The sequence below is a fragment of the Streptomyces sp. NPDC058086 genome (genome assembly GCF_042885015.1).
GTDB lineage: Bacteria > Actinomycetota > Actinomycetes > Streptomycetales > Streptomycetaceae > Streptomyces.
In genome coordinates this window covers 1-56286 of sequence record NZ_JBHVST010000012.1, presented here as the reverse complement: position 1 = coordinate 56286, position 56286 = coordinate 1, and the positions used below count along the sequence as shown (strand labels likewise).

Here is a 56286-nt window from a genome sequence, read left to right as displayed (position 1 = left end):
CGGGCCAGCACCAGGTCTGAGAATGGGGTCCTGGTCGAGCGCCAGGAGCGGACCGCCTGAGCGGGAGGATGAGGTCCAGAATCGGGCCTGTCTCCCCTCACTGCCGGTGAGCTGTCCAGCCGCTATGTCTCGACCGTTCCTCTCCATCCCATGACCGGAACAAAGGTGTTCAGACATGGTTCCTCGGATAGGCGACGAAGTGATCGTCTCCTGTGAGCCGGCGACCGCTCGGGTGGTCGAGGCAGATCGCTACATCACTCTGGAATGGCCGTGGGGAACGATCGACAATTCCTCTGATTTCCGATGGAACGGGCAAGTCGCCCTCCCGTACGGTGATTCCCATCAGGAATGGAGCCCATATCGTCTCGAAAAGGCAGGTTCCGCGCTCCGCGTTGGAGGCTTTTGCACCGTGTCGATCCCGCCGACCCGACTCTACGTGGGGCACTACGAGGAGAAGGACTGAGCGATGGGAGACACTGGCAGGAAGGCCATCTGCGACGGCCCTCTCCCAGCACATTTCCATGGGCTGCTACGGCGGCCATGAGATGTCGAACCGCTCGCCACCCACATGGGTGGCGGCATAGCACCAGGAACAGGACCAGATCTCCTCCTCCCACACAGTCGGCAGCACCGGCCATCGCCACATCACCCGCTCACACACATCGCGTTCCACGGGCGGACCCTCGCACGCCTCTGCGCGCGGCCCCAACCCGCTGATGTCACGGGACTTCCCAAACACCCCCGCTGGGACAAAACGCCCAGTCACGGGTCAGTCATCTTGTCTTTGGGGACGCTTCGCGGGCGTGAAAACATCGGCTGGGGCCCCGGCTGGCCCTGGTTGTTCCTCCGGGCGAATCCAGGTTTGGGCGATTTCCGCGACCCAGATGGCCGCTGCCTCGGGAGCGGGTGGGGGTGCGCCGACGACGACGAGTTCGGTGACGCCTGCCGCACCGAGTACGGGGAGGTGCTCCGGGGTGCCGTCGCTCAGCGCGACGGCGACTGTGAGTTCGTCAAAAGCGCGACCGCGGCGGGCGCACTCGTCGGCGAGAACGGCGATGTGTGCCGGGACGTCGGCCACCGGGACGTTGAAGCCGTACCAGCCATCGGCGAGCGTGACCGCGCGGCGCAGGGCGGCGTCGCTGTTGCCGCCGACCACGACCGGGAGCCGGCCGCCGCGCAGCGGCTTCGGGTTGACCCGGATCGCGTCGAAGCGGGTGAACTCCCCCGCGAAGGAGGCCGGATCCTCGGCCCAGAGGGTGCGCATCGCGGCGAGGTACTCTTCGGTCCGCCGCCCGCGACTGGCGAAGGGGACTCCGAGCGCTGCGAACTCCTCGGCCGACCAGCCGACCCCGACCCCGAGGCTGAACCGCCCGGCTGAGAGCACATCGAGTGTGGCCGCCTGTTTGGCGACCACGATCGGATTGTGCTCAGGCAACAGGAGCACGCCGGTGGCGAGCTCGATCCGGCTGGTGACCGCCGCCGCGAAGGTCAGGGCAAGCAGCGGGTCCAGCCAGTCCGCGTCCGCGGGCACGGCGATCCGGCCGTCCACGGAGTAGGGGTAGCGGGAGGCGGACGCATCCACCAGCACCACGTGCTCGCCGCACCAGAGCCTCGCGAAGCCGTGCGTCTCCGCGGCTGCGGCCACCGCACGGATCACCTCGGGACGGGCACCGTCACCGATACCGAGCGCGTGCAATCCCAATCGCATTCTCCACCTCCGGGCGTCACCCTAAGCGCGCAACGCGGACGCGCTCGGGTGACGTGGCGCGCCGCGCGCGGAGGCGGCGGGGCCTGTCGTCCGTACGAGTGAGACCACTGCTCCCGTGCCTGCGCTGTGATGCTTGCCCCGAGCGGGGACGCAGTGCGGGCGCGAAGACATGTGAGGCTGGTGCCCGCCCGGTGGACTCCGGTCGTCTCTTGGGATCTTGAGCCCGTAGGTCAGTCTGGTGCGGGGGCTGTTGAGGGGCCACGCACCTTTGCTGCGAGCATGCCGGTCAGATTCTCGTCTCCCCTCGGCCCCTGCGGGCAGCCACCGCTTCGCGGTTCCGGTTCGGGAGTTGGGAGACGGATGGTGGCGGACGAGGCCGACGGTACGAGCGCCGAAGAGGAGCCTGCAGAGGCGGTGGAGCGGGCGCGGCGACCGACTGCGCAAAGGCGTCGGGAATGGTGTGCGTGCGGGTCCCGCACGACGACGGTTCATGCCGCCGGGTGCAACGGGTCTTCCACTCCGCGGCGACCTCGGGAGCGATCCTGGACCTGGCCGACCATCTGCGCTGAGCAACGGCGCGGCCTACTGCCGGCCCGGCTGGTCGTCTATATCGTCCTGGCCCTGTGCCTGTTCGCCCGGGAGTCGTACGAGGAGGCGCTGCGTGTGCTTACCAGCGGCATCCCGGGCAGCCAGGCCTTGACGAGGGCGAACCGATCGTCGTTGTGCCGAGCGCGCTCCGCCTGGGCGAAGAGGTTCTGGAGAGCCTGTTCAGGCAGGTGGCCGGACCGCTCGCCACGCCAGAACTCCTGAAGCGTGGCGGCGAGGGCTGCTGCCGCTCTCCCTGGACTGCACTCAGTTCGAGCTTCCGGACTCAGTGGGCAACGGCGACACGTTCGACGGACTGTCCACCGGCGGCATTCCCTTCGGTTTCCCACAGGTGAGGACGGTGGTGCTCGCCGAAATCAGATCCCACGGAGTCGTGGATGCCCGCCGCGGCGGCTACCGCGACGGCGAACGCAGCCTCGCCTACCCGCTGGCCAGCTCCACAGGCCCGGCGACTTGGGGCCATCGCCGACCGCGGCTTCTGGTCGGTCGAGTTCGCCCACGCCTTCACCCTGACCGGTGCGGACCTGCTGGTCAGAGTCCAGTCCAGCCACCTCGGCACCGCCCGTGAAGAACTGCCGGACGGTTCCTGCCTGTCGATGATGCGACCGGGCAGGAAGGTCCGGCTCCAGGCAAGAGGGAGAGGCCGAACCATGCCCAAGCAAACGATCTAACGCGTCATCACCTTGCTGAAGGACGACACGGTCGGCTACCTGGGCACGACACTGCTGGACCCGGAGCAATACCCGACGGCCGAGCTGGTCGAGCTCTACCGGGAACGCTGGGAGATCGAGCCGGCCTTCGACGAGATCAAGAACCACCTCGACCACGGTGGTCGGATCAGATCGCGCATACCTGAGGGTGTCCGGCAAAAGCTCTGGGCCCAACTCGCCGTCCACCACGCGATCCGCTCGTTCGCTCACGCAGCAGCCTTCGCCGACCCAGCCCTGGACGTCGAACCTATCTCCTACTTGAGGTGAGTCCGTATCATCCGCCGAAGCGTTCCCGCCCAGATCGGCGCCGCCACCGCCAAGCTCACCCGCTCCCTCACCGATGCCGGCCAAAAGGCACGCAGCCGCCTGCTCTCGGCCCAGTGCAACCGGAAGCGCCCCCGAGCGATCAAGAAGCCCAATCGATGGCCGGTGCTTCGGAGCCGCGCCGGACTGGACACCGTCGAGCCCGGTCGCTGGATCCCGAACCATACGAAGAAGACGAAGAGCGGTCGGAGGGCCGGAAGACCCGTGCTCAACGAGCGTGAGTAGCCGGGATATAGGGAATTGCGGTTGGACAACTGGTCAGGCCACCGGGCGGGTCCGACCGCCAGTCTGCTCCCGAAGTGCGGCTTCCAGCCGGTCGCGAGCCTCGGTCTGGGCGGCGATTCGTTCGTTGAGGACCGCCAGCCGTTCCAGCGCGACCCGCAAGCCCCTGTCCGAGGGCGGTGCTGCAGCCACATCGCCGTCCAGGCACGACAGGAACACGCGCACGTCGTCCAGGGTGAGCCCGGCGGACAGCAGATAACGGATGTTGCGGACCCGCACCACCGCCCGCTCCGCGTAGATGCGGTAGCCGTTGGACGCCCGTTCGGAGGAGATCAGCCCGGCCTGCTCGTAGTGCCGCAGCGCACGAGCGGTCGTCCCAGTTGCCCTGGCCAGCTCACCGATCCGCACCCGTTCCACCTCTCGGACCACTCCTATCACGCCACGACTGCTCCGCCGTCGACTGGGAGTACAACTCCGGTGACGAACGACGCAGCCGGCGCGGCAAGCTGGGTGATCGCCCAGGCCACCTCCTCGGGGCGGCCGATCCGGCCCAGCGGAGTGTGCGCCAGCTGCCACTTGCGCACTGCGGCCATCCGCTCCGGCGTCAAGCCCTGGTGTTCGCCAATGGGGGTGCCGATCGCGCCGGGGGCGACCGCCACCACCCGGACGCCGCGGGGTGCCAGCTCAACCGCCCAACTGCGAGTCAGCAGTTCCAAGGCAGTCTTGGTCGCCGCGTAGACCGAGCTGCCGGGCCAACCCCGCTGCCCCACCGACGTACTGACATTGACGATCACTCCGCCCGACGTCTCCAGGAACGGCAGCGCAGCCTGAGCCAGCAGAATTGGAGCGACGAGGTTCGTGGCAAGCTGATCCGTGATCAGCTCCGGGACCAGGGTGCCGAGTGCACTGCTGTGCACGATGCCGGCGTTGTTGACCAGCACGTCCAATCGACCATGTGCCTCCAAGACGGCCTGGACGATCCGCTCGGGCTCCCCCTCGGCAGTGATGTCGGCGGGCAGCGGCACGATCCGGTCGTGCCCGGCCGCCGTCTCCTTCAGTGGTTCGCTTCGCCGTCCGATCGCGACCACGTGAGCGCCCTCGGCCGCGAAGGCACGGGCAGTTGCCCGGCCGATGCCAGTGCCGGCTCGGGTGACGACGACGATCCTGCTGCTCTGCGGTGCAGTGTTGTTCATGCCGGTCATCGTGCAACCCTGCCGCCGGCGGCAAGGTCAACGTCTCATCGGGGAGGAAACGAATTTTCTGCACCCCAGCCACTTGTCCACTCAAGCCGATCACGACCCCTCGCCGACCTAGAGCAACTGCATTGGCCGGCGAAGGCCCCTGCTACCACGCTGCTCAACCACCCATCTGCAGTCGCGACTGCCTGTCAGCCCGGCGTTCTTCGAGCGTCGTAGTCAACCGTCCGGCTTCGGTAACGTGCACTTGGCAGCACCCCACCGGAGGCTTTCGGTGCTCACATCTACTTCCCTGCATGAGCAGCACCCGTGGATGGCCTGGGCCATGCAAATGCTGCGCTGCAACAAGCACCAGGAACAGCACGGCCATTACTGACGCTGTTGCCGTGATGTCGTCAAGGTGAGGCTGGTTTCGGCGAGGCACCCGTCGATGAGGTTGCTGCGGTACTGGATCTGGCGGAGACCGTGCCGAAGCGCGCTCATGAGGTGGTCAGGGTCGGTGAAGGCGGTGTTGGCCTGGCTGCTGCGTCGCAGCAGTGACCAGACGCCCTCGACGGGGTTGAGGTCGGGTGCACAGGCCGGCAGGAAGTAGCAGATGATCCAGTCGCGGGCGTTGATGAACTCCCGCAGTCGGCGGTCTTTGTGCACGTTCAGGTTGTCCCACACGAGCACGATCGGTGCGCCGAGTTGCTGGTGGGCGGCGATGAGCAGATCGCGGCAGTCGGTCCAGACGAAACTGCGTCTGCCGCCCCGCTCGTGAGCGACGTGCCGCTTGGACCGGTGGATCAGGCGTGAGCGTTCGCCCTGCTTGTAGCAGGCCAGAGCGGCGATGGAGAAACGGCGCTGGGAACGTCCCCGCACCCGGATGACAGGTGTGTGTCCGCGCCTGGCCCAGGTGCGGACGGTGGGCGGCGTCATCGAGAACCCGGCCTCGTCTTCGAAGCACAGCCAGGCCCCGAGTGCCGCCACGGCGTTTCCACCTGGGGCCAGGCCTCCTTCACCCAGCCGGTGACGGCTTCCTCGTCGCGCTCCACCGCGCGGCGGGCGGGGACCTGGTGGCTGAAGCCATGCCGGTGCAGCATCTGCGCGATGGCCGACAGTGTCATGCCCTTGTGGAACCGGCTCCCGATCAGCGTCCTGATCCGCGCCAGTGTCCAGGTCTGGTCCGGCCAGCCGTGCGCCACCGGCCCCTTGGCCAACTCCTGCTCGAGCACCTCGAACAGGGCCTCACTCAGCCTGGGTCTGGACGCCGGCCCTTGGGACTCCAAAGCTGACGTTCCGCCGTTCTCCCATGCCTGGCGCCATCGTTGTACCGACCGGACGCTGACACGTAACTGCCTGGCTACTGCGGCATTGTCGTGTCCCAGGGTGAATAACTCGGCCGCCTGCATCCGGATGTACTCGCGAAACGCACGCCGCTCCGCGGTCAGCCCACCCCCTTGCGGATACCTCATGTGACCGGCCTACTGCGAAAACCACCGCCTGCCAGCCCCCGCGACATCACGCCAGCAAAGTCAGTAAGCAGCCTGAGTGGTGGCGGCCATCGCGCCGTGGAACTTCCCCCTGATGCTGGAGACCTGGAAGATCGCGCCCGCCCTGGCGTGGGGCAACGCCGTGGTGCTCAAGCCCGCCGAGGACACCCCGGCCTCCGCGACGATCCTCGCGAGACTGGCCCTGGAGGCCGGGATGCCGCCGGGCGTGTTCAACGTCGTCCACGGGTACGGTCCCGACTCCGCGGGCCAAGCGCTCACCGAGAACCCGTCCGTGGACCGCATCACCTTCACCGGCGAGTCCGGCACCAGTCGGAGCATCGCGGCCGCCGGGGCACGAACCTCACCCCGGTGAGTCTGGAGCTGGGCGACAAGGACGCGAACGTGGTGTTCGCCGATGCAGACCTCGACACCGCCGTCGAGTGGTCCGTCAAGGCCGTCTTCACCAACGCCGGCCAGGTCTGCCTCGCCGGCTCCCGGATCTACGTACAGCGTCCCGTCTACGACAAGTACCTGCGCCGGTTCACGGCGGCGGCCGACGTGCTGGTGATCGGAGACCCGAAGCAGACGTCGACCGATATCGGCCCGCTGGCCTCGCAGGAGCACCACCAGAAGGTGCGCGGATACGTCGACAGCGTGGAAGCCGACGGCGGCACCGTCGTCACCGGCGGACCGGGCGCGGGCTGGATCGTCGGGCCGACCGTCGTCACCGGCCTCGGCCAGCACTCCCGGCACGCCCGGGAGGAGATCTTCGGGCCGCTCGTGGTGCTCATCCCGTTCGACACCGAGGAGGAGGTCGTCGGGCTGGCCAACGACAGCCGCTACGGGCTGAACGCGATGCTCTTCACCGAGAACCTGCACCGCGCGCACCGGGTCTCCGCCGCGCTGCGCGCCGGAACCGTCTGGGTGAACTGCTTCTTCATCCGCGACCTGCGCGCGCCCTTCGGCGGGGTCGGCGACTCCGGCATCGGGCGCGAGGGCGGGAACTTCAGCCGCGAGTTCCTCACCGAGCTCAAGGCCGTCGTGATGCAGATCCGGCCCGAGAGCCGACCCGTTCCGCGCGGGTAGCTCGTTCAGATCTCCGGCAGGAATGGATACCTGGGCTCCAGGCCCCTCCCTGTGTGCCCGTGACGAATTCGCCACCCGAGCCGCACATCGCATGTGTCCCACTCCCCCGGGCGCCGAGGCACGGGCTGCCGGTGGAATCCGAGAACCGGCGGCAGCCGAAACCCATGTCCGGGGTCTCCCCTGCCGCCGATGCGCCGCAGGTCTACCCGAACATCGCGACGCTGCTCGCGTTCCAGCAGCAACTCGTCGACGGCGGCGACGCCTCCGTCGTCGGCACGTCCGGAGTGGGACCGATTCTGGCGCTGAGGCCGACCCGGCACCGATCCACAGAAACGAGGAGCGACAGCACATGAGCTCGATCGAGATCCGTGTCGGCAATGAGCCGACGACCACGATCATCAAACGGTTTACCGTCGACCCCGATGACCAGGACGAACCCGTCCGGATCGAGGTCGACGGCATGCCGAGGATCGCGAGCCGGATGCCGGGGTTCGTGCGCGGTAGCATCCACCGCAGCCTCGACGGGACCAGCGTCGTGAACTACGTCCACTGGGCAGACGGCGACGCCTGGCGGCGCGCCCACGAGCTGAGGGCCCAGGACCCGGAGTGCCGCAAGCACATGGAGGCGGTCCGGCACATCGCCACGGCCGAGCCGCATTCGTACGAGGTCGTGGCGGTCGTGGACGGGGACACGGCTTGAGCGAAGCGCTGTTCACCGGAGCATCGCGCGGCATCGCGCGGCATCGGCCACGCGATCGCGCTGCGCAAAACGACGCCTGCGATCTGGGCCGAGTTCGCCAGGGCCTGCCTCGATCGCCTGGTGGTGATACACCAGTACTCGTACTTCTCCATCACTTTTCGTGGGGACGAGACTGTGCTGGTCCGCGTACGCAGCGCGTCTTGACCGGTCGGGTGACGACGCGCTCCTGTACCGCAGCGGCCGGACGCGCTCCGGTCAGCGGGTGGCGATGAGCTCGAGTGTGTCGATCACGCGGTTGGAGAAGCCCCACTCGTTGTCGTACCAGGCGACCACCTTCACGTGCCGGCCGTCGACACGGGTGAGGGCCGAGTCGAAGATCGACGAGGCCGGATTGCCCGTGATGTCGGAGGACACGAGCGGGAAGTCCGAGTATTCGAGGATGCCGGCGAGCGGCCCGTCCGCCGCGGCGCGGTACGCGGTCAGCACGTCGTCGCGCGTCACGTCACGAGTGACGGTCGTGTTGAGCTCGACAATCGATCCCACCGGAACGGGCACCCGGATCGAGTCGCCCGACAGCTTGCCGGCCAGGTTCGGCAGCACGAGGCCGATCGCCTTGGCGGCGCCCGTCGTGGTCGGCACGATGTTGACGGCGGCAGCTCGGGCGCGACGGGCGTCGCGGTGCGGACCATCCAGCAGGTTCTGCTCCTGCGTGTAGGCGTGCACCGTCGTCATGAAGCCGTGCTCAATTCCGGCGAGCTCGTCGAGCACCGCGGCCAGCGGTGCGAGCGCGTTGGTGGTGCACGAGGCGTTCGAGACGATCGTGTGCACGGTCGGGTCGTACGTGTCGCTGTTGACCCCGAACGCCAGCGTGACATCAGCACCGTCCGACGGCGCGCTGACCAGCACCTTCTTCGCACCCGCATCGAGGTGGGCGCGGGCAGCCTCGGCCGACGTGAAGCGGCCGGTCGCTTCGAGGACAATGTCGACACCGAGTTCGGCCCACGGCAGCTTCGCCGGTTCACGCTCGGCGAGCACCGTGATGCGACGGCCGTCGACAACGAGGGCGTCCCCGTCGACGGTCACCGGGCGCCCGAGCCGGCCGGCCGTCGTGTCGTAGGCGAGCAGTCGCGCGAGGGTAGCGGGCTCCGTGAGGTCGTTGACGGCCACGACCTCGAGGGTGCTGTCGCGTTCGAGCAGTGCGCGCAGTACGTTGCGTCCGATGCGGCCGAATCCGTTGATGGCGATGCGAGTCATAAGTGCTGTCCCTTCGGTTCGCCACCAAGATTCGCTCGCGGCACCCACTGGTGACAGTGGCGGGATCGCCACGGTTCAAAAGGATCGCGCCAGGTGCGCCGGTGGCGGGGCTACTCGCCCTGGGTGAAGGTGCGCCGGTACTCGCTCGGCGTGGTGCCGAGGATGCGCTGGAAGTGCAGCCGCAGGTTCGCACCGGTGCCGAGACCGACGTCGGCGGCGATCTGCTCGACGCTGCGCTGCGAACGCTCGAGCAGCTCGCGGGCCATGTCGATGCGGGCTCGCATGACCCACTGCATCGGCGTGTACCCGGTCTCCGCCACGAAGCGCCGCGAGAACGTGCGCGGCGAGACCGCTGCCTGCCGCGCCAGTACCTCGAGGGTGAGGGGCTGATCGAGCCGGTGCAGCGCCCACTCGCGGGTGTCGGCGAACCGCTCACCGAGCGGCTCAGGCACGCTGCGCGGCACATACTGCGCCTGACCGCCACTGCGGTAGGGGGCTGCGACCAATCGCCGGGCCGCGTGGTTCGATGCGGCCACCCCGAGGTCGCCGCGCAGAATGTGCAGGCACAGGTCGATGCCCGAGGCGGCGCCGGCCGATGTCAGCACGCTGCCCTCGTCGACGAACAGAACGTTCTCGTCGACCTCAACGAGCGGATGCCTCGCCACCAGCGCCCGTGTGTAGTGCCAGTGCGTCGTGGCACGCCTGCCGTCGAGCAGGCCCGTCGCGGCGAGCGCGAAGGCGCCCGTCGAGATGGCGGCGAGCCGCGCACCCCGTTCGTGGGCAGCGATCAGCGCGTCGACGACGGCCTGCGGCGGATCGTCACGGTCCGGGAACCGATAGCCGGGGATGAAGACGATGTCGGCCCACGCGAGTGCGTCAAGGCCATGGGCGACGTGGTACGAGAGGCCGTCGCCACCGGTCACGAGACCAGGCGCCGCGCCGCACAGCCGCACCTCGTACGGCATGCTCGCGCGCGTTGTGAACACCTGCGCGGGGATTCCGACATCGAGCGGCTTCGCACCCTCGAGCACAAGAACGGCGACGCGATGCAGGCGGGAGGCTGACACGGAGACAGGGTACGCAGGGATGCGGGCCTGCGGGCCTGCGGGCCTGCGGGCCTGCGGGCCTGCGGGCCCATCAGGGTCAGGGCATCGGCAGCGTCGCTCCCTGCCGGCGGGCGACCGCCCCGCCGCACCGCACCGCACTCCGACTTGCCCGACCCCTCTCCGCCCCTCAGCAACCGCATGCGCGCTGCGCGACTGTCCGGCCGACAACCGGGACCGGCAAGGTCTTGTCGTTCGAACCGCTGACGCCGAAGCGGCACGAGGTGTTGGTCCGGAAGACCGAAGCGCCCGCGTCGAAGGAGAAAAAGCGTTGCGCGTTGTCGACGCTCGCGTTGTTCGAGATCGCCCCTCTTTTCGCTGACGGCGGCGTTGTGGACGGCATCAGCTCTTGTCGGCGGCCTGGCGGGCCACAGGCGGAAAGGCGGCACGATCAGGCCGTGCACAGGGCTTCGGCTCGCTCTTGCAGGGCTTCGAGCAGGGTACGCACCGGTGGTGTGGATGGTGTGCCGGGTGCCGTATAGACACCGATGTATCTCTTCGCGGTGGGGGTGACGGTCAGAGCGCGGGTGTCGTCTCGGTCTTCGATGGCGAGAGAGGGGATGAAGGCGACGCCGACGCCTGCCGCGACGAGTGCCTGCATGAATCGGAAGTCGCTGGAGCGGCAGACCACTTTGGGCGTGAGGCCGCGCGTGGAGGCAAGCGCATCGACTGCGTTCCCTGGCAGGTCGCATCCATGGATCCACGGTTCATCGGCTACGTCTTCGAGACGTGCCGCGGAACGGGAGGCGAGTGCGTGGCCGGCGGGCAAGACCAGGCGCAGCTCGTCCTTCAGGAGCCGGCGGTAGGTGCAGCGGCCTGCGGCGTCTTCCCAGTCCGGTGGTGGTTGTCTGCTGTGGAAGTGGTAGACGAGGGCCACATCGGCGCGGCCGTCGCGCAGTGCGGCCAGTGCCTGGTCGGGCTCGGCTTCGATCACCGTTGTGTCGACGTGGGGGCCGTTTCGGCCGTCCAGCGCGGCAAGTGCGGGCGCGAGCAAGAGCGCGCCCGCACTGGGGAAGGTGGCGACGGTCACCGAGGGCGGGCCCTGGTCCCGCAGCTGGGCGAGTGCTCTCTCCGCCCGGTGCATTTCACCGTGGATGGCGTCAGCGGTGCGCAGGAGGGTTTGGCCTGCCACGGTGAGCGTGACGCCGCGGGTGCTGCGATCGAAGAGCCGCATCCGGGCGGCGCGTTCGAGGGCGGCCATCTGCTGGGAGACCGCTGACGGGGTCAGGCGCAGGGCATGTGCCGCCTGGGCGAAGCTCCCGCGATGGGCAACCTCGCGGAACAGGGCGAGCCGCTGCGCCTCAATCATCAGTTCCCCTTACCGCCTGGTTAGCAATACCCTACTTCTGCTTACGACTCGGGGCTGCCAGCCTGGCTGCATGATGTTCGATGCGCGAGAGCGTTCCGGGGCCGCTCTGGCTCTTGGGGCGGTGTGTCTCATCGGCGGGTCCGTCGCCGCCGCCAGCCGGCTTCACGGCTTTCCGCTCATCGGCGGGCAGGCCGTGCGCTACGCAGTGGCGACCGTGTTCCTGCTGGTCTGGGCCCGCAGACGCAAGCACACATTCGTCCGCCCGACCCGGGTCCAGATGGTGTGGATCTTCCTTCTGGCCGCGATGGGAATGGCCGGGTACGGCATCGTGCTCGTCTACGCCACCTCGATGACGTCACCGGGCAATGTCGGCGTCGCCCTGGGCGCCGCGCCCCTGATCATCGTCCTGGTCCAGTCGATACTCGCCCGTACGCGCCCGTCCCGGAGTCTGATGGGCGGGTCCCTGTGCGTGGCCTGCGGTTCCGCCGTGGCGCAGTTGTCCACCAGCGGCGCAGTGCAGTGGAGCGTGCAGGGACTCGTGTGGTCGTGCCTGGCCCTGACCGGAGTATGCGCGATCACGCTGCTCGGTGCGCCGCCCACGAAAGAGCTCGGATCGCTGACCGTCACCACCTACGCGTGCGGACTCACGTCGGGCATGCTCTTTCTCATCGCCCTGATCCTGCAAGCGGTCACCGGGACGCCCGTACTGCGGCGTCCGACCGCCGTCGAGTTCTCAGCGCTGGCCTTCCTCGCCCTTGGCGTGACCACCGTCGTCTTCCTGATGTGGTACGGAGCCGTCGAGCGGCTCGACGCCAGCCGGACCGGGCTCTTCAACGGGCTCGTCCCCCTCGTCTCCCTCCTCGCTCTGTCCGTGACCGGCACAGGCTCTGCCGCCATCAACCAGATCGCGGGAGCCACGCTGGTCCTCTTCGGCGTCGCCCTAGGACTCGTGGTGAAGAAACGCGACACCACAACCCCCGGGGCCTGCGCAGCCGAGCAGGTGACTGACAGGAGCCCGAGAGGTTGATGCGGACACGGCCAGGGGTGACCTGGCTGAAGCTCCACCGGGCCGGGACGTCACCGGCGACTGCTGCCGCCCGGCGCCAGCAAGCTCCCATCCCCGGGGATCGGTCTGCGGGGGCGGCTTGAAGCAACAGCGGACATACCTTGGCGTCGAACGCGACTCGAACCAGGCCAGCGCTTTCGCAGTTCAGCGGACGTGAAGGCGGCCTTCGTCTGATCCTGTGGTCCGTCACAGAGGCAGAAGAACCAGCGCGAAGGCCGTGGTCGTGAGTTTGAGGTACCAAGGCGCCCTGCGGGATGCGTTCGCGGAAGTGTCACGCTTCCGGGCGGAGTTGTACGCGTGTCTGACCGCACGGGTCGACGCGCTGTTCGAATTATCCGAAGCGCTGTTGCGCACGGACGGGCCGGTGCGGACGCTGGTCGACCTGGCACTCGCGCCGGAACACCGCCGCGGCCGCGGCCGCCTCAACGACGGACAGATCGACATCGCCCAGCTGTGTCGCACGCTTGCCGGGATGCCGTTGCCGAGGACGGCGGACGGCGGACGGCGGACGGCGGACGGCGGACGGCGGACGGCGGACGGCGGACGATCGCATCCTGCTGGTCACGGCCCACTGGCGTACGAACTTGACACTGCGCCAGCTCGCCCCGTTGTTCGGCATCTCAAAGTCCACCGCGGACCGAATAGTCGACCACCTCCGTCCGCTGCTCGTACTGCAGCCCCGCAAGCGATTCCGCAAGGACACTGGGCTCATCAGATGGACCCTGATCACGTTGATGACCCGGCGGCTGACCAAGCCCGTCAGGAATCGATCCACCTCCCCGCCGCCGACGGCGCAGCCGGCCTTCCGGCCGGTGAGAATCCGGACCGGAATCGGCGGTATCCGTCTGGCCCCGGAACCGCTGCGCTGAGCGTGGAGCACGTGGACCTGCCTGACTCCTCAAGCCAAGCTGAGTACCTGCTCAGCTACGACGTGACCTGTCCGCATGCAGGGCCCGGCGGAGCGCCTTCAACGGGTACGGGGTCTCCCTGTCCTCTTCCTGGATCTTGACGTAGAAGTCCGTCATCACTGCGGCGAGCGGTGCATGGCGGGAGAGGATCGCCCTGGCCTCTTCCGGTCCGTCCGGTGGGTCCTCCCCTTCCGCACATGCGCGAATAAGTACCTCGCGTTCTTTCCGCTCGTATCCATATAGATTCGTGATCAGCCAGTTCACCAGCCAGCTGCGCGTATAACAGCGATCGTAGGTCCGGTGCAGTTCGAAGAAGCTGGTCTCGGACGGTGAGAGATCGAATTGGGAGGAGAGGGCGAGGCCGTAGTCGGCGAAGTAAAGGCGTCGGCCGTCGGTCAGGATGTTCTGAAAATGAGCGTCGAAGTGCAGAAGTCCGCGAGCATTCATGAAGGACGTGCCGGCCTCCAACTCGCCCTCCACCAGGGAACAAGCCCGGTCAGCGGACTCTTCATCGGTCTGTACCTGCTCGGTGAGCCACTCGTGGAGCGTGTGAGGGATGTACTCCAGGAACAGCGCCAAACTCGCAGAGGACTGCTGAAGGGCCTCGATACGACGGCGTACCTCCGGCCCGCCTCCCCAATAGGCCACGGCCCGCTCCACGTCCGCGAGTTCCATGGGAAGCGCGGACGCCGAGTCTGGCAGCACGCGCCAGTGGTACATCATCGGGAACCCTGGGTACTGCCCTCCGAGCACCCAGTTCGTCGTCATGGTGTGAATGGCGAGCTCCCGCCACGCCCCGAAACCAGCAGGCCCACCGGCGACGCCGTACTGGCAGAAGGTGGGAAGCCCGAACAGGTTTGCCGTGGACCGTACATGCTCCGGCAGCAGATCCACATCCGTGAGCGGCACACGCTTCACGAAGACGGGCTTCCCGTCAACCTTCAGCAGCGCAGACCTCCCGCCGATGCCGGAACCAAGTGGTACGGCGGCGTCCACGAGCTCGCCCAGTCGGCGATCACTTCGCAGGGCGAGGAACGTGGAGACACTGCTGTAGGCAGCCAAGCGCGCGTCTGCCGGCATGTCGGGATACTCGACCGCTACCTGCATCGGAATGCCGACCTCGTCTCCACCATGCCCACGAGTGTCCAACAGCTGCCTCTGCACTGTAGATGAAGGTCGATGAGGAGATCAGCGGAGTCGACGGGCTGGGCAAGCTGCCACGGTCCAGCATCCGAACCCGCGCGCCTACCCCCTCCCTGACAGAGCCGCAGCCTCGAATTTCATGGCCTACCTCCGGCGCCGCCGGGCCACCGGATCAACATTCCTGACCCAATGCCCGCTGAAGTCGTCGGTACGGCCCGGCACGGGACGGCCCCGCATCCCGTTCTCCGCGCACAGCTTCCTTGCACCGAGGGCCATGGATGGGAGACCGGGGCCCAGATCCGCGTGGGTTCAGGGAAACCGAAGGTCCTTCAGCGCGAACCCACGGGTCCACCGGTGTGCGTCAGGCCGATGCATCCGTGGGTTCGGGTGAAACACGAGGTTGCTGAGCGGTCCGAAGGGCTTCGGCGTAGCGTCGGCCTCAGGTCATGACGGCCGCCCGCCGGACTGCCAGTTATGCACCTCAATGTCGGCGTACTGGTCCAGGGTCAGGATGGCACGTGCCGTCTCCGGGTCCGGCGCCCGGACCAGCACCGCCGTGCCCAGCCAGGTGACGCCGTCGTCGGACAGCAGCGGCCCGTAGGCGATCAGGTCGTCCCGGGCGGGCGGCACCACAAGGTCGGCGGCCTGCCCCGAACCGAGGCCGAGCACCAGGTACCGGTTGCCACCGGTCCGGCCACCAGGGAAGTCCCACATCGTGCGCCCCAGCATGTTGCGCCACCGTCGCAGCAACACGTCGCGATACACACCGGCCTGGTAGTTCGGCTCGTTGAAAGCGAACGCGCGGGCGGCAGCGGGATCGGGCAGGTCGACGATGTGCACGCTGCCGGTGGGTGTGTCGCCGTCATCGGTGAGGGTCGGCCCCCGGGCGATCATCTCTTTCGCGTACCGATCCATATATGACCAATGGTCTTCCAGTAGCTCGTCGCGCAGCGGTAGGGATCCGGGCCGGTCGCGGTGGTAGCAGAGAAACTCCATGCCCAAAGGATCTCTTCAAGGAGGTGACCAGGTCGAGCGGGTTTCACTTCGATGGCTGCTCGGCAGCCTCATCCAGAAGCACGCGAGCCGACTCCCCTTAGCGGATGGCGGTCTTCTCGTCGACGCCGAAGTCGAGGTGGAGCAGGTCGGGGCCATGGGTGAGCCTCTCTTCGAGCTGGCGCTCGGCGCGGAGCCTTTCAAGGGTGAAGGTGAGGTTGCGGGTAGCGACGAATCCACCGTGCCCACCCACGCCAGGTCTCGTACGCCCCGCTGTGCCGGCCGCCCGAACCCTTCGGCAAGCGCGTCCACCGCAAGGCCAAGCGGCTCGCGAAGGAACAGGCCTGTCGCGCCAAAGAGTGGCGGGACCTACTCGCGCCGGCTTCCCGGGGAGGGGAGCAGTACCGATGACCGTCAATCTCAGTCCGGAGCGTCATTTCCCGGTCATTGTTCCCGCACTCTCCTCACCAGCACCAGCCTCCGCACAGACCGCATGATCGCGTCGCGAGGTGCCGATCACACGTGCACCCCTTCGAGATCGTCCGAATCTTCGAAAAGGTAGGCGGGCATGACCCTGGACTGGTTCCATCTGCAGCACGCCTATGGATCCGCGTCCGAACGAGCCCGGTTACGTCCAGGCGCGCTACCCGGCTGCGATCAACGAACTGCACCATCTGACGCAGAACCACGTGATGGCAAGGCTCTTCGAGGGCGATGAAGACGACTTTCGGTACTGGCTGGAGCATCTCCTGGCTTTCGAGGGGGTGCCCATATGGAGGCGCAACCCGCGTCGCGATGAGTACCCCATGGTGTGCACCTCCTGCGCACTGAGCTTGGAGATCGACCTCTCCTACAAGCTCCCAGGCACCCCCCGTCGGGACCCGAACGCGCGCTTTCTGATTGTCGGCCGCGAGGGACCCGTACTCACCGGGATCACCCCGGCCGCCCCGAGAACCTGTCGCTGCTGGCGTCTCGGCTTCACGGTCTGGCCGTCAGGGCCGAGCAGCCAGCGGCCGCAGACCATCTGACCCATCTGTTCGGCCGCACGACGTGTCCGGACTGTACTTCAGCCTTCTCGGTTCCGGACCAGATCGCGGCCTTCCGGGCATAGCAGTTTGTGGGCCATCTGGACCGGACCTCTTGAGGCGTCTCCAGCAGATCAGACTGGAAGCCAACGAGACGATGGCGTCGTGGAGTTCGGTGCCGGGTTCCCAGCGGTCGGCCAGGCGCTTGAGCTGGTGGAGCAGGGCAAAGGTCTGCTCCACGACGCAGCACAGGAAAAATGGTTCTCCCCTCAGCGGCGCATGACGATGCAACGGATACCTCCCGGCTCAAGGTCGTACCAACTGCCCCGCTCAAAATGACCGGTGACGACGGCAAGATCCTGGGCGGTCACAGCGATGCTACGGCGGTCGGCCGACTGCCGCTCAGCCATGGGTGTAGTGATCACCCAGACTCCCCCCGGGGTGAGCAAGCGGTGCACCCGCTGAGCGATCGCGGTCTTGTCCGTCATGAACGCCAGGACCAAACGCATCGTGATCAAGTCAAACGAGGCGGTGGGCAGAGCGCCTGTCACGGCCTCGTCGTCCTCGAAATCCAGACAGAGGGCGGTGAGTCGGGGTTCGAGGCCGCTGTAACGGTCGCGGACCGCAGCGACGGAGAACTGCGCCCAATCGACGGCCAGGGTCGTGTACCCCAGACCAGCCAGGCCGGCCGCGTAGCCACCCAGGCCGCATCCCACGTCCAACGCCTGCTGTCCGACAGTGGGGAGAACGTGGTCGGCCAGGCGGCGCAGCTCCTTGTCGTCAGCGCGGTGGAAGCCGCAGCCCGCGGCGAAGAGTTCTTCCCAATGGGTCACCGGGATCGGCGGGGTGCCACCTGGCGGCGCGCTGGTGTGGGTTGGGGTATGGCTGGTGGTCATGCGGCGCCCCCGATGTTGGTCACGTACTCGTACTACCCCACTCCGAGCCGAGACCCACGGTCTGGTCGATCCCTGCCGCGTCCACCGCTTGGTCGTCGCCGTGAGCACGCCTGCACGACGGAGTCTCAGTGACGGGGGTCCCGCCTCACGTGCAGAGCTGCTGCGGGACCGCCCCTGACATGCCCTATCCCAGCCGCTGGCTCGTCACTCGTCGTGACTGCGTCCCTCGGGGCGGCCGCGGCCGCCCCTCCCGTACGCCTGAGGCCCCGGCTGCCGGTGGGGATCGTGTTCTGGCGGCGCTGCTGGTGATCCCACCCGGCGCGCCACCAGGCCAGCCGGAGCTCGGAGTCCTGGGGGAAGGCGGATTGGACGCCATCGGAGTTTGAGTGGCGTGGGTCGCCGTCCGCGGCCGCGCCATCGCGCTGGACCGGTGTTGCCGCCCCCGCCTGCCCGGCGGGATGCCTGCCCGGCGGGATGCGGCCTCTGCGCGACGGAAGTGCGACGGGTGGGGCGTGCCGTCGGGCATCGAATGGTCCGGTGCCGGATCCGGCTGCGTCTGGACGGACGTCAGGGCAGGGTCAGGATGCGGGGGCCCTGGTCGGTGATGGCGACGGTGTGCTCGATGTGGGCGGCCCGGCTGCCGTCGGTGGTACGCAGGGTCCAGCCGTCGATATCGGTGCGGTAGATGTTCTGCCCGCCGGCCATGAGCATGGGTTCGATGGCGAGGACCAGGCCGTGGCGGAGGGGGAAGCCGCGGCCGGGGCGACCACGGTTGGGGACGTGAGGGTCTTCGTGCATGCGGCGACCGATGCCGTGGCCGCCGAAGTCGGCGGGCATGCCGCAGGCCGCCTTGCGGGCGACAGTGTCGATGGCGTGGGAGATGTCGCCGATGCGATTGCCCACCTGCGCGGCGGCAATGCCGGCGTCGAGGGCTTGCTGGGTGGCGTCGATCAGATCGAGGTCGCCGGGGCGTGGCGTTCCGACCGTGAAGGTGATGGCCGCGTCGCCCGCCCAGCCGTCGAGCTGGGCGCCGCAGTCGATGCTCACCAAGTCGCCGTCCCGCAGCCGGTAGCCGGTGGGGATGCCGTGCGACACGGCGTCGTTGACGGACGTGCAGATCACGGCCGGGAAAGCGACCGGGGCGAAGGAAGGCCGGTATCCGAGGAACGGGGAGCCGGCTCCGGCCTCGGCCAGAACCGACCGAGCCGCTTCGTCCAGTTCCTGCAGGGACACCCCCACGCCGGCTGCACCTCGGACTGCGGCCAGGGCGCGGGCCACCACACGTCCGGCTTCCCGCATCGCGTCCAATGCGGCATCGGTCTTGATCTCCACCATGTGTTTGACTCCCCGCGGCACGTCGACCCAATACTTATACCGGTATTAGTATCACGGTCGCGGCGAGGACTCCTCTGACACCGCGGGAACGGGAACGCGGCGAGCGGTTCGGCACGCTGCTGCGTCGAGCGCGCGGCAGCCGCAGCATGGCGGGAAGTGGCGGCCGCGGCGGGGGCTTCCGCGGAGACCCTCCGCAAGATCGAACCCGGCCGGGCCCCGACACCCGCCTTCTTCACCGTCGCGGCCCCGACTCCCACCTCCTGCACCGTCGCGACCCTGGCCGCCGCGCTGCACGCGTCTCTGGACGAGTTGGCGGCCACGTGCGCGCATGACCCGGACTGGCAGGAACCGGCGCTCTCGGCTCGAGGTGTGGGCAGCCCCACACCCTGTTTCGCTCAACCAACCTTCGGTGGCACGAACTTGCGGCTGATCAAACTCCGCTGACAAGGATCAGCCTTCAGCGACACACGACGGTGACGGAGAGTGGCTGCTGCACGGAAGTGATGCTGTTGGTGATCTTCACTCGGTGGGGTGAAGATCACCAACAGCATCCATTCTGTGAGGTCGGTTCCGGCCTTTTGACGTGACGTCAGGTGGGGCCGTGGTGCGGTGCGATGACCTCATAGGTGTTCTGCTTCCGCACTTCAGTGCGGTGCTGGTGGAGCGGGTGTTCCTTGAGTGCGGGACAGTTCGAGTCTCGGCCAAGACGCGAGACCATAGCGGGCTTTGCCCGGACTGCGCGTCGTGGTCAAGCCGCGTGCACAGTACTTACAAGCGGCATTTGGCCGCCCCCCTCTCGGTGGCCAGCCGGTGGTGGTTGAGCTGACCGTACGTCGGCTGTACTGCCAGAACTCCGCTTGCCCGCGGCGTACGTTCGTCGAGCAGGTCGAAGGACTGACGGTCCGCTACGGCAGACGGACTCCGGTATCCCGCCAGGTACTGGAAGCGGTGGCCGTGGCTCTTGCCGACCGGGCGGGGAGCCGGTTCGCCGTGGTGCTGGGCAGCGTCATCAGCCGGACGACGCTACTGCGGATGGTGATGGCCTTGCCCGACCCACCTTGGCCGGAGCCGAAGGTGCTGGGCGTCCATCCCGACGGGCTCCGGGACGAAGACCGGCAGTAGTTGGCCAGAGTGTGCGCCCTCTGCCCCGAACTCGATGCCGCGACCCGACTCGTCCGAGCCTTCGCCGAGATCGTCACCACCCGCTCCGGCCACATCAAAGACTGGATCACCGCCGTCCGCGCCGAAGACCTGCCCGGCCTGCACACCTTCGCCACCGGCCTGGAGAAGGACTGGGACGTCGTCCTCCAGATCCTGACCACCCGCTGGAACTGCGGACCTGTCGAGGGCCGCGTCAGCCACATCAAGATGATCAAGCGTCAGATGTTCGGCCGTGCCAGACTCCCGATGCTACGCAAGCGCGTCCTCCTCACCGCCCTTGCCTCATGAGGTGTCGGTGGGCTGTCGTAGGGTCCGGTTCCATGACGACGACGCTGATGACTTACGCAGGACCAGGCGAGCCTGATGCACTGGTCACGCGCACGGGAGGAACGCCGCTGGGCCCTGTGGGGGCGGTATGGCCTCGCTGCGCGACCTGCGGCGGGCCGATGCAGTTCCTGGCCCAGATCATCCTGGATGGCCTGAGCCGCCCGAACGTCCAAGGCCACACTCACGCCGACCATGTCATGGCGATCTTCATGTGCCAGAACGATCCCGGCATGTGCGATGAGTGGAGCCCCACGGCCGGCGGTAACCGAGCCCTGCTGTTCCCCTCTGAAACGCTGCAGCCGATACCCGCACCCGAACCGGACGACGACGAGGGAGTTCTCCGCCTCAGTGTCGTCAACGCCGTGTCCCTGGTGTCCTCGCCTTCCGCCGACTACTTCAGTGCACGCGAAGAATGGGGCAACCGCAGCGGAAACAGCCTGGGGAATGTCCTGGGACAGCTCGGCGGACAGCCCGACTGGCTTCAGGACGATGAGACACCCACATGCCCCACCTGTACCCAGCCCATGAACCTGGTCGCACAGCTCGAGGAGGGACCGGATCACGCTGCGACCATGAACTTCGGCGGCTGCGGCACAGCGTTCGCCTTCGCCTGCGGGCCCTGCACCCAGGCCGCCTTCTTGTGGCAATGCTGATCGACGGCGAAAGAGCCTCATCCAACTAACTCGACCCCTCGCTCGCGGAGCTCGCGATCAGCATCACCCCTCACGAAATGTGTGGTCGTGGTGGCTTCGTCAATGAGAACGGGGATCTGGCACTAATCGCTGAATCGTCTGGTGAACCAGGAATTCTTCGCGCTCCATGTGTCTCATGAGACAGTCGGCTCACGAGCCACGCGATTGGCCTCGAGGTTAGGGCCTGTCCGGCGGATCTTGCCGGACAGGCCCCTGTTCCAAGGGGGCTCAGCGCTTGAGCGTGAAAGTGAAGTCGCCGGAGAGCTTGCCGCTCAGGGGGACTGCCGAAACGAGTTGCCCCTCCGTGATCAGTCTCTCGACCTCGGCCCGTGAAAGACCGCAACCTTCAGCGATCAGTCGCACCGGTCGGACAGGGATCCGCGCCGCGAAGTGGACCGATACGTCGATCACCTCGCGGTTCAGGTGATCCGATCCGCCGGTGTCGAGGTGCCAGGCGTTGTCCCAGTCGAGGGCGATGCGATTACGGCGCCGCACGACCGGATCCTGGAGCAGCTCAGCTGTCAGGCAAGGATCGCTGTCATGCAGCCGGTCCAGCAGCTCAGGTCGTACGGAGCGCACATTCATCCGTTCCAGGACCGTGAGCTTTGCAGTTTCCCCGCAAGCGGTGCAGAGCGCGAGGAGCCAGGCGTCGATGAGCTTGTGGTTTGCGTTGACGCGAAATTTACCGCTTGCCCGGAAGCGCTCGGACGCGCACGCGTGGCAACGGCGGAGAACGAGCGGCAGGCAGGTGGGCACGACCACCCAGTTTTTGAGCACAGAAGTACACCGGTTTCAGTGAGAAGTCCGCAGCAAAAAGCAGCGCGGCGCACATGCGCGACGCGCAACGAATCAGCGCTCGGGAGGTCTCACAGGGTGTACAACGGCACGTCCTTGACTAGACGACTTGGCTCGGCAGCACGGTAATGGCACACAGCGGCGCTGCTCCACTGGTTTTCGAGCGCCTCACCGCCTAGTGGCTTCCGGTACTCCCGACACTGCCGGGCCCGGTGCGGCCGATACCATGCCCCCGGCGCGGCCACCTGGGCGCCATGTTCTTCGCCTGCTCTCCGTCGCCGGGCAGATCGAGCGCAACTACGTCCGGAAGTAAACCCTCGAAGGCCAGGTCACCGCAGCGGCCAAGGCCAAGCTCGGCGGACGGCCGAAGGCCATCGACGACGACATGCTCACTTTCGCGGTCGCGCTGAAGAACAAGGACGTCCCCGTCCCCGTGTCGCGAAGAGGCTGGTCATCAAGACGGGGAAGAACGCGGGCAAGAACCCCTCGGTCACCTCACTCCGCCGGGCGCTCGCCGAGGCCGAGGGAACCGACGCGTCGGCGGAGGCACACCTCGTCGGCCCCCGCCGCCCAGTCCGCGCCCGGATCACGGGCCCCGTCAGCGGCACCGACCCCGAGGGAATGGAACGGCTCACCGGTACCTGTCAGTTCACGCCCAGTCGTTCAGTTGGTGGCGTTCATCACGAAGCCCCGCCAGTGCATGACAGCATCGCTGCCATGGACTACAGATATGCCGCTGCGGCTGACGCCCCGGCCATGGCTGAACTCTTCGCGGCCAATCATTACGACTCCCTCACAGAACAGGAGCGCGCTGACCAGGGCTTCGTGCAAGGTGGCCTCGATGTCAGCACGTTGCGCTCGATGGCCGACGACGGGAGCCTTCTCGTCGCGGATGACGCCGGGCGCCTAGCTGGTCTGCTCGGTCTTGCCGCACCGGGCAGCATGCCGAGTCCGCCGCCGCCGGTGCAGACGCTGTTGGGTGCGCAGGACTCGTTGCAGTGGCAGGGACACTCGCTCCGTGCAACACGCTGGCTGCTCTATGGGCCTGTGGTGGTCGCTGCCGCCTACCGAGGGAAGGGAGTGGCCCGGGGGCTGTTCACCACGGCGATCCAAGCGGCCTCAGAGCGGGCCGACGTGGTGGTCGCGTTCATCGAACTGGCCAACCAGGCGTCGTGGAAGGTCCATGTCGACGGCTTCGGCATGACCCCTCTGGGCGAGTTCGTCATCGGCGATCGCGCCTATGGCGTGGTCGGTACATCCGCCAGGCAGTCGGCACAACCTGGAAACTGAGCAGGGTCAGGTCTTGCCCGAAGGCACCCGCTCCAGCCTCCGCTTCGCCGACAAGCGCATCGCCAGCCTTGAAAGTGAGCTTCTGGAGCTTCGCTGTGCGAGCAGTCTGCCGTGTCTTCTTCCGCGCCCTTGACCACTGTGCAGGCATGGTCCAAGGCGCGCCAGGCCTTGCACACCGTGACGCCAACCTTGATGGATTTGGCCGGCTCATCAGCGAGCCGGGGCAGATCAGACGTCGGGCGCAGCATGGCAATGACTGTCCCGTTCACGACCATCCGAGATCAGTCCAACAACGGCGTGTCAGTCTCGTTCCACCCGCCCAAAGGCGGCCATCGCAGCGCGATGAGCCCATAAGGCTCCAAGTGAACCTGAAGTAACCGCCCGCACGAGCGAGGCGGCCCGCCCGCAGCCCGCCCCGCTCGGTACTTCACGGCGACAGCTGGATCACGAAGCGTTCGAAGAACCGGTAGGCCTCCAGTTCCTCCTGCGCGTCCTCTTCCTGTGGGCCCGCCCAGACACGCACCCGATAGGGTCCGGGCGAGGTGAGGGTGTACTCGTCCCCGGCCGGCTCCCGCATCAGGTTGACCAGTTGGATCCGCCCCGACTCGAAAGACACGGAGGCCACTTCCCCGATCGCCCGGAATCCGTCCCCGACCGACCCGTCGGGCGCCGCGTCCCATATCTCCACCCGGACCTTGGCCAGTTGGTCTTCGAGATCCGACGCAACCACCACGGAGTCTTCATGGACCAAGAACGCGGAGTTGCCAGGAATCCGGGCGAACGGCTCCTCGTTCCCCGGATCGTTGTCGATCAGAGCGAACAGGTGCCGCTCCACCAGCACCACCGCCTCAAAAGAATCAAGCAGTCCCACCGTGCTCTCCTTCCGCCGTACAGAGCGCCAGTATCCCAAGCAGCGCACACCACCAGCGTTTACCAAGGCGGGATGCCATCCGCGCGTCCCGTGCGGGCGCACCCTCAACAACTGGACCCCGCCCAGCAGTTCAGCGGCGGCGCATTCCCTTAGACCAGTCCCGGAGTGTTTCGGCGAGGGTGAGGTTGTCTCCGCGGCTCACGGCCTGCAGGAGCATGGCGCACACGGACACTTCGGCAGCGAGGCCAGCCGGGCTGCGCAGGACGAGGTGGACGGCGCGGATGAGGAAGACGGCGCGGACACGGACGGCGACGCTCAGCCGCAGCAGCGTGTAGGCGTAGAGCGTGGCATCGTCGAACCCCTCCGGGGCCAGGCTTATATAGATTTTGAGCAAGTTTGTGCTGGTCAGGTGGGTTTGGGGTGTTGAGGGACGTCAGGAATGTGAGAGCGTCTCCTGCCAACATCCTGGACCAAGAACCGGGCTCGTGATCGGCAGGACGGCCCTGGCGATACTCGGATCTCGGACGTTGGGACAGGTACCAGTGGAAGGTGCGGGAATGAGTTTGCGGCTGGCGGCGTACGCCGTGTGCATCAAGGACGGACGGGTGCTGCTCGCCCGTCACGTACCACCGAAAGGCGAGACCAACTGGACGCTTCCGGGCGGCAAAGTCGAGCACGCGGAGGATCCGTTCGACGCGGTGATCCGGGAGGTCGCTGAGGAGACCGGCTACGACGCCGTGGTCGAACGCCTGCTGGGCGCGTGGACTCAAGGATGATCCCCGCGGCCGAACGCACCATCCCCGGCGGACCAGAGCACCAGAACGTCGGCATCTTCTATCAGATCCGTATCACCGGCGGCCAACTCCGGCCTGAGCCGAACGGCGAGACCGCTGAATCAGTCTGGACTCCGATCTCCGACGTCGCCGGGCTGCGCCGGTCATCGCTGGTCGACATCGGCCTCGCCCTGGCGCAGACCCATCCGGCAGCCGGCCACGTAAATCCCGTCCCGGTCGGCGGCCTGATCCAACACTGAGGCCACCACTGGCTGTGCACGCGAGTTGCGGTTCTGGCTCAACTTCTGTGACGCGGTCACGCTGCGCGACGGCCGGAAGCCCTGTGATCTCGCCTGACCGGTCATCAGGCAGAGCCTGGTGACCGACATGTCAGTAGGGTTCGGGAGGATGCCGGGGTGAACGATTTCGAACCGCTGTTGGAACGCGTCCGGACTGCCGCTGCGGACAGTGAGAACCTGCAGGACCCCATCACCCTGCAGAGCCTCGACGCGGCCGAACAACATCTGGGCTTCCGCCTGCACCCGCTTCTCGCCGCGCTCTACACCACCGTGGGTAACGGTGGCTTCGGCCCCCGGGACGCGCTGCTGGAGCTCTGCGACGCCTCGCCGTCTGACGGCACGGACACCGCGCTGGGCAACTACCTCACCCTCGCTTCGCCAAACGGCTCCGACCCCGGGTGGTCGTGGCCTGCAGGCGTCGTGCCGATCCTGGACTGGGGCTGCGGCATGATGGCCGGCGTGGACTGCCGCGGCGCCGACGGCACCGTCCTGCTCTTCGAACCGAACGCGACCGACGGCGAGGACGCCTCCACGGCCTGGTTCGTTGACTCGCCCAGCCTTGCCGAGTGGCTGCAGACCTGGCTCGACCGACGTGGTTGGTATGAGGAGGACCAGTTGGATGCCGCCGGTGCTGTCGGAGATGCCGGCGGCAGTGACCCACACGGCCGGCAGCAGGCCGAGAGTGTCGACGCCGAGGTGGCGCTTGCGGCCTGCGATCTTCTTGCCTGCGTCGATGCCCTGACCCGCGGCCGGCACGTTCGCGGAGGTCTTGACGCTCTGGGCGTCGGACACACAGGCACTCGGCTCGGCGTCCCGACCTTCGGCCTCACGCACCAACTGACGCAGGAGACCGTTCAGTACGTCGAAGATGCCGTCCTTCTGCCAGGCCGCGAAGTACCCGTAGACGGTTTCCCACGGCGCGAAGTCGTGCGGCAGGTAGCGCCAGGGGATCCCGGTCCGGTCGACATACAGGATGGGATCCATGATCCGATATCCGGGCCGTTGCCCCTGCGTTTGGCCCGCCAGGTAGTCAGGGCGGGCTCTGTCAACTCCCGGCAGGCATCGGAAAGATCGCTGGGATGCGGGCGCGATCCCGTCATGTTTCGGCAATACCGTCGACACCCTCCTATCGACAGGGCGAGACAAAACGCTCTTTCAGGGGTGGCCGTGTGGAAGCTCGCGGGTGCATAAGCGACCGGTGGTCTGGCGCAGCTCCCGGGAGCGGATACCCGGATGGTTCTTTGGGGGCACGGCCCCTCGATCAGCCTTCAGCTGAGTTGCTCGGCCAATCCGACGAGGATGCCCTCGGGGCCGCGGACGTAGCAGAGCAGATAGCTGTCCTCGAACTGCTCCACCTCCCCGACGAGTTCGGCGCCGTGGTTATGCAGGCGGGCAAGGACGTTCTCGATGTCGTCGACGGCGAACATGATGCGGCGAATGCCCAGCGTGTTCGTCGGTGCGTTTGCCGGCTCGGCGCTGATCGCCTTCGGCGTGCGGAACTTCGCCAGCTCAAGCCGCCCGTGACCGTCCGGGGTCCTCAGCATTGCGATGTCCTGTCGGGCGTCGTCGAGCCCGATCACACGGTCCACCCAACGTCCCTCGATTGGCATCTTGCTCTCCAGCTCCATGCCAAGTTCAACGAAGAACGCAATAGCAGCGTCAAGGTCGTCGACAACGATGAGGACGTTGTCCATCCGCTGGATCGCCATCAAGGGTCCTCCTTGGTGTGGTTCGGCCATGGTGGCCGCATCTGCCCCTGAGGCAGAGCCGCCAGGCCGGTTTCGACATCGTCTGACACATCTTCTTCGAAAACTTCCTTACGCAGCAGTGTCCGTCACACGCCGGCCGTACCGACTCAGACGAAGACATCGCGGGTCAGACGCCAATTCGCTATTGCATCTCAGCGAGTGAGGTTTCTCAGCGGTGATCATTGCCAGATTCCGTTGAGGGCGAGGGTCATGGGGGGGATGTCACCGATGCGGCTAGGGCTGAGGGTGACGTGCTGCAGGGTTCGCCAACGCTGCGGAAGCGTGGCGGCAGCCCGTTCCCCGAGGGCACGCACGCCCCAGATCAGGCTGCTCCTGGCTCGAATGTCCGCGTGCAGGCCTGCTCTGAGCGGCCCTTGGGGTGCCGGACCGGGGGGAGGATGCCGATCCCGGCGCCGATGCGGCCCTGTCGGCAAAGGTGAGCAGGCCCTCGGCCGCGGCCTTGTACAGGGCGGGCAGGGCGTGGATCCGGGCGGCGGTGATGTCGAGGGCGGCGCCGGGCTCGACCTCGGAGAGCCACAGCGGGGTGCCGTCCGGGGCGGACAGGAACCGCACGTTCCCGCCGAACGCCTTGTGCTTCTGACTGAACCACCAGGCGTTGCCATTGACACGTAGACAGATAGACGGGTAGACAGCCTCCAGTTCGGACAGTTCTGGGCAGTCGGACCTCCGTGCTCTCAGCCTGCGTGGAGGATCCGAAACCGATCGGGTTCCGCCGGATCTCGATCAATGACTTGGACTGGCGTCCAAGCCCATTGCCAAACGCTGATGCCTGCCGTGCGGGAGAACTGGATCTGCCCGCGGGTGCCTTCGACTGCAACGCGCGGCCAGGATTCGGCAGTGTGCGCCCGGTCCGCGCCGTGAGAACGCAGCACATCGGCGAGGACGACGATCGTGTCGTAGCCCTCGAAGGCGACGAAGGAGGGCGCTTCGCCCAGCCGCTCACGGAGGGCCGTCTCGACTCGTGCACCGAGTGGGCTGTGGCGCTCGGGCAGGTAGCGCAAGAACGGGATCGCGGCGCTGTCGTCGCCCAGCAACGTCGCCCATTCGGCGAACTCCGGTTGCCCGGCCGGAGCACCAATCATGATCTCGGCGAGGCGCTGGTCGCGGCGGACAGTCTTGACGATCGACACGGCCGGCTCCGGGTGGCCGACCGGAAGAAGGAGGGCTGTCGCGCGATTGTCGACGAGTTCGTCGCACACGGCCATGGGGGCGAGCGCGCGCATGTCGAGTTCAATGACGGTGCCGCCGCGTGGAGCGAGGTAGTCCCGCAGAATGCGCGCCCCAGATGCCCAGTAGACACTCGACTCGGCTGCTACGGCGATTCGGCTGTGGCCCGCGCCGAGGAGGAAGTCTGCGTAGATCTGCCAGCCGTGGGACTGCGCCGGGGCGAGGCACGCGACCCATTCCGTCGGCTGTTCGGTGAGCGCGTCGAGAACCGCTGACGAACAGAGGAACGGCAAGCCGAGGGCGTCGGCCCTGGCAGCGGCGGCGCGAGCGACGACGCTGTGATACTCCCCCGCCAAGGCAGCCACGCCCAGGCGGGCCAATTCATCTACGACCGCCGCGGCCCTCTGCGGATCAGCCTCGGTGTCTCGGACCAGCAGCTCGAGTGGTCTTCCGACGATCCCGCCGGCGTCATTGACTTCGCGAACGGCCAGCTCGAGTCCAGCGAGCAAGTGTTGGCCTGCCTCGACCCAGCCGGGCCGAGTCAGCGGAACGAGAGCCCCGATCTGCACGGATGATCCGTCAGTCCGCTCCGCTCCAGGTGGCGATGGTGGCGCATTCATGCGTTGGCGTCTCCCGGGTGGCGATTCGGTCGCAGTTTGCTCGGATCGCGGAGTGAACGTCAGTGGCGCCGAGAGTAGCCGAGCCGAGAATGGCCAGTTTCGGCGCACCGTCCTGTGACCGTCAGCCGGCCATCGCGCCCTCGCGCCTTCGCACCGTCGCACCGTCGCACCGTCGCACCGTCGCACCGTCGGTCGAGCCTGAACGGACGATCACCCCGGTGCGTTCAAGGCTCTGACGGGCCGGAGTGCCTCACTCACAGTTCACGCCAGGCCCGGGACCAACTGCTTCAGGATGGAACGAGCCCAATGTGACCTGAGGCTATACAGAAACCGAACTGCCCCTGGTGGCGGCCTTCTTGGGCCGTTGGGGCGAGCCGCAAGCCCAGGGCATTCAGATTTGGGTCCGCCGCCTGCTCAACGCACGAGCAGTCGGCTCTGCTGGACAACAGAAAAAGGGCCACGCCAGACCGCCCGATGGGGTCCTCCGACGGGCCGCCGGATCCGCACATGCGTCGTAACGGCCCGCCGATCAATGGGGGTTCTACCCTTTCACCTCTCGGAGTGGGTCGAACGACTGCGACAGCAGTCGGACAGGTCGCTCGCCGTCGGAGAAGAGCACGTCCATGCCACCCATTGGTGGATCCTCGAGGGCGACAGCTATCTGGGGGCCATTGATCTGCGGCACTACCTGAACGCCTTTCTGCTCTACGTCGGTGGGCACATCGGCTACAGCATCCGGCCCTCCTTCCGCAGACGCGGCCTGGCTACCTGGGCCCTCGGGGCGGTTCTGCCAGAGGCCCGTGCGCTCGACCTGGATCGAGTGCTCGTCACCTGCGACGACGACAACGTCGCGTCGGCACGCGGCATCGAACGCAACGGTGGTGTCCTGGAAGATGTCCGCACAACCAACACGGGCATCAAGCGCCGCTACTGGATCACTCTGCAGGCAGCGCCTTCTCTGGGGGGAGAACCGTGGTCCATCGCGATCCAGCGAGGATCAGTGCAGCTCAGTCGCCGTGCAGAGGGCGACAACGTGCGCAACAGATGTGGTGCTATCGCTGAATCGGACGCCCCCTTCGTCGCCGGACACTTCCGGCTGCCGGTGGCCGACTTCCTGGAGCGTCCAGGTGTTGCCGTCCGGGTCAGCGAAGTCGGCGAAGTCCGCGAAGGTGGCGTAGTCCCGACGATCGGGGTAGGGGCCCGACGCCCAGTCGCCTTTCCATTCGTCGATCGGTGACTTGTGCCGGATGCTGCTGACCTTGACGTTCCGCGTGTTGCAGCTGACACCGCCGAGCTCGGCCCGCTCAATCCAGATCGGTGTCGGGCTCACCGATGCCCCACTGGGGTCGGCACGCGCCGTCCACCTGGCCGTTGCCGACGGGGTGGTAGTCGACGTCGAGGACGAAGCCGACCTGGGTATAGAAGGCTGCGGCCTGGTCGACGTCGCTGACTGACAGGGTGATCACTCGAGCTGGTAGTCCATCAGGCACCTGCCGGGCTTCGGTAGGCACGGGCATCCATCAGGACGCGCCTTGCTCGTCCCACGTCGATGGGCCTATGTCGGTCTCGAACATCCAGCCCTGGCCGTAGGGATCGGTGTTGACGAGTTCAGGGGTGCGGGCGAGGTCGTCGTTGCGGGTGCGGACCGTCCCAGTGACGGGAGTAGTCAGGTCGCTGACACTCTTGACCGATTGGCTCCGAGGCGGACCAGGCTGCTGGCATGGTCCAAGCGGGCCCAGAGGTGATCACTGCTGTAGCGGGGGTCAGCTGGAGGCTCGGGCATCGTTCCTCCTGTCGATACCACTCGCAGGGCGTGTGGCGGAGCAGATGGCCGAGGGTTCGCCGTCCCGGCGTGTCCGGTGGTCTGGCGGATGGCCGGTGCCGGGTGCCGGGTGCCGGGTGGCACGTTGGACCGCCCACGCATGGACTACCTCCAACACCTGGCCAGCGCCAGCAAGTTCAGCCAAGGCCATCCTGCCGAGCCGATGTCAGTACGCCTTCTCATGAGTGTCATTCGTGATCGTTATGGCTCAGGCCCCTTCAATGAGATTGACTGCACGTGCGACGGGCCCTCGTGGTGTGCTCCTCCCCCGCGAGTGCCCCGAATCGGGCCCGTCGCGACCTTGCCGTCGCCTCACATGCAGCGCCACTCGACGCGACCACCTCGCTTGTCGCACCGGCAGTGACGCAACCTGAGGAGAATCATGCTTACTTCAGCCGTCCGTCTATGGACCGGTAACACGCTGAGCTTAACTCTCGTGGCTTGTCTAGCCATTACGGTCCTACCCAGCGGCAGTGCCCAAGCTTCAGCCATGGGCGATTCACCGCCCCCGGCCGGCTCGACCGTTGAGGAACAACGTTCCCTGGGCCTAGTTCCCCAGGAGATAGTGCATCACTCACGTCTCAGGCAGCAGCTGATTGCCTTCCAAGCGAAGCTGTGCCGAGTTTCCTCACGCCAAGAGGCGCAGAAATTGGCCACAGACACAGGCCGTGCCCTGTGGAACGAGGCTGTAGCCCAGGCGCAGGAACGCGCGCCGCAGGAACCGGGGTTGGGAGCGGACGATGACCGTGCCCTGTACTGGACGCGCCTACAGATGATCACAAAGATGCGACAGTGGAAGCCCCTGTTCAGTCTGGCAACACAGCAGCGCAGCCTTCTCATCCATCGGCTCGAGACGGCATCGCGCGGTATGGACTCCCTAGCTTTTTCTGCAGATGATCACGTCAAGCGGATCTTGGTCACAGGATTCGACCCCTTTCAGCTGGACGACGACATCCGCCGTAGCAATCCTTCTGGAGCAGCAGCCCTGGCCTTGGATGGAATTACCATCAAAACCGCCTCTGGACCGGCACGAATTGAGGCGGGCATCCTCCCCGTGAGATGGGACGACTTCTCCCAGGGCATCGCCGAGCACAGCATGCTGCCTTACCTTCGACCAGGCCCTCGACAAGTGCAGATGTTCGCCACCATCAGCCAGGGGGACATCGGACATTTTGACATCGTCCGCTACAACGGCGCTTGGCGCGGGGGATTCCCCGACAACAACAACGTCTCTCGCACAGGAACGATCCCGATACCAGTCGGCGCAGCCTCCACTCTTCCGCAACCGCAGTGGACCTCCACCAGCCTGCCCTATCGTGAGATAGCCGCCAACCGTACCGGACCCTTCCCCGTACGGGACTTCACCGACGTCGTCGAGATTCCGGCAGGTGGCACCAGCGAGGTCGACAGGCCCAACGGCCCTACGGCAGGCTCCACTGCACGAGCAGGGGGCGCAGGTGACTACCTGTCGAATGAGATCGCCTACCGGGCCACGGCGTTGCGCGACCGCTTGCACATCAAGATGCCGGGAGGTCATATCCACACTCCGGTATTGGAGTTCGGCAAGGCCAACAGCGATCCGGCCAAGGGAACCGTCACCGATCTCGAGTTTGTGCGCAACCGCACAGCGATCGCCGCACAAGTACGGGCCATCATCTCCATCGCAGCCGACACTCTGCGTTGACGGCCGCACCCGCCGGCGCCGGAGTCGGCACTGGCCGGGCTGGACAAGGACCGGAACGCTCTCGAAAGAGGGCTGGAACCCATTGCCGCTCCAGCAGATGCGGTTCTCTCTCTGAAAGGTCAGCGACGAGGTGATCGCGTCGCCGCGCGCGTCACGCTGAGCTCCACTGGCCCGGGCATGCAAGAGACATCTAGTGCTGGATTCCTCTTTCGTTGGGCTGGCTCGAGTGCCATCCCCGTAGCCACCACGCCTTCATCCCCGTCGGCGCGTGCTGGCTCAACCTGCAGGAAGGCTGGTGGCGCGTCTTCCGTAGAGCCGCTCTCGCCGACCGGTCACTCGGCAACCGCGACGACATCAAGCAGGCGACGGCCCTGCCTACCGGCCAACTCAACTCCCCTGCCGGTCCGTGGATTTGGGGCAGATCCCCACCACCAACCCGCCGACTGGGACGGCGCTACATGTACGCCCCTGCACCGGCCGTTTCCAGGGGCGGCGCAGGTCCTCACGCCTGATCCGCTGGTCGATGACCATGCTCATGGGTGTCGTCTCACCCGGCGCTGATCGCGGCGAACATCCCCAGCATCGATTTCACCGCCCAGCCGCGTTCCACCGGGCGCTTCGCCACGCTCCCGTCGCTCCAGCATGGCCTCGGCCCGCTGGAGGTCGGCCAGAATCCGGTCCGCCTCCGCACAAAGGGCCTCGACATGCACGCGGGCCTCTACCTCCCGTGCCTCCAGCACGCCCATGGCCGAAGCCATAGAACACCTCCGCATCATCCAGAGGCGACAGAACGGCCCAGCTCTCCCTCGGTATAAGGACTCGGCGGGCTTGTCGACCCGGCGGGTGGAGACGTCGGCATCGGCGGACATGAGCGCACATCAGTGAACGTCATGAGCATCGCGCGCAGCGGATCGGGGCTCGTCGCGGCGAGGCGAGGTTGACATCGGTGGGGGCACGCAGGGGCACACGGCCAGGTGCGGTCGTCGTGCTGATGTCGTTCGTGACTTCGACATCTCGAAAGATCGGCCGGTGGCCTCGCGAACGTGACCGAGGCCACAGAACTTTCGGGGCGGCCTGCGCAACTCACCAAACAAGGAAGGGCAACGGCCACGGTGTCGTGACCCACGTACGGATTCCCGGCATCCGCGGCCCGGACGACGCAGTTCGTCGGCCGCACGCAGACGCCCTCCCACCTATACGCACGAATCAGCCAGGGACCCATCGGCTGCGACGGACAGAACCGCGCATTGCGCCGTTCCGGACCGCCGCCCAGGCTCTGGACCGAGGCAAGGAACACGTTGACTTCACACTTGCTCAGAACCGGCGGCGCTGCAGGCGCTCTCCGGCTCTTCGCGGTTCTACCGATCGCAGCGCTGGCCCTGGCAGCCTGCAGTGACCGAACCGCGTCAGATGCAGAAGGCCCCCTCGCGCCGCGAGGCGTGCGCTCCCCCACCGACCGGTTCGCCAGTCCACAGGCTGCGCCCGGCCAACCCACGCCGAAGACACCTGCACCTGTCCACACGGCCTCGTGCGTCGACCACCTCCTCTCCGTGATGTCGGACCGCCAGCAGGTCGGCCAGTTGTTCACGGGAGCGGTGCACGTCCCCGCAAACAACCCGGCGGAGATCGAGACCCTGCGCCGTCTCGACATCGGGTCTGTGATCCTCATGGGACGCAGCCACGTAGGCGTCGACGGCACGCGAGCGCTCACCGGCCGTCTTCAGCCCCTGATGCAGACGGCAGCTGACGGTCGCATCGGCCTTCTGGTCTCCGCCGATCAGGAAGGCGGCGCGGTGCAGGTCCTCAACGGTCCCGGCTTCTCCCGCATCCCAAGTGGTCTGGTGCAGGGCCAGTGGACCGGGTCCATGCTCCGGCGACAGGCCGCGGGATGGGCGGAGGAGTTGCACCGCGCGGGCGTCAACCTGGACCTCGCGCCCATAGCTGACGTGGTACCCACGCAGATCGGTACCAAGAACGGCCCCATCGGCCGGTACGGCCGTCAATTCGGTGATACGCCGGATGCGGTCGCCCGCAGTGAAGTCGCATTCGTCCAGGGCTTCGCAGAAGGCGGAGTACTGACGACACTCAAGCATTTCCCGGGCCTCGGGCGGGTGAGCGGCAATACTGACACCACAGCGACGGTCGTGGACGATGCCCTGACTCGCGACGGCAACGATGTCACCGCCTTCCGCTCAGGTATCGCAGCCGGTGCAGGCTTCGTCATGGTCTCGCTCGCGACCTACCCACGCATAGACCCCGACCACAAGGCCGTCTTCTCACCCGTCATTGTCGACGGGATGCTGCGGCACGACCTCGGATTCCGGGGCGTCATCGTCTCGGACGATCTCGGCAACGCTGCCTCGGTCCAGTCCGTCCCCCCGGCTCGGCGGGCCCTCCGATTTCTCAGGGCGGGCGGTGATCTGGCGCTCACGGTGAACACGGCACAGCTCCCTGCCATGACCGAGGCGGTCCTGCACGAGATGGAGCACGACACGGCATTCCGGGCGAAGGTCCGCCGGAGCGTCCGGCGCATCCTGTCCGCCAAACAGGCCGTCGGCGCGGTGCGTTGCAGTCGCTGACCACCGGCCGGTCCGATCCAACGCGACCCGAGAGTCGACACATCCATCACAAGGAGTTCCTGGCAGTGCGCATCACCTCAATCGGCCACGCCGGTCTGCTGCTCGAGACCGCAGCCGGCCGCATCGTCTGCGACCCGTGGTTCACTCCGGCCTACTTCGGCTCCTGGGTGCCTTTTCCTGACAACACCGGAATTGATCCGGAGCTGCTCGCGAAGGCCGACTACCTCTATGTCTCGCACCTGCACCGCGACCACTTCGATCCGGACTGGCTCAAGCGGCACATGTCCAAGAAGACGACCGTTCTCCTGCCCGGCTATCCCGTCCCGGACCTGCATGACGCCATGAAGGACTTGGGTTTCAGGAATTTCGTCCACACTCGCGACAACCAGGTCACCGAGCTCGAGGGCGGCCTTCGCATCCTGATCAACGCCTTGACAACGCCGGCCGACGGGCCGATCGGTGACTCGGGCCTGCTGGTCGACGACGGCAGTGTACGCATCTTCAACCAGAACGACGCCCGGCCGGTCGAATTCGGACCCGTCGAGGACTTCGGCGCCTTGCACGGGCACTTCCTTCAGTTCTCCGGCGCGATCTGGTACCCCATGGTCTACGACTTCCCGGACCGGATGAAAGCCACGGTCGGACGGCGCAAACGGCAGAACGGCATGGCGCGTGCACTCAAGTACATCAGCCAGTACAAGGCTGCACACGTCTTCCCGTTCGCCGGACCGCCGTGCTTCCTCGACGAGGACCTCTTCCATCTCAACGACCTGGACCGGGACGAGACGAACGTCTTTCCCGACCAGTTCGCCTTCCTGGACTTTCTCCACGGGCAGGACCAGGACAACGCACACCTCTTTCTGACCGGCACCACGGTCGAACTGACCCCGGACTACGGGTGCGTCGTGGAGCAGATACCCCACGACGAGATCGTCGGCATCCTGGACCGGCGCACCTACCTCAAGTCCTACGGGCAAAAGGTCAAGCCGGTCATCGACGGGATCCTTGCCGCCCTGCCGCAGGACCGCTCCGACCTCCTCGGTCAGTTGGAGGAGTGGGTACAGCCGCTCATCGAATCAGCCGACCACATATGCGCGGGAGTCAATGGCCGCGTACTGCTCGAAGTCGCGGCCGCCGACGAAGGCCCCGACGAGCGGATCGTCTTCGACTTCCTGCGCCGCAAGGTCGTCGCGGAATCCGGCCAGGAGTGCCGCTACCGGTTCCGCGCCGCCCGGCCGCTCATCGAGGAACTGGTACGCAGCCGCGAGCAGGACTGGGTGAACCAGCTCTTCCTCTCCTGCCGCTTCGACGCCTCGCGCACGGGGCCGTACAACGAGTACGTCTACACATTCTTCAAGTCCCTCTCCGTCGAGCGGATGGCATACGTCGAGGGCTACTACGCGGCGTCCAGAGGAGTCCAGGACTACGCCCGGGCCGAGGACCACATCGTCCAGCGATACTGCCCGCATCTGAACGCAGACCTGGTGCGTTTCGGCACGGTGCGCGACGGCGTCCTCACGTGCCGGCTTCACGGCTGGGAGTTCGAGTTGGCCAGCGGCCGCTGTCTGACCAGCGACGACCGCAAACTGGAGAAGAGGTCCTTGCGGGACGGAGACGAAGCCGATTCCGCATACCCGCGCATCGCGACGGCACACGCAGACGACGGGTCCAGCGGCCCTACAGAGGGATTCCCGCGGGGCTGACTGCACCCGGCCGGATCACGAGGACGGCGGCCTCTGATCGTACGCGGCTCGCGCCTCGCCGATGGCGGGGCCGATCCGCTCGGCCCATTGCCGTATCTCGTGCACGACCGGGCACATCGTCCCGCCCAGCGGAGTGAGTTCGTACTCCACACGGACCGGCACCTCGGGATAGATACGGCGGGCGACGAGCCCGTCCCGCTCGAGATCACGGAGGGTCCGGGTCAGCACCTGCCCGCTCACCCCGAGCCGACTCTTGAGGTCGTTGAACCGGGTGGGGCCGTCCTCGAGGGCGTAGGTGATGAGCACCGTCCACCGGCTGGCCAGCCGTTCCATGGCCTCTCGTGTCGGTGTGCCCGTCCCATAGATCTCGGCTTCCCGCCGAGGCGCTGCGCTCATTCGGCCAGCGTACATTGACCCGCAGATGAATTTCACCCACCTCTTTTCAATGGTGTGCCGGTACCGGAATCACGCATTGGAATCAGCATTATCGAAATGAGGGCGGACTGCGGCATCCGGTAACGGTCATTCGCCGCTCACCTGGTCACTCTGAAGTGACTTGGTGACAAAAAGAACACCTCCGCCAAAACTTGATGAAACTTCAAGCACCCCCTAACGTTGACCTCGGAAAGCCAACGACTGCCTTTGGGCCGAATCAGAGGATTGGCATGATCAACCGTCGTTCCATAATCCGAGGCGGCAGTGCCGCCGCCGTTGCCGGCGCAGGTGCGCTCGCTTTCACCATGGGCAGCGCCCATGGTGAAAACGTCACCCAGGCGAACCAGCCCCCGAGTAGTCCCGGGACAGGCGCCGCCCCTGCCGACAAGGCCCCGACCTTCCTGCCACTGCCGACGGGTGTGAAGCCGTTGCCCGAAAATGGAAAGGGCTACCGGTTGCAGCGTGCCGGAAAGAACGGCTATGTCGTCATCTCGGGATTTGTGCAGTCTGTATTCGTGGTGACCCGGGACGGTGTCGTGATCGTCGACGCGCCGCCCGCTTCCCACGGAAAGCTCAAGGAGGCCATCGCCTCGGTGACCGACAAACCGGTGACCCATTTCATCTACAGCCACTCCCACCTGGACCACGTGGGGTCGGTGACCGATTTCCCGGACGCAGTCCGTATCGCTCACGCCGACTGCGCCACCATACTCGCCCTGCACAATGACCCCGCGCGGCCGATGCCCCAGAAGGTCCTCCACGGCAAGTACAACACGCTGCATATTGGCGGTGAGGAGATCCACGTCATCTACCCCGGAGCGAACCACGAGGCCGGGAACATCCTCACCTACTTTCCCAAGCAGCGTCTTGTGGCCATGACCGACGTCGTCATGCCCGGCTGGGCGCCCTACCGCGGCTGGGGAAACGCCGACTATCTGCCCGGCATCCTCCTCGCCCACGACGCCATCCTCGAACTCGACTTCGACACCTATGTCGGCGGCCACGTGTACCGCACCGGCACACGAGCCGACGTCGAGCAATCGCGAGCCTTCTTCGTCGACTTCTGGAACACCACCAAGAAGAACATGGGCGCGATCCCCTTCGCCGAGGCCGCCGCCCAGGTCGAGCCGGAGAACGCCTGGGCTGCCCAGAAGGTCTGGATCGACCGCGTCGCCAAGGCCACGCAGGCCGAACTCGTCGAACGCTGGGGCACCCGGATCGCAGCGGTCGACACCTTCACGACCGACACCGCGGGCTCGGTCGTCGTCTCCATTTCGACCGACGCCACCATCAAGTTCCCGTAACCCACAATCACCCCGGCCGGCCCCCTCCGGCGGGCCGGCCGCGACCATACGGCCACGCGATGGAAAGGAGACATTGTCCCCAAGCCATCGGTACGGGGCCGCGCACGGTCTGCTCGCGGCGATGTCCACCAAGCACGGCCTCTCGGCACGGAGCGTACCCCGATGCGCCGGAGGAGATCTCTGCCCCGCTCAACGCCAAGTGGCGCCACATGCTCGGTTCATGTGGAGCACGTGAAGCGCCGCTCGACCACGGGGCCGAGGCACGACTGGCCCGGCGTCACATCAGAACGGCTTGGTGGGCAAGTACTTGCCGTCGAGAGTGATCACCGCTCTGGATCCGCCCTCGGGGTCGTCGACCTTCTTCACATCCAGCCTGAAGTTGATCGCGCTGATGATGCCATCGCCGAACTGCTCGTGGACCAGCGCCTTGAGGGTCGTGCCGTAGACCTGAAGGATCTCGTAGAACCGATAGATGGTCGGGTCCGTGGGAATTCCGCCGGGAATGCTGCCGCGCAGCGGGATTGCCTGCAGCAGCAGTGCGGCGTCGTCGCCCAGACCCAGGCGCTCGGTCACCGCTTTGGCCGCGCCCTCGGGAAGGGCGTGCTGACCCAGCAGCGCAGCGGTGACGAACGCCACCGACATTCCGGCCGCGTCGGCCAGCTCCTGCCAGGTGAGGTTCTTGTGCAGCTTGGCCTCCACGACTTGGACAGCGAGCTGCTGACGGGCCTGCTGGTCGGCTTGTGCGTGCATCATGAGGGAACCTTTCGCGGGGGTGGGAATCGAAGAGGGACGGGCCGGTGAGGACGCGGGGTGGTCACCCCGCCAGAGCGGCGAACCGCCCCGTGCCTGCATCGAGTTCGTCGATGCAACCGGATGCGATGTCGTAGACCCATCCGTGCAGGGTCATCGTGTTCTGTGCGAGGGCCTGAGCCACAGCCGGATGGGTCTGAAGGTTCGCCAGCTGGCGCATCACGTTGTCGCGTACCAGAGCGTTGACTCTGTCCGTGGAGGTGCAGCCGCGCGTGGCATGGAGGCGCGCTTTCGGCGCTTCTGCGTGGCGCAGCCAGGTGGCCATGGCCGGCAGCCCGTCGAGGCCGTTTTCACAGGCCAACGCTGTCATCGCACCGCAGTCGGAGTGCCCGCAGACGATTACGTCCGTGACACCGAGCACGCCGACGGCGTACTCGATGCTGGCTGTGACTCCGTCGGCGCATGAGTCGTAGGAGTCGTAGGACGGCACGAGGTTGCCTGCCGTCCGGATGACGAACATGTCGCCGGGGCCACGCTGCGTGATCAGTTCCGGGATCACTCTGCTGTCCGCGCAGCCGACGAACAAGACGTCCGGCTGGTGGGTGGTTGCCAGACGCGCGAAGAGCGCCGCCTGTGCGGGGAACACATCTCGTCGGAACCGCCGGAATCCCCGGGCCAGGTCTTTCAAGGGTCACTCTCCTCTTCCAGGAGGGATGTCGGCCCCGTCGGCCGATGCACTCCACCATGAATGACCTCTGCCTATAACGTCCAAGACGCAGTAGGCATCGCTGCCAGTGGTCATGTCTATAGTTGGGTTCATGGCCCTCGAGCTGCGTCACCTTCGGTATCTGCTGGCCGTGGCCGAGCACGCCGGGTTCACCCGCGCGGCAGAGGCCCTGCACGTCTCGCAGCCCACGCTGTCGCAGCAGGTCAGGCAATTGGAGCGGACCTTGCGCGTCCAGCTCCTGGACCGCTCCGGTCGCACCGTACGACTGACGGACGCCGGTGAGGCCTACGCCCGGTACGCCCGCCGTGCGCTGCAGGACCTAGCCGCCGGTGAACGTGCGGTGCTGGACGTCCAGGACCTCTCCAGCGGCCATCTACGACTGGCCATGACTCCGACCTTCACCTCATACCTGATCGGACCGCTTGTCGCGGATTTCCTCACTGAGCACCCTGGGATCACTCTCGATGTCCGTGAGATGACTCAGGACCGCATGGAAGCCGAAATCCTGGACGACAAGGTGGACATCGGCATCGCGTTCAGCGGATCACACCTACCCGCGATCGGCGGCACGGCCCTGTTCTCCGAAGGCCTCGGCCTTGCCGTGGGGACCGCTCACCCCTGTGCGGAACGCCGGGAGCCGCTACCGGTCGGCGAACTTCGCCACCACCAACTCGCCCTGCTCACCAGTGACTTCGCCACGCGTCGCCACATCGACGACTACCTGGTTCGCCACAGGGTCCGGCCGCTCGTCACCGTCGAGGCCAACTCGGTCAACGCGCTCGTGCAGATGGTCCAAAGGGGTGGGCTCGCCACCGTGCTGCCGGACGCCCTCACCCAGGAGGAACCCCACCTGCACCCCATCCGGCTGGAACCCGCACTGCCCTCACGTACCGCCACCCTGCTCCGCCGGGAGACCGGCTACCACGGCGCCGCGGCCCGTGCCTTCGCCGACCTGGCCGCCCGCTGGGTGCGCGACCGCGGTTATGCCGTGGCGGACCCCGGACGGTAGCGGTCGCGATGCCGGAAGGCCGGCGCCCCGAACCGGCTGCTCCAGAGCGGCACCCGACATCCGGCATCCGGCCAATCCTGCGCATCTCCGCCCGGCCGCGCTCGCTGCGGGGGCCAGGTCAAGGCTGATGCCTGTTCGGTGTGGATCACCGAGCCGACGTGGTAGTTGCACAGGCCGGCCAGGCTCCTTGCCGTGCTCTTCTCGCTGCCGGACCCGGCACGTACCCCTGCCGCGAACAACAGGCCCACCTTCTGGGTGAGCGACATCTGCAAGCTGATCCGGTCGATGCGGATCGCCGTCGAGTGCTTGGGGGCTGCGGGGGCTGCCCGGTGCTCTGTTGGGCCTGTGTGGTGCCCTGTTGGGCCTCCGCCCTGGTCACGTTCGGGGCGGGGTTGACCACTGAGTCAGTCCCGCTGCCGCAGCCGGCGAAGAACACTGTGCAGGCAGCTGCCAGAACGATGAACGGTGAACCTGCGGAGCGTGTTCTCTGACCGCGCCGGCGATTGGAAGCCGTTGCCCATCCCAAGGTGCCATCCTTCCAGTGGTTGACCCCGGGGACTCAACCCGGGCGCCGCTTTCTGAAGGTGAGTGGCATGGCAGGTGGGAATAGTTCGCAAGACGTTGAGTGACGTGAGCCACAGGGGCAAGGCTCGGCTGGTCAACGTGGTTGCACCCGAACAGTTGGGTCGCGCCCTCACATGCTCGGAACTCACCTCAGCCGAGTGCACGGCAGCCAATCGCACGCTACTTGTCGGAGCCGTTCCCGATGCCACGCGATGGCCGCGCCTCGCCCACCATCAGTCGACTACGATCTGCTGACCCGCGGCAAACCAGGCGCGGACGTGGTCCGAGTCGGCACGCAGTTGTGATGGGGCAAACAGTAGGACACCGGTGTCCTGCTCAGCTGGAACGGGTTGACACGGGTGGCCACCGGGACGGCGCAGACACGGGCGTTGTTGGTGTCGAGGCGTTCACCGGCAGCCAAGTTCGATGGCCTCAACCTCTTGGTCAGGATGCGGAGTTGTCTGTCACTGCCGACTACGCGGCCACCCTGGGGTGGCCGCGCTACCGCATCGCATCCAGGGCTCGCAACTCACTGAACCGCCGTGGTCAGGCTGCCACGGCGCCTCGGTCACTCTCGACGGGTGCTGCTTCACCCGGACTGCCGTGCCTGCCGAGCGGACTGTAGATGAGTCCCAAGTGCAGGCCGTAGACCCAGTGCCAGAGGAACACACCCGCTACGTATTTCCGACCGAAGCCCAGGCTGAGAAAGCCTGGGTGCAGGCCGCGAGCGGGCGCGAAGACGAACGGTGTCATGAAGCTGATGCTGACGCACGCCAGAAGAGTGCCGAACAACAGCCCCTTGGCCAGGTTGCCGCGCACGGTGCTGTGCCAAGGTAGCGCGGGGTGCAGCGCACAAGCGAAGATCACGGCGAACACAATGCCATCGACGTAGTGCGACAGCCCTCCGACAAGGAACTTCTCCAGAGGGGTACCGAAGGGGATGAAGACCCAGCCTTGTGAGGTGTTCCAGTCGAGTCTCATCATCCCCAACCCGCCGAGCCAGAAGCCGAAGACGGTTGCGAGATGGGTTGCCACCGAACCCGCGAGCACAGCCGCCGCGACTCTGTGGTGGGTAGCCCAGCGCCGCCACCAGGAAGGATGCTCCGCTGTGTAGGACATGGTGACTCCCTTGGAATAGGTGAACCTGATCTGCGCGGCTCAGGAGATTCACTCAGTGGGCGGCCGGCGCATGTATCGACGACGACTAGCCGTCCGCCTGGTGAACTTCACTTCAATCCGCGGACCGCAGTTTGTAGTCACTCAGTAGCTGTGTCAACCCGCAAACCGGCCTTGACCACACGTCGCTGCATTCCCACGCCGAACTGCGTCAAGCGATCACCGAGACGATGAACACCCTTGACGACCCAGCTGACTTGGCGCCGGTCTACAGGGAATGCCTCTGGGGGCCGGGACCGCGGCCGTTCCGGGAGCCTTCTCCTGGTGCCGACCACTCGGTCCAGTCAATCTCCCGCGCTCCAGCCACGCGCACGTCGGCGACTCCTGGGACTCTGCGCCCATTGTGGCGCCCGTATCGAGGGATGCGTGTCACATCTCTCGCCGCCCTTCTCCTCTTGGCAACTGACCGAGTGATGTGAAAAGTTGACTGCCACCAGTCCGACTTGCCGACCGCGGAGCGGGAGGGGCGCTACTTCCTCTCCCCCGGCAGGATCAAGGGTGAACGCGGGCGCTCCAGGTGGCCCGTCGGCGTAGGTCAACGATTGCTCATCCCCCGAGCCCGGCCATGGGCACGCCGGCGATGCGCTACCGTGGGAGAACGTTGGTTCTCCCCGAAGGGTTCCGGCCATGAAGCATGGAGCAGATCTCGGCATGCTCCGCACATTCCTGTGCGTCTACCGATGTGGGGGCGTTGCCAAAGCCGCAGGCCTACTCGGCCTGTCTCAACCCGCCGTCTCGCGCCACTTGAAGGCGCTGGAGGGCATCACGGGACGGAGTCTTTTCGACCGCCTGGGGCGAGGGGTCGCCCCGACCCAGGCAGGAGCCCTCCTCGCGGCTCAGATCGCCACTCACCTGGATGCCCTGGAAGGCGCGATCGACGCGCTGGCTCCCCCCAGTGCCACTGCCCCTGTACTGCTCGGAGCGCCGAGCGATCTACTCGCGGTCCATGTCCTGCCCAAGCTGACCCCTCTACTGGCACGCGGTGTCGACGTGCACTGCCGCATCGGTCTGTCTCCGGAACTCGCCCAGACGCTCCTGCACGACGAGCTGGACCTCATCGTAGTGACGAAGATCGAGCAGGCTCCCACCAAACAGCTTCACCTCAGACACCTATGCGAGGAGGAGTTCGTACTGGTGGGCCGGGCCGGAGAAGCCCCATACGCGCCGGAGAACGACACTCGTCGCTTCATCGGCTACTCCCCGGCCATGCCGATGGCCCGGCGCTATTTCCGCACCTGCTGGGGCATACAGCCACCGGCACCGGCTCTGACGGTCGCCGACCTTCGGACCGTGGTGGCTGCCGTCGCGGCGGGAATCGGCCTGAGCGTCGTGCCCCGCTATCTCGCACAGGAGGCCCTGGACGTCGGCAGACTGAGTGTCCTGCACACACCGGTCACTCCCGTGGGCAACTCGATATACCTGGCCACGCGCCGGGGACGCGAGCACCTGCCTCAGATCAGGGCCGCGTTCGAGCTGCTCTGCCAGACGGCCTGAGCACACGGAAGCGGAGCTGTCCGATGCGGCCGCGCCGTCCGGCGGCCCGGACAGCGCGACCTTGGGTGGGTCGTCCAGCGATCCCGGCCAGGGCTAGGAATAGGCGGCGGCCAGCGCCGAAGCGGCAGGTGCGACGCCGCTCGCCCTGCCGACCAGGGACACCAGGCAGCTGGCCAGGGCACCCCGTACGGCAGTCCCAGCGAAGGTGGTGAAACCGAGACCGGTCTCGCCGCCGGCCACCACGGCGCCTCCGAGCGTCGGTCCCACCACTGCTCCGGTGCGGCCGACTCCGGTCACCCATCCGAGGCCCGTGGCGCGCTCACTGGGGGCGTACGTCCTTGCAGTGGCGGCGTACACCATCACCTGGGCGCTGAAGAGCCGGATGCCCGTGATGAAGACGATCGTGCAGACGGCCGCGAGGGGACGGGCATGACGCTCACGCTGCACGGGAGTGCGGGGCGAGGCGAGGCGAGGCGAGCGGTCGATCCGACAGCGGGTTTCCGACTCCGGGACGCCCCAGGCTTGTCCGTCTAGTGAACTATGGTTCATAATTGGTCGGCTGTGAGTGTTCGACCGTGCCCTGCCCTTTCAACGGGTTCGGCTGAACTGGTTGACCGACGCGTGAGGTGAAGGCCATGCCCGAGGATTCCGTACGTCCCCTGGAACGTGGTCTCGCCGTGCTGCGCAGTCTGACCGCACCTGGTCAATCGCAGCAGATGCGGGCCAGCGACCTGGTGCACGTCACAGGGTTGGCGCGCTCCACCATCGACCGCATCGTCACCACCCTGACCCACCTCGGTTATGTCCGGCAGCAGGGTGTGGAACTGCGCCTGACACCCCAACTCATGAAGCTGGGCAATGCCTACCTGGCAGCCAGCGCCCCTGCCCGGGAGATCACTCAGCAGGTGGCCACACTGGCAGACGAGCTTGACGAGTCGGTCTCCCTGGCAGCACTCGACGGTGACGCGGTGCGCTTCATCGCCCAGTCACCCCGGCGTCGCGCGATGTCCGTGGCCTTCCAGGTCGGCGACCTGCTTCCGGCGGAACGCAGTGCCGCCGGAGCGGTGTTCGCGGCCGACTGGGACGACCGGCAGTGGGCAGCCTGGCGTCGCAGGGCCGCCTCGGATCCCCATGGCCTGACCTTTCCCCGGCTGCGGCCCCGGCCGGTGACGGAAGAGGACTTCGCCCAGCGGGCCGAGCAGGGCCGCACTCGCGGATGGGCCGTGGACGACCAACTGGTCGAGCCAGGGCTGGTGGCCGTTGCGGTGCCCGTCGCCTGCGAGGGCCCCACCCGATACGCGCTGAGCATGGTGAGCCACGTCAGCAGGCACTCGGCACAGGAGTTGGCCGACATCGCATTGCCTCGCCTCCACCACGAAAGCGCGGTCCTTGCCCGCTTGTTCCGCCAGCACGCGACGCAGTCACGGGCGGGGCGGGAGCACATGGTGCCGTGGCCGGCCCATACCGTCGGCGAAGCCAAAAGCGAACTGGGTTCCGGCTTTCTGCAGTCACTCGCGCGCGGCCTTGCGGTCCTGGAGGCCTTCGAAGCCGCAAGCGGTGACGGCCTTCCCGTGTCCGCCATCGCACAGATCACGGGCCTGCCGCGCACGACCGTCAGGCGCTGCCTGGTCGCCTTGGAGCAGCAGGGCTACGCCGAGCACAGCGATGGTCTCTTCCGTCTCCTCCCGCGTGTCCTCGAGCTCGGCCACTCGCGGATTGCCGCCCTGTCGTTCAGTGACCTGCTGACCCCGCACCTGCACGCCCTGGTCGACCGCGTCCAGGAGTCGGCTTCCGTCACCGTTCTCGACGACACCAGCATTCTGTACGTGGCGCGCGTACCGACCGTGCGGATCATGACGGTCCATATCGCCCTCGGTACCCGGTTCCCCGCCTACACCACAGCCATGGGCCGTGTCCTGCTGTCCGGCCTTCCCGCTGCCGAACGGGACACGATCATCGCCGCCTCACAGCCACGCGCCTTCACCCGGCACACCGTCACCTCCCCCGCACGCCTGCGCACCCTCATCACCGCGGCTTCACAGCAGGGTTATGCGGCCATCGACCAGGAGTTGGAGGAGGGGCTGCGTTCGGTGGCCGTGCCGATCAAGGATGCCGACGGCAACGTGATCGCTGCGCTCAATGTCGCCCAGCACTCCGGCGGCACTCCGCTGCAGGAGACCAGTGACCAGCTCCTGCCTGCGCTGAGGGACTCGGCCCGGGCCATCGAGAACGACCTGCACACCATGACACGCTTCAGCGCCTTGCCCATCCCCTGAGTCGGCGGCCGAGACGAGCCGCCTCGCTCCCTGACCGAACGCGTACGGGAAGACCGGCGTCCGCAGTCTGCGGTGCCCGCAGCTCCCCTGCGCGCGGGGCGTCACGCCCTGATGGACGTCCGCACGTACCCACTCCTGAAGATTGGGTACACGCGTGAGGTATTCACAATTGTTGTGAGTACTATCCAGTAACGTATCGGCACGTCAATCCAGGGAGAAAGAGGGCCGCTGTGGCCGAGAACCAGGACGACATCGCCAACCTCAAGCCGCTCTACGCAGCCAGGCTGGCCGAAGACCTGGAGCGCAACGCTCGGGAACAGGAGCGCCTCAGCAGCGAGATGGCCGCTCTACAGGCGAGGCTGGAGACGCTGCGCCACAACCAGGTTCTCCTGGTCAACATGCAGCAGGCGCTCGGTCAGACGGTGACAGCTGACGAAACCCCGTCGTCGGCCGACTCCAACGCCTCCGTGCCGCGTCAGGGCAGGCCCGCACCGCAGGCCGGCCAGCCAAGGCCAGACCATGTCACACAGTCAGCGGTGCCTCAGAAGACAGCGCCCGCTGCACCCTCCGCGAGCGCCGACAAGTCAGGCCGGAACACCCCCACCCTCCGTGATCTCGCGGTCGGTTACCTCAGCCAGGAGGGCGCGCCACGTTCTGCCCTCGCCGTCACCGATGCGCTGACAGAGGCACACCAGGACCGCGGTTTCAAGATCACCGTGGTACGTAGCACGCTCGAAGCCATGGTTGCCCGGGGCCAGGTCCGACGCAGCAAGCAGGGCAAGTCCGTCTTCTACACAGCGACTGCCACGTTGGCGGCAGACAAGAAGCGACCCGTCACCGCCTGACCGCCCCACCCTGCGACCACTGAAGTCACTGCCGGCAGTTCCCCTTGCGCCGCACGCTGCCGCAGCGCACCGCATGTGGTACCGACGGAGCACCAGGACATCAGCCGACGCTGTACGACAGTCCGGCATCCTCGTCGCCGAACGGCCGATACAGTCCCTCGTCGCGAACATTCCATGTCAAAACCAGGCGGTCGACGGCCACGCTCAGGTCGACGCCCACCGGCCCGCACGTTCGTTGCGCTTCACTGACCAAGTGCACACAGGTGCCGACACGATTCGGATCCGACCGTACCTCCGCGACGAAATCGGCGAGTGGATGGCCGCCGATTGACTGCAACGCCGTTGTGATCACACGAGCACAGTAGCGTCTCCGTCGCGGGCACCAGCCGCGCAGGTCAGCTCAAACACCTTGTATTTTCTGATAGTTGACGCTCACCGGCGTCATGGCTCACCCCGTGTCCCATGGGCTTGGCTGGAGGGCAGTCGCGCTGCTTGCGCCGCAGTGAGCGTGCCCTGTGGGCGCAGGAAAGAGCGCTGCGTCCAAGCCGCATGTACAGGTCGGTCGCCACGTCGCCGTCCCGCCGACAAGCGGTCGCAAGTCCACTGCACAGGAGAAACACATGTCCAGCTTGCGAAGCCGGATCACCGGCGCCCAGCAGGCCTCGGCCAACCACGGTCATCCCCTGCACACCGTCGCGCACCTCGCGGGCGAGGGCCCTCCGGCCGCTCTCCACACGGCGGCACGTGCGGTGACCGCCGCTCACGAGGCCTTTGAGTCGTGGTCGGCCATGCCTCCCGCTGAACGCAGTGCAATCCTTCTGCAGGCAGCACAGCTACTGATCATGCGCACCGGGCAGATCGTCGGGACGATGGCCGCGGAAGTGCGGGCATCGGGGCAGTGGTCCACGTTCAATGCCAAGCTGGCGGCTCAGATCCTCATCGACGCATCGGCCGCGGTCACGCAGCCGAGCGGCCTGGTCCTACCCACGCGCACGTTTGGGGCCTGCTCCATGCAGGTGCGAGTGCCCCTGGGAGTGATCGCAGCCATCACTCCCCCATATGCCCCGCTCCTCCTGGGGGCCCGCGCCGTTGCGCTGCCAGTGGCCCTGGGTAACACAGTCGTTCTCAAGCCCAGTCAAGACGCGACCCTGTCCGGCGGTGTGCTGTTACGCCAAGTGCTCGCCGATGCAGGCCTTCCCGACGGTGTTCTCGGTGTCGTCACCCATGACCGCGACGGCGACGCCGACGTGGTTTCCGCTCTCATCGCCGACCCACGGGTACGCGCTGTCAACTTCACGGGCTCGACCGCTGAAGGACGCAAGGTCGCCGTAGAGACGGCCCGGCAGCTCAAGCCGGCTGTGCTCGAGCTCGGCGGAAAGAACTCCCTGCTCATCCTGGGCGACGCCAACGTCGACTACGCGGTGGATGCTGCCCTCGTGAGCTCGTTCCTCAACGCCGGCCAGGGCTGTTGGAGCACTGAGCGCATCATCATCGACCGCACTCTCGCCGATGACTTCCTGTCTCGGTTCGCCAGCAGGGTCGCGGCCCTGCCTCACGGCGGCCCCACCTGGCCCGCCGCGGCCACCGGCACCGTGATCGACTCCCGCGCCGCACATCGCGTGTCGGCATTGGTCGCCGATGCCCTCGCAAAGGGCGCCACTGCGGTCACCGGCACCGGGGCGATCCACGCGGACGACACTTCACTTGCGCCAGTCGTACTCACTGGTGTCACCCCGAGCATGGACATCTGGACCCAGGAAGTCTCCGGTCCCGTCGTGGCGGTCCACACGGTCGACAGCGCGCAGGAAGCTGTCGCTCTTGCCGCCACCCCACCGCACGGGCTGACGGCGGGCATCATCACCGCTGACTGGGCGGGCGGCCTGAGCATCGCACGAAGGCTCCCCGCAAGCGCCGTTCATGTGAACAACCGCAGCGTCCCCGCCGAGCTCACTGCCCCGTTCGGGAGCATCTCCGACTCCGGGCTCGGCCGCTTCACGGACCGGGGAGCCATCGACTGTTTCACCGATACACGGTGGGTCACCGCGGGCGTCGAAGGCCGACCCGAATATCCCCTGTGACCTGCTTCTGTCTCCTTCCCGCTGTGATCCACACCTGACAGCGCCGAGTCGGCGGCTGCCACAAGCCGCTGCCAGGCCGGAACCACCGTCACGGCCAATGCCGCCGCATCCGAAGCCGTCGTTGCCGTACCCCTGCCCCAACAGCTGGACAACGTTGCCGTAGAAAGGATTTTCTGTGCGAACAGTCATCGTGGGGGCCGGGTCCGCCGGCCTCATCTGTGCCTGGAGGCTCAGCGCAGACCCGAGTCACGAGGTCGTGCTCGTGGACGCGGGCATCGACCCCGGCCCGGACATACCCCCGGAGTTGCAGACGGACATCCTCCTGCCGCCCCATTACTACTGGCAGTACACCGACCAGGACACGGGAAACTTCCTGCCCCGGGGCAAGGTCTTCGGCGGAAGCTCAGCGGTCAACGCGGCAGCCGCGGTCCGCGGTCATCCGTGGTGCTTCGACGCCTGGGACTCGACGCTGTGGTCCTTCGACGCCTGCCTGCCCGCCTTCCGTGCTCTGGAGGCCGACCAGCAGTTCGGGCAGGAGGACTACCACGGCTCCGACGGCCCCATCCCGATCACCCGGTACGAGCAGAGCGCATTCGACCTCGCGTTCCAGGACGCCTACCGCAGCCACGGCTATCGCCCGGTGGCCGACCACAACGCTCCCGGAGCCCTGGGCTTCGGCCCCTTCCCCACCAACCGTGTCGACAGCGTGCGAATGAGCACCCTGCTGACCGTGCTACCCCACATCCGTACGCGGTCCAATGTGGAACTGCGGCCGGGCAACGAGGTCCAGCGGGTTCTGATCAGTGGCGGCACGGCCCGTGGCGTGACCCTGTTCGACTCCCACGGAGAGCACACCATCGAGGCCGACCGCGTCATCCTGTCGGCCGGAACGTTCGGCACGCCGGAAATCCTCTTCCACTCGGGCATCGGCCCGGCCGACGGTCTGCGAGAGGCAGGCCTGCCGATCGTCGCTCACGCACCACAGCTGGGCGCGAACCTGTCCGACCATGTCCTGTTCCAGATGAACGTAGAGGTCACCGACACCTCCCAGCTGCCCATGCCGGGCGGACAAGGCACCTTGCTCACCTACGAGTTGCCGGGCGAACATCATCCTCAGGGCCAGATATTCGCCTATCACGCTCCCTTCTTCGACCCTACCGCCGGGCCTCAAACCGCCGCGGTGGCCGCCTCGCTGCTCACGCCCGAAAGCCGGGGCCACCTCACGCTGAAGCGTCACAGGGCCCAGGTGCACCTGAACCACCTGTCGACACCTCGGGACCGCGCACGGGCGGCCAGTATCGTCGCCACGGCCGGCGACATCATCGACGACCTGGCCGCCCAGGGACGGCTGAAGCTTCCCGACGCACCGTGGTGGCGCAGCAAGGACCTCGAACACGCCTGTCGCGAACAGGTCCTGTCCTACCACCACCCGGTGGGAACGTGCCGGATGGGCCGCGATGGAGAAAGTGTCGTGGACGAACACCTGCGAGTGAGGGGTGTGGACCATCTGATGGTGGCCGACGCCTCCATCATGCCGACCATTCCACGCGCCCACACCAATCTGGCCTCGATGATGATCGGCTACCGGGCGGCCGGCTTCGCGGACCAGGAGTAGCTCCGCAGGACGAGCGGTACGGGGCCGCCACGCTGGTGGGCTGCGCCCTCTACGCCGAGAGCGCCGACCTGACCATCGCCAAGGTGGCGAAGGGAGCCCTTCCGTACTTCGGTGAACTCGACGAGATCAACCGCCCAGCAGTGAACCGCCCGACCCGCCGTTGAGGCACCGCCCGCACGGCGCGTGCCCCGTGCGCATCGCACCCATTGAATGGGGCCGGTCATTCCCCCGGCGCGACCGCCCCCATTCCCGGGAAGGCGCTCTTCCGCTCTCCGGACCAATGACGCCTGGGTGATCATCTTTGTCCCACCCCCAGCAGCAGTCCGCATACGCCGAACTTTCCGACATCGCGCTCGCCGACCTCGTCCGTGCGGGAGCTCCCACCGCTTTTCCCGCCACCCAGGAGCTGCGCCGCCGCCATCTTCCTCGTCTGCTCGCCTACGCCCGCCTCTGCTCGCGGTTCGAGGGTGCCGCCCATCAACTCGCCTCGCGTGCTCTCGCGCTGGCCTGGCAGGACATATACAGCAGCGCATCGGGTGAAGGCCCCTTACGTCACCGGCTCCTCGGCTTCGTCCACCGGGCTGCCGCCACCTGGGCCACTGACAACCGCCGCGCGCGGCTCGACGAGGGGTACGTCGCGTTCCTGGGCGCTACGTACGGTACCGAACCGCCGGCGCACCAGCCGACGTCCGGCACACCGCCCTTCATGGCCCGCGGGTTCGACGCACTACCGCCACGGACTCAGGGCCTGCTCTGGCACGTGGTCGTCGAGCAGGACGTGGAAGCCGATGTGGCGCTGTACACCGGGCAACGGCTCTCCCAGGTGCCGACCCTGGCGGCCCGGGCGCGCGACGAGTACCGCGAAGCCTGTCTGCGGATCCATACGGAGGCGTGCGAGTCCACCGAATGCTTCGGATTCGCCCGCATCCTGGACGCCGCCGCCCGCAGGGAGGACGCCCGGCGCAACGCGCACCTGGCCGAGCATCTCACGCGGTGCCCCCGCTGCGACGGCGTCCTGCGTGACCTCGTCGACCTGCACGACATCCCCCGTTTCTCGATCGCGGACGCCGTGCTGGGCTGGCGTGGCAGGGCCTACCTGGCGGCGCCGGTCGAGACCGTCCCCGACGTCTCCTCCCCAGCCCCGGCCCGCACCCTCGACGGGCAAGGCCGCCCGCGTCCCCGCACCGCTGCCGCACATGCGCGCAGAACAGCGGCAGGCCCTGCCGCCCTGCTCAGCCTGTGCGCGCTGGTCGTACTCGCCGCAACGAGCACCGCGTTCATGTCCCTCGGTTCCGGTGGGGACCCGGCCCATGGCACCGGCACGCCCCATCTGCCGTCCGATGGCCCAGCCGGACAGTCGGCGCCCGTCGCCGTCCCCTCGGCGACGAAGCCCTCCTGGTGCCCCTCGGCTCGGCCTTCCCCCACCCCGGCGAGATCGCCCCTCATCACACCGTCGACGGTCCCACCCTGTCCGCGCTCCTCTCCCTCCCCGTCCGCCGGGTTCCGGCCGTTCGCTGGCGCCGCCTTCACGCCTGCCGCCAATTTCGCCACCGGCCTGCACCTCGACGTACGCGTCAGCGCCTTGAGCAACGGCACCGACATGGTGGGCGCGCACTGCCGTCCCGGTGCCCGCTCCCGGCAGTGGCACCTCGACAGCTCGAACTCCATCGGCCGCATCCGCCCCACGATCGCCCCGCACTCCGCCCTCGCTCAGGATGACAGCGCAGCGGGCACCCCTGTCCTCTTCGCACCCGCCGGTCCGGACGCCGGACAACGGCGGCAATCGGGATAGCCGCGCCGAGCCCTCTCGACCGCCGGCGCCGGGTGGTGTGTACACGCGCCTTGGCGTGTGCCCGACACGGTCCTCCCCGACGTGTCGGGTGGGACCCCTGGCCGACGGCCGACGCCTTCGCCACCCTCGATGGCCGTGGTGCCGTAGCGGCCTGGAGCACTGGAGCGCAGCGTCTCCTCGGGTATGCGGCCGACGAGATCCGGGGCAGACCCTACCGGGCCCTGCTGCAATCACCCGAAGAGGCGCGGCACCTCATGATGCTGGGCACTCGCTCGATCACGGCTCCGTCGTCGGCAGGCAACACCGTGATGATGAAGAAGTCCGCCGAGGATGCTCCGCTCGCCTACGGCCTGTTCATAGCCGAGGCGCTGGTGGACGCGTGGCTACCGCCCGGCATGCTCGACGTCGTCACCAACGCCGCCCGGCATCTCAAGCCGGCCGTGCTTGAACTCGGCGGCAAGAACTCCGTCATCGTGTTCGAGGACGCCGACGTGGACTACGCGGTCGACGCTGCCGCCTTCTCTGTGTTCATCCCCCGCCGCGGCCGACGCCGTGCGTACCAGTGCCGCCTTCACCGGGAGCGGTGTGTGGGAGTCGTGGATGACGCGTCATCGGTGTCCGTGCTGAGCGCAAGCGGCTGCTCCGCCCAGATCGTCTTGCCCCGTGTGTGGTAGCGGGTCCCCCACAGCTTGGCGAGCTGCGTGACCATGAACAGTCCGCGTCCTCCCTCGTCGGTGTCCAGGGCGCGCCGTACATGCGGGGACGTGCTGCTGCCGTCGGAGACTTCGCAGATCAGGCTGCGGTCGCGGATCAGCCGCAGCTCGACGGGGGGCGTGCCGTAGCGGATCGCGTTGGTGACCAGCTCGCTGACCAGCAGCTCGGTGGTGAAAGCCAACTCCTCCAAACCCCATGCGGCCAGCCTCTGCGCCACCCAAGCGCGTGCTTGCCCGACGGATTCGGGCGCGGCCGCCAACTCCCGGGCGGCGTAGCACTCAGGCGCCAGGGCACGTATCCGAGCCAGAAGCAGCGCCACGTCGTCCTGGAGGCGGTCCGGGAGGAGCCTGTGCAGTACGTCGTCGCAGAGCCCACTCAGCTCGGACCAGCCGGAGATCTGCGGGGCCGGCTCTGGGCGTTGCGGTGACAGTGCCGTGCAAAGCCGTGCCCGGACGTCTTCGCTGTCGCCCCAGGGCTTGCACAGACCCGCGGTGTAGAGCACGAGAGTGTCCCCGTCGGTGAGTGTCAGCTCTCCGCATTCGAAAGGGATCCCGCCTGTGCCCAGCGGCGCGCCCACCGGGATCTCGATGGCCTTGGCCGCTCCGTCGGCGGCCAGCAGCGCCGGCAGTGGGTGGCCCGCGGTCGCCAGGGCGCAGGACTGTGAGATCGGGTCGAAGATCGCGCACAGACAGGTCGGCGAGGGCGTGGCACCCGGCCCCTCGGGCTGCTCGCCCCGGAGTCGCGTGACCTGGCCGTCCAGATGGGTGAGCAACTCCTCGGGGGAGAAGTCCAGCTCTGCCAAGGTGCGCACCGCCGTCCGCAGCCGGGCCATGGTCACCGCGGCGTGCAGCCCACGCCCTCCGGCGTCACCGACCACCAGCGCGACCCGCGACCCCGACAGAGGAATCACATCGAACCAGGCACCGCCCAGCACCACCTGCCCGGTCGCCGGCAGGTAGCGCGACTCGGTCTCCACACCGCCGAGGACCGGCAGCCGTTGCGGCAGCAGGCTGCGCTGGAGCGCCGTGGCCGTGGTCCGTTCGCGGGTGTAGCGGCTCGCGTTGTCGATGCAGACCCCCGCACGCGTCACGAACTCCTCGGCAAGCAGGACGTCGTCGGCCTCGAAGGGGTGTGCCCGGGCAAAGCGCGCGAACACCACCACACCCAAGACGGCACCCCGCGCGTGCATCGGCACCACAAGCCACGAGTGAACCCCGCGCTCCCGGATCTCCGCGGCCCGGCGCAGATCCGATGTCGAGAGTTCGGCGCTGAGTTCGTGCCCCGTAAGCAGCAGTGGCTTGCCGAGGGCGAGCGCCCGGGCGGTGGGAGAACCGGGCACTGTGGAGAACGGATCGATCTCACCCGTACCGACCACCATGGTGACCGGCTCCCCGGGCAGCATGGCCTCCGCGGCCCGCCGCAGTGACACCGTTTCCGAGACAGGGCCGCTCACCGGCTCTTCGCCGCCGAAGACCGGGTCCAGCAGATTGACGTAGGCGTAGTCGGCGAACCACGGCACGGCCACATCCGTGAGCTCCCTCGCGGTATGCAGGACATCCAGCCTGCTGCCGATCCGGGCACTGGCCGCGTTCACCAGGTCCAGCCGCTCCCGTGCCCGGGCCTCCTCGGTCACGTCGAACACCATGTGCGCCAGCGCGACCACCTCTCCGGAACTACTGCGCAACGGCAGGATGCTCTCCGACCACACCGCGTCCCGGTCCGGCTCCCGGGGATCACGCCCGTGCACCTCGGTGCCGATCAGTGCCTTGCCGCTGGCGAAGACCTGCCGCTGACGTTCCTCCAGCGCGCTCATGTCCAACAGCCCGGCCGGAGCCGCCTCCCTCATGGTGCGGCCGATGACGCTCTCGGCAAATCCCGGGGCGCGGCTCCGTGAGTGGTTCTGGGCCAGGAACCGCAGACGTGAATCGAAGACATCGATGATGAACGGCGACTCGGTGAACAGCCCTCTCAGGAGCGCCTGCCGCAGCTCGTGCCGACGAACCGCTTCCGCGCTTTCGGCCTGGACGAGCCATTGCTCCGCCTCGTCACGTGCACAGGGGTGTGCCCACATCACCACCCCTACCGCGTGGCCGTCTCGGTGCCGCAGCGCTGAGGCGCCGAGAAGGGCGGACCCTTCGGCAGGACGGAGGTCCGCGATCCGGGCCGCGTCAGCCTGCGAGAGCAACAGGCTCGCCCCGGGCAGCCCCCGTGCCTGCGCTGCGGTGTGGCCGAGCAGCCGCTCTGCTCCGGGGCTCCAGCTGACCACCACGCCGTGTCCGTCCACGATGGCGAACGCGTCGCCCCTCGGCTGGACCAGAGTGTCAGAAAGCATCGTGTCGCACCGTCCGTAGGTCGTGCCACTCGGCAGCAGCACGTCCAAGGCACCCGCATGTAACACGTCCAAGGCACCCACACGTAAATACTGCCCCCCACCATGACTCGTGGCATCCGCTGCACACCGGTCACAGCGGTCTGCGCCACCCCGCTCCGGGCGCACTGCTCGAGCGCGCCGTTGGTTCCCGCTCCGGGAGCCGGACAGGCCGTGAGCCGTTCCGCGACCTCCTCACCACATGCGGTATCCGGAATGCCTTTGGCTGACGTGGCGCCGGGCCAGACGTACTTCGGCCGCGCCGTCCGCCACCGCCCACCGTGTCCAACCTGAACCGAGTTCGTGGCGCCACTTGGCCATGAGCAGCACGGACATCAGGCCAGTGCGTTTGACGGTGGTCAGGATCGGTGTGACCTCGACAGCGGCGTCCTGGCAGAGGCACCGTCCCTGCTGGTCAGGAGGGTGAGAAGGGCGTCTAGGTGTATTGACCCGCAGCGTTGTTCACGCGGCTGATGGGTGGTTGGCCGCCGAGCGCGGTGTGGCAGCGGTGGTGGTTGTAGGTGTGGAGGA

At 67.1% G+C, this 56286-nt stretch carries 53 protein-coding genes and 10 pseudogenes (1 of these 63 only partly in view); 32 read left to right on the top strand and 31 right to left on the bottom strand.

All coding sequences use genetic code 11. From position 1 onward, the window contains the following. Positions 1–60, top strand: a pseudogene (locus tag ACFVWD_RS12125) (IS256 family transposase); its annotated part reaches 1035 nt to the left of the window's first position; the annotation flags it as partial. 709 nt (positions 61–769) lie between these two features. On the opposite strand, the gene ACFVWD_RS12120 reads toward ACFVWD_RS12125, so the two are convergent. Beyond that, entirely contained in the window at positions 770–1708 is a 939-nt protein-coding gene (locus ACFVWD_RS12120) for an LLM class F420-dependent oxidoreductase (protein WP_389595487.1), read from the bottom strand. A gap of 558 nt (positions 1709–2266) precedes the next feature. On the opposite strand from ACFVWD_RS12120, the gene ACFVWD_RS12115 reads away from it, so the two are divergent. Beyond that, positions 2267–2518 carry a transposase domain-containing protein gene (locus ACFVWD_RS12115; protein WP_389595652.1) on the top strand — a complete coding sequence of 84 codons (252 nt, stop codon included), beginning with the start codon at positions 2267–2269 and terminating at the stop codon, positions 2516–2518. A 479-nt stretch (positions 2519–2997) separates the two neighbouring features. Further along, positions 2998–3291, top strand: a complete 294-nt coding sequence (locus ACFVWD_RS12110) for a transposase (protein ID WP_389595486.1) — start codon at positions 2998–3000, stop codon at positions 3289–3291. A 315-nt stretch (positions 3292–3606) separates the two neighbouring features. Here the strand turns inward: ACFVWD_RS12110 and ACFVWD_RS12105 are convergent, their stop codons facing one another. The 4 genes from ACFVWD_RS12105 to ACFVWD_RS12090 form a co-directional block, all read right to left on the bottom strand. Next, entirely contained in the window at positions 3607–3978 is a 372-nt protein-coding gene (locus ACFVWD_RS12105; RefSeq protein ID WP_389595484.1) for a MerR family transcriptional regulator, read from the bottom strand. Between the two features lie 26 nt (positions 3979–4004). Then, on the bottom strand, positions 4005–4772 hold the full coding sequence (locus ACFVWD_RS12100) for an SDR family NAD(P)-dependent oxidoreductase (protein ID WP_389595482.1): 768 nt from the start codon (positions 4770–4772) through the stop codon (positions 4005–4007). 363 nt (positions 4773–5135) lie between these two features. Continuing rightward, complete coding sequence (locus tag ACFVWD_RS12095) at positions 5136–5684, bottom strand: transposase (protein ID WP_389595650.1); 549 nt, start codon at positions 5682–5684, stop codon at positions 5136–5138. Then, entirely contained in the window at positions 5681–6220 is a 540-nt protein-coding gene (locus tag ACFVWD_RS12090) for a winged helix-turn-helix domain-containing protein (protein WP_389595481.1), read from the bottom strand. Before ACFVWD_RS12090 ends, ACFVWD_RS12095 begins: the two co-directional genes overlap by 4 nt. A 112-nt stretch (positions 6221–6332) precedes the next feature. On the opposite strand from ACFVWD_RS12090, the pseudogene ACFVWD_RS12085 reads away from it, so the two are divergent. The 3 genes and pseudogenes from ACFVWD_RS12085 to ACFVWD_RS12075 all read left to right on the top strand — a co-directional run bounded on the left by ACFVWD_RS12085 (position 6333) and on the right by ACFVWD_RS12075 (position 8024). Next, positions 6333–7324 (top strand): annotated as a pseudogene (locus ACFVWD_RS12085) (aldehyde dehydrogenase family protein). 164 nt (positions 7325–7488) lie between these two features. Then, complete coding sequence (locus tag ACFVWD_RS12080; RefSeq protein ID WP_389595479.1) at positions 7489–7677, top strand: hypothetical protein; 189 nt, start codon at positions 7489–7491, stop codon at positions 7675–7677. Further along, entirely contained in the window at positions 7674–8024 is a 351-nt protein-coding gene (locus ACFVWD_RS12075) for an antibiotic biosynthesis monooxygenase family protein (protein WP_389595477.1), read from the top strand. The genes ACFVWD_RS12080 and ACFVWD_RS12075 overlap by 4 nt, the downstream gene beginning before the upstream one ends. 255 nt (positions 8025–8279) lie before the next feature. On the opposite strand, the gene gap is transcribed toward ACFVWD_RS12075, so the two are convergent. The 4 genes from gap to ACFVWD_RS12055 all read right to left on the bottom strand — a co-directional run bounded on the left by gap (position 8280) and on the right by ACFVWD_RS12055 (position 11690). Beyond that, positions 8280–9278 carry a type I glyceraldehyde-3-phosphate dehydrogenase gene (gap, locus tag ACFVWD_RS12070; RefSeq protein ID WP_389595476.1) on the bottom strand — a complete coding sequence of 333 codons (999 nt, stop codon included), beginning with the start codon at positions 9276–9278 and terminating at the stop codon, positions 8280–8282. A 110-nt stretch (positions 9279–9388) separates the two neighbouring features. Beyond that, positions 9389–10345, bottom strand: coding sequence for a GlxA family transcriptional regulator (locus ACFVWD_RS12065; RefSeq protein ID WP_389595474.1), 957 nt, complete (start codon positions 10343–10345; stop codon positions 9389–9391). Between the two features lie 166 nt (positions 10346–10511). After that, entirely contained in the window at positions 10512–10724 is a 213-nt protein-coding gene (locus ACFVWD_RS12060; protein ID WP_389595472.1) for a hypothetical protein, read from the bottom strand. A 48-nt stretch (positions 10725–10772) separates the two neighbouring features. Further along, on the bottom strand, positions 10773–11690 hold the full coding sequence (locus ACFVWD_RS12055) for a LysR family transcriptional regulator (protein ID WP_389595470.1): 918 nt from the start codon (positions 11688–11690) through the stop codon (positions 10773–10775). A gap of 70 nt (positions 11691–11760) precedes the next feature. Between ACFVWD_RS12055 and ACFVWD_RS12050 the strand changes: the two genes are divergently transcribed. After that, positions 11761–12717, top strand: a complete 957-nt coding sequence (locus ACFVWD_RS12050) for a DMT family transporter (RefSeq protein ID WP_389595468.1) — start codon at positions 11761–11763, stop codon at positions 12715–12717. Between the two features lie 217 nt (positions 12718–12934). Then, positions 12935–13198: pseudogene (locus ACFVWD_RS12045) on the top strand (transposase); the annotation flags it as partial. Here the strand turns inward: ACFVWD_RS12045 and ACFVWD_RS12040 are convergent. Further along, entirely contained in the window at positions 13088–13375 is a 288-nt protein-coding gene (locus ACFVWD_RS12040; protein ID WP_389595657.1) for a hypothetical protein, read from the bottom strand. The pseudogene ACFVWD_RS12045 and the gene ACFVWD_RS12040 sit on opposite strands and share 111 nt — an antisense overlap. Between ACFVWD_RS12040 and ACFVWD_RS12035 the strand changes: the two are divergent. Continuing rightward, a pseudogene (locus ACFVWD_RS12035) lies at positions 13302–13469 on the top strand (transposase family protein); the annotation flags it as partial. The gene ACFVWD_RS12040 and the pseudogene ACFVWD_RS12035 overlap by 74 nt on opposite strands. A 207-nt stretch (positions 13470–13676) precedes the next feature. Here the strand turns inward: ACFVWD_RS12035 and ACFVWD_RS12030 are convergent. The 3 genes from ACFVWD_RS12030 to ACFVWD_RS12020 form a co-directional block, all read right to left on the bottom strand. Further along, positions 13677–14771, bottom strand: a complete 1095-nt coding sequence (locus ACFVWD_RS12030; protein WP_389595466.1) for a protein kinase family protein — start codon at positions 14769–14771, stop codon at positions 13677–13679. Positions 14772–15251: 480 nt separating this feature from the next. Further along, entirely contained in the window at positions 15252–15803 is a 552-nt protein-coding gene (locus tag ACFVWD_RS12025) for a YciI family protein (protein ID WP_389595648.1), read from the bottom strand. Positions 15804–15900: 97 nt separating this feature from the next. Beyond that, complete coding sequence (locus ACFVWD_RS12020) at positions 15901–16053, bottom strand: hypothetical protein (RefSeq protein ID WP_389595464.1); 153 nt, start codon at positions 16051–16053, stop codon at positions 15901–15903. Between the two features lie 349 nt (positions 16054–16402). On the opposite strand from ACFVWD_RS12020, the gene ACFVWD_RS12015 reads away from it, so the two are divergent. Then, complete coding sequence (locus ACFVWD_RS12015; protein ID WP_389595463.1) at positions 16403–16828, top strand: hypothetical protein; 426 nt, start codon at positions 16403–16405, stop codon at positions 16826–16828. 266 nt (positions 16829–17094) lie between these two features. Here the strand turns inward: ACFVWD_RS12015 and ACFVWD_RS12010 are convergent, their stop codons facing one another. Next, positions 17095–17721: a class I SAM-dependent methyltransferase gene (locus ACFVWD_RS12010; protein WP_389595461.1), complete on the bottom strand. Its 627-nt coding sequence runs from the start codon at positions 17719–17721 to the stop codon at positions 17095–17097. A gap of 567 nt (positions 17722–18288) precedes the next feature. Continuing rightward, complete coding sequence (gene map / locus ACFVWD_RS12005; protein WP_389595460.1) at positions 18289–19056, bottom strand: type I methionyl aminopeptidase; 768 nt, start codon at positions 19054–19056, stop codon at positions 18289–18291. 50 nt (positions 19057–19106) lie between these two features. On the opposite strand from map, the pseudogene ACFVWD_RS12000 reads away from it, so the two are divergent. The 4 genes and pseudogenes from ACFVWD_RS12000 to ACFVWD_RS11985 all read left to right on the top strand — a co-directional run. Further along, positions 19107–19392, top strand: a pseudogene (locus ACFVWD_RS12000) (hypothetical protein); the annotation flags it as partial. A 477-nt stretch (positions 19393–19869) separates the two neighbouring features. Further along, positions 19870–20178: a hypothetical protein gene (locus tag ACFVWD_RS11995; RefSeq protein ID WP_389595458.1), complete on the top strand. Its 309-nt coding sequence runs from the start codon at positions 19870–19872 to the stop codon at positions 20176–20178. A 9-nt stretch (positions 20179–20187) separates the two neighbouring features. Next, positions 20188–20505, top strand: a complete 318-nt coding sequence (locus ACFVWD_RS11990; protein ID WP_389595646.1) for a transposase — start codon at positions 20188–20190, stop codon at positions 20503–20505. Between the two features lie 32 nt (positions 20506–20537). After that, positions 20538–21197: a DUF1963 domain-containing protein gene (locus ACFVWD_RS11985; RefSeq protein ID WP_389595456.1), complete on the top strand. Its 660-nt coding sequence runs from the start codon at positions 20538–20540 to the stop codon at positions 21195–21197. Between the two features lie 267 nt (positions 21198–21464). On the opposite strand, the gene ACFVWD_RS11980 is transcribed toward ACFVWD_RS11985, so the two are convergent. Continuing rightward, positions 21465–22013, bottom strand: a complete 549-nt coding sequence (locus tag ACFVWD_RS11980) for a DUF1062 domain-containing protein (RefSeq protein ID WP_389595454.1) — start codon at positions 22011–22013, stop codon at positions 21465–21467. A 735-nt stretch (positions 22014–22748) separates the two neighbouring features. Here ACFVWD_RS11980 and ACFVWD_RS11975 point away from each other — a divergent pair. Then, positions 22749–23321, top strand: coding sequence for a GNAT family N-acetyltransferase (locus ACFVWD_RS11975; RefSeq protein ID WP_389595644.1), 573 nt, complete (start codon positions 22749–22751; stop codon positions 23319–23321). 427 nt (positions 23322–23748) lie between these two features. On the opposite strand, the gene ACFVWD_RS11970 is transcribed toward ACFVWD_RS11975, so the two are convergent. Continuing rightward, positions 23749–24192: a hypothetical protein gene (locus ACFVWD_RS11970; RefSeq protein WP_389595452.1), complete on the bottom strand. Its 444-nt coding sequence runs from the start codon at positions 24190–24192 to the stop codon at positions 23749–23751. A gap of 130 nt (positions 24193–24322) precedes the next feature. Further along, entirely contained in the window at positions 24323–24586 is a 264-nt protein-coding gene (locus tag ACFVWD_RS11965) for a hypothetical protein (protein ID WP_389595450.1), read from the bottom strand. Between the two features lie 163 nt (positions 24587–24749). Between ACFVWD_RS11965 and ACFVWD_RS11960 the strand changes: the two are divergent. Together ACFVWD_RS11960 and ACFVWD_RS11955 are read left to right on the top strand one after the other, a co-directional pair. Then, positions 24750–25225: pseudogene (locus ACFVWD_RS11960) on the top strand (NUDIX hydrolase). Between the two features lie 156 nt (positions 25226–25381). Beyond that, positions 25382–25780: pseudogene (locus tag ACFVWD_RS11955) on the top strand (SMI1/KNR4 family protein); the annotation flags it as partial. Between the two features lie 93 nt (positions 25781–25873). On the opposite strand, the pseudogene ACFVWD_RS11950 reads toward ACFVWD_RS11955, so the two are convergent. The 3 genes and pseudogenes from ACFVWD_RS11950 to ACFVWD_RS11940 form a co-directional block, all read right to left on the bottom strand. Then, positions 25874–26364 (bottom strand): annotated as a pseudogene (locus ACFVWD_RS11950) (transposase); the annotation flags it as partial. Between the two features lie 168 nt (positions 26365–26532). After that, positions 26533–26973, bottom strand: coding sequence for a VOC family protein (locus ACFVWD_RS11945; RefSeq protein WP_389595448.1), 441 nt, complete (start codon positions 26971–26973; stop codon positions 26533–26535). A gap of 734 nt (positions 26974–27707) precedes the next feature. Beyond that, positions 27708–28820: an ABC transporter substrate-binding protein gene (locus tag ACFVWD_RS11940; protein ID WP_389595446.1), complete on the bottom strand. Its 1113-nt coding sequence runs from the start codon at positions 28818–28820 to the stop codon at positions 27708–27710. 532 nt (positions 28821–29352) lie between these two features. Between ACFVWD_RS11940 and ACFVWD_RS11935 the strand changes: the two genes are divergently transcribed. Beyond that, positions 29353–30057: a GNAT family N-acetyltransferase gene (locus ACFVWD_RS11935; protein ID WP_389595444.1), complete on the top strand. Its 705-nt coding sequence runs from the start codon at positions 29353–29355 to the stop codon at positions 30055–30057. 67 nt (positions 30058–30124) lie between these two features. Here ACFVWD_RS11935 and ACFVWD_RS11930 read toward each other — a convergent pair whose 3' ends face one another. Both ACFVWD_RS11930 and ACFVWD_RS11925 read right to left on the bottom strand, forming a co-directional pair. Continuing rightward, positions 30125–30286 carry a hypothetical protein gene (locus tag ACFVWD_RS11930; protein WP_389595442.1) on the bottom strand — a complete coding sequence of 54 codons (162 nt, stop codon included), beginning with the start codon at positions 30284–30286 and terminating at the stop codon, positions 30125–30127. A 54-nt stretch (positions 30287–30340) separates the two neighbouring features. Then, positions 30341–30559 (bottom strand): hypothetical protein, encoded by a 219-nt coding sequence (locus ACFVWD_RS11925; RefSeq protein WP_389595643.1) that lies wholly within the window; start codon positions 30557–30559, stop codon positions 30341–30343. Positions 30560–31132: 573 nt separating this feature from the next. Here ACFVWD_RS11925 and ACFVWD_RS11920 point away from each other — a divergent pair. Then, a complete protein-coding gene (locus ACFVWD_RS11920; protein WP_389595441.1) occupies positions 31133–32326 on the top strand; it encodes a pyroglutamyl peptidase in 1194 nt (397 codons plus the stop codon). A gap of 533 nt (positions 32327–32859) precedes the next feature. On the opposite strand, the gene ACFVWD_RS11915 is transcribed toward ACFVWD_RS11920, so the two are convergent. Continuing rightward, positions 32860–33072 (bottom strand): hypothetical protein, encoded by a 213-nt coding sequence (locus ACFVWD_RS11915; protein WP_389595439.1) that lies wholly within the window; start codon positions 33070–33072, stop codon positions 32860–32862. A gap of 807 nt (positions 33073–33879) precedes the next feature. Between ACFVWD_RS11915 and ACFVWD_RS11910 the strand changes: the two genes are divergently transcribed. Next, positions 33880–34905 carry a glycoside hydrolase family 3 N-terminal domain-containing protein gene (locus ACFVWD_RS11910; protein ID WP_389595437.1) on the top strand — a complete coding sequence of 342 codons (1026 nt, stop codon included), beginning with the start codon at positions 33880–33882 and terminating at the stop codon, positions 34903–34905. Between the two features lie 65 nt (positions 34906–34970). After that, positions 34971–36608, top strand: a complete 1638-nt coding sequence (locus ACFVWD_RS11905; RefSeq protein WP_389595435.1) for a Rieske 2Fe-2S domain-containing protein — start codon at positions 34971–34973, stop codon at positions 36606–36608. A gap of 15 nt (positions 36609–36623) precedes the next feature. Here the strand turns inward: ACFVWD_RS11905 and ACFVWD_RS11900 are convergent, their stop codons facing one another. After that, complete coding sequence (locus tag ACFVWD_RS11900; protein WP_389595433.1) at positions 36624–37004, bottom strand: winged helix-turn-helix transcriptional regulator; 381 nt, start codon at positions 37002–37004, stop codon at positions 36624–36626. Positions 37005–37348: 344 nt separating this feature from the next. Here ACFVWD_RS11900 and ACFVWD_RS11895 point away from each other — a divergent pair, with 344 nt between their 5' ends. Continuing rightward, positions 37349–38347 carry an MBL fold metallo-hydrolase gene (locus tag ACFVWD_RS11895; protein ID WP_389595431.1) on the top strand — a complete coding sequence of 333 codons (999 nt, stop codon included), beginning with the start codon at positions 37349–37351 and terminating at the stop codon, positions 38345–38347. 282 nt (positions 38348–38629) lie between these two features. On the opposite strand, the gene cynS is transcribed toward ACFVWD_RS11895, so the two are convergent. Beyond that, complete coding sequence (gene cynS / locus ACFVWD_RS11890; RefSeq protein WP_389595429.1) at positions 38630–39100, bottom strand: cyanase; 471 nt, start codon at positions 39098–39100, stop codon at positions 38630–38632. Between the two features lie 61 nt (positions 39101–39161). After that, positions 39162–39785 (bottom strand): carbonic anhydrase, encoded by a 624-nt coding sequence (locus tag ACFVWD_RS11885; protein WP_389595427.1) that lies wholly within the window; start codon positions 39783–39785, stop codon positions 39162–39164. Positions 39786–39915: 130 nt separating this feature from the next. Between ACFVWD_RS11885 and cynR the strand changes: the two genes are divergently transcribed. Beyond that, a complete protein-coding gene (cynR, locus tag ACFVWD_RS11880) occupies positions 39916–40833 on the top strand; it encodes a transcriptional regulator CynR (protein ID WP_389595425.1) in 918 nt (305 codons plus the stop codon). Between the two features lie 1110 nt (positions 40834–41943). Here the strand turns inward: cynR and ACFVWD_RS11875 are convergent. After that, complete coding sequence (locus ACFVWD_RS11875) at positions 41944–42516, bottom strand: hypothetical protein (RefSeq protein WP_389595423.1); 573 nt, start codon at positions 42514–42516, stop codon at positions 41944–41946. A 708-nt stretch (positions 42517–43224) separates the two neighbouring features. Here ACFVWD_RS11875 and ACFVWD_RS11870 point away from each other — a divergent pair. Beyond that, positions 43225–44067: a LysR family transcriptional regulator gene (locus ACFVWD_RS11870; RefSeq protein ID WP_389595421.1), complete on the top strand. Its 843-nt coding sequence runs from the start codon at positions 43225–43227 to the stop codon at positions 44065–44067. 93 nt (positions 44068–44160) lie between these two features. Here the strand turns inward: ACFVWD_RS11870 and ACFVWD_RS11865 are convergent, their stop codons facing one another. Further along, positions 44161–44514 carry a hypothetical protein gene (locus ACFVWD_RS11865; protein WP_389595419.1) on the bottom strand — a complete coding sequence of 118 codons (354 nt, stop codon included), beginning with the start codon at positions 44512–44514 and terminating at the stop codon, positions 44161–44163. A gap of 188 nt (positions 44515–44702) precedes the next feature. Here ACFVWD_RS11865 and ACFVWD_RS11860 point away from each other — a divergent pair, with 188 nt between their 5' ends. Together ACFVWD_RS11860 and ACFVWD_RS11855 are read left to right on the top strand one after the other, a co-directional pair. Next, positions 44703–46343, top strand: a complete 1641-nt coding sequence (locus ACFVWD_RS11860) for an IclR family transcriptional regulator C-terminal domain-containing protein (RefSeq protein ID WP_389595417.1) — start codon at positions 44703–44705, stop codon at positions 46341–46343. A gap of 230 nt (positions 46344–46573) precedes the next feature. Then, positions 46574–47188 (top strand): hypothetical protein, encoded by a 615-nt coding sequence (locus ACFVWD_RS11855; protein ID WP_389595415.1) that lies wholly within the window; start codon positions 46574–46576, stop codon positions 47186–47188. Between the two features lie 100 nt (positions 47189–47288). Here ACFVWD_RS11855 and ACFVWD_RS11850 read toward each other — a convergent pair whose 3' ends face one another. Continuing rightward, positions 47289–47540: a hypothetical protein gene (locus ACFVWD_RS11850; RefSeq protein ID WP_389595413.1), complete on the bottom strand. Its 252-nt coding sequence runs from the start codon at positions 47538–47540 to the stop codon at positions 47289–47291. A 163-nt stretch (positions 47541–47703) separates the two neighbouring features. Between ACFVWD_RS11850 and ACFVWD_RS11845 the strand changes: the two genes are divergently transcribed. The 6 genes and pseudogenes from ACFVWD_RS11845 to ACFVWD_RS11820 form a co-directional block, all read left to right on the top strand. Continuing rightward, positions 47704–49266, top strand: coding sequence for an aldehyde dehydrogenase family protein (locus tag ACFVWD_RS11845; RefSeq protein ID WP_389595411.1), 1563 nt, complete (start codon positions 47704–47706; stop codon positions 49264–49266). A gap of 175 nt (positions 49267–49441) precedes the next feature. Further along, positions 49442–50881 (top strand): GMC family oxidoreductase, encoded by a 1440-nt coding sequence (locus ACFVWD_RS11840; protein ID WP_389595409.1) that lies wholly within the window; start codon positions 49442–49444, stop codon positions 50879–50881. A gap of 35 nt (positions 50882–50916) precedes the next feature. Further along, positions 50917–51045, top strand: coding sequence for a hypothetical protein (locus ACFVWD_RS11835; protein ID WP_389595408.1), 129 nt, complete (start codon positions 50917–50919; stop codon positions 51043–51045). A gap of 137 nt (positions 51046–51182) precedes the next feature. Next, entirely contained in the window at positions 51183–52673 is a 1491-nt protein-coding gene (locus tag ACFVWD_RS11830; protein WP_389595406.1) for a hypothetical protein, read from the top strand. Between the two features lie 32 nt (positions 52674–52705). Beyond that, positions 52706–52924, top strand: a pseudogene (locus tag ACFVWD_RS11825) (PAS domain S-box protein); the annotation flags it as partial. 3 nt (positions 52925–52927) lie between these two features. Continuing rightward, positions 52928–53206: pseudogene (locus tag ACFVWD_RS11820) on the top strand (aldehyde dehydrogenase family protein); the annotation flags it as partial. 38 nt (positions 53207–53244) lie between these two features. Here ACFVWD_RS11820 and ACFVWD_RS11815 read toward each other — a convergent pair. After that, on the bottom strand, positions 53245–55719 hold the full coding sequence (locus tag ACFVWD_RS11815) for a SpoIIE family protein phosphatase (protein WP_389595404.1): 2475 nt from the start codon (positions 55717–55719) through the stop codon (positions 53245–53247). Positions 55720–56286 lie beyond the last annotated feature (567 nt).

Coding starts and splice junctions, on each gene's coding strand:
- ACFVWD_RS12120 (WP_389595487.1), bottom strand. CDS start 1,708: ATGCGATTGGGATTGCACGCGCTCGGTATCGGTGACGGTGCCCGTCCC.
- ACFVWD_RS12100 (WP_389595482.1), bottom strand. CDS start 4,772: ATGACCGGCATGAACAACACTGCACCGCAGAGCAGCAGGATCGTCGTC.
- ACFVWD_RS12095 (WP_389595650.1), bottom strand. CDS start 5,684: ATGACGCCGCCCACCGTCCGCACCTGGGCCAGGCGCGGACACACACCT.
- ACFVWD_RS12090 (WP_389595481.1), bottom strand. CDS start 6,220: ATGAGGTATCCGCAAGGGGGTGGGCTGACCGCGGAGCGGCGTGCGTTT.
- ACFVWD_RS12080 (WP_389595479.1), top strand. CDS start 7,489: ATGTCCGGGGTCTCCCCTGCCGCCGATGCGCCGCAGGTCTACCCGAAC.
- ACFVWD_RS12075 (WP_389595477.1), top strand. CDS start 7,674: ATGAGCTCGATCGAGATCCGTGTCGGCAATGAGCCGACGACCACGATC.
- gap (WP_389595476.1), bottom strand. CDS start 9,278: ATGACTCGCATCGCCATCAACGGATTCGGCCGCATCGGACGCAACGTA.
- ACFVWD_RS12060 (WP_389595472.1), bottom strand. CDS start 10,724: ATGCCGTCCACAACGCCGCCGTCAGCGAAAAGAGGGGCGATCTCGAAC.
- ACFVWD_RS12055 (WP_389595470.1), bottom strand. CDS start 11,690: ATGATTGAGGCGCAGCGGCTCGCCCTGTTCCGCGAGGTTGCCCATCGC.
- ACFVWD_RS12050 (WP_389595468.1), top strand. CDS start 11,761: ATGATGTTCGATGCGCGAGAGCGTTCCGGGGCCGCTCTGGCTCTTGGG.
- ACFVWD_RS12040 (WP_389595657.1), bottom strand. CDS start 13,375: ATGCCGAACAACGGGGCGAGCTGGCGCAGTGTCAAGTTCGTACGCCAG.
- ACFVWD_RS12030 (WP_389595466.1), bottom strand. CDS start 14,771: ATGCAGGTAGCGGTCGAGTATCCCGACATGCCGGCAGACGCGCGCTTG.
- ACFVWD_RS12025 (WP_389595648.1), bottom strand. CDS start 15,803: ATGGAGTTTCTCTGCTACCACCGCGACCGGCCCGGATCCCTACCGCTG.
- ACFVWD_RS12015 (WP_389595463.1), top strand. CDS start 16,403: ATGGATCCGCGTCCGAACGAGCCCGGTTACGTCCAGGCGCGCTACCCG.
- ACFVWD_RS12010 (WP_389595461.1), bottom strand. CDS start 17,721: ATGACCACCAGCCATACCCCAACCCACACCAGCGCGCCGCCAGGTGGC.
- map (WP_389595460.1), bottom strand. CDS start 19,056: ATGGTGGAGATCAAGACCGATGCCGCATTGGACGCGATGCGGGAAGCC.
- ACFVWD_RS11985 (WP_389595456.1), top strand. CDS start 20,538: ATGACGACGACGCTGATGACTTACGCAGGACCAGGCGAGCCTGATGCA.
- ACFVWD_RS11975 (WP_389595644.1), top strand. CDS start 22,749: ATGGACTACAGATATGCCGCTGCGGCTGACGCCCCGGCCATGGCTGAA.
- ACFVWD_RS11945 (WP_389595448.1), bottom strand. CDS start 26,973: ATGGCGATCCAGCGGATGGACAACGTCCTCATCGTTGTCGACGACCTT.
- ACFVWD_RS11940 (WP_389595446.1), bottom strand. CDS start 28,820: ATGAATGCGCCACCATCGCCACCTGGAGCGGAGCGGACTGACGGATCA.
- ACFVWD_RS11935 (WP_389595444.1), top strand. CDS start 29,353: ATGGGGGTTCTACCCTTTCACCTCTCGGAGTGGGTCGAACGACTGCGA.
- ACFVWD_RS11920 (WP_389595441.1), top strand. CDS start 31,133: ATGGGCGATTCACCGCCCCCGGCCGGCTCGACCGTTGAGGAACAACGT.
- ACFVWD_RS11915 (WP_389595439.1), bottom strand. CDS start 33,072: ATGGGCGTGCTGGAGGCACGGGAGGTAGAGGCCCGCGTGCATGTCGAG.
- ACFVWD_RS11910 (WP_389595437.1), top strand. CDS start 33,880: ATGTCGGACCGCCAGCAGGTCGGCCAGTTGTTCACGGGAGCGGTGCAC.
- ACFVWD_RS11900 (WP_389595433.1), bottom strand. CDS start 37,004: ATGAGCGCAGCGCCTCGGCGGGAAGCCGAGATCTATGGGACGGGCACA.
- ACFVWD_RS11895 (WP_389595431.1), top strand. CDS start 37,349: ATGGGCAGCGCCCATGGTGAAAACGTCACCCAGGCGAACCAGCCCCCG.
- cynS (WP_389595429.1), bottom strand. CDS start 39,100: ATGATGCACGCACAAGCCGACCAGCAGGCCCGTCAGCAGCTCGCTGTC.
- cynR (WP_389595425.1), top strand. CDS start 39,916: ATGGCCCTCGAGCTGCGTCACCTTCGGTATCTGCTGGCCGTGGCCGAG.
- ACFVWD_RS11875 (WP_389595423.1), bottom strand. CDS start 42,516: ATGTCCTACACAGCGGAGCATCCTTCCTGGTGGCGGCGCTGGGCTACC.
- ACFVWD_RS11870 (WP_389595421.1), top strand. CDS start 43,225: ATGCTCCGCACATTCCTGTGCGTCTACCGATGTGGGGGCGTTGCCAAA.
- ACFVWD_RS11860 (WP_389595417.1), top strand. CDS start 44,703: ATGCCCGAGGATTCCGTACGTCCCCTGGAACGTGGTCTCGCCGTGCTG.
- ACFVWD_RS11815 (WP_389595404.1), bottom strand. CDS start 55,719: ATGCTTTCTGACACTCTGGTCCAGCCGAGGGGCGACGCGTTCGCCATC.